The 57,671-nt window shown below is 66.7% G+C and carries 49 protein-coding genes, 1 pseudogene and 1 riboswitch (1 of these 51 only partly in view); of the genes and pseudogenes, 33 read left to right on the forward strand and 17 right to left on the reverse strand.

The window, feature by feature from the left end:
* Positions 1-88, reverse strand: the 5' end (the start) of a protein-coding gene (locus ACFQZZ_RS17615; RefSeq protein ID WP_378681346.1) for a winged helix-turn-helix transcriptional regulator. 653 nt of this gene lie to the left of the window's left edge; 88 of the gene's 741 nt are visible here — the first part of the coding sequence; its start codon is at positions 86-88; its stop codon lies beyond the left edge, outside the window.
* A gap of 89 nt (positions 89-177) precedes the next feature.
* Between ACFQZZ_RS17615 and ACFQZZ_RS17620 the strand changes: the two genes are divergently transcribed.
* The 6 genes from ACFQZZ_RS17620 to ACFQZZ_RS17645 all read left to right on the forward strand — a co-directional run bounded on the left by ACFQZZ_RS17620 (position 178) and on the right by ACFQZZ_RS17645 (position 6,187).
* Positions 178-1,317 carry an acyl-CoA dehydrogenase family protein gene (locus ACFQZZ_RS17620; protein ID WP_378681349.1) on the forward strand — a complete coding sequence of 380 codons (1,140 nt, stop codon included), beginning with the start codon at positions 178-180 and terminating at the stop codon, positions 1,315-1,317.
* A 224-nt stretch (positions 1,318-1,541) separates the two neighbouring features.
* Positions 1,542-2,078: a DM13 domain-containing protein gene (locus tag ACFQZZ_RS17625; protein ID WP_378681352.1), complete on the forward strand. Its 537-nt coding sequence runs from the start codon at positions 1,542-1,544 to the stop codon at positions 2,076-2,078.
* A 267-nt stretch (positions 2,079-2,345) separates the two neighbouring features.
* Positions 2,346-3,248: a cutinase family protein gene (locus ACFQZZ_RS17630; protein ID WP_378681355.1), complete on the forward strand. Its 903-nt coding sequence runs from the start codon at positions 2,346-2,348 to the stop codon at positions 3,246-3,248.
* Positions 3,249-3,508: 260 nt separating this feature from the next.
* Positions 3,509-4,054 carry an HNH endonuclease gene (locus tag ACFQZZ_RS17635; RefSeq protein ID WP_378681358.1) on the forward strand — a complete coding sequence of 182 codons (546 nt, stop codon included), beginning with the start codon at positions 3,509-3,511 and terminating at the stop codon, positions 4,052-4,054.
* A gap of 27 nt (positions 4,055-4,081) precedes the next feature.
* Positions 4,082-4,357 carry a WhiB family transcriptional regulator gene (locus ACFQZZ_RS17640; protein ID WP_378681361.1) on the forward strand — a complete coding sequence of 92 codons (276 nt, stop codon included), beginning with the start codon at positions 4,082-4,084 and terminating at the stop codon, positions 4,355-4,357.
* A gap of 153 nt (positions 4,358-4,510) precedes the next feature.
* Complete coding sequence (locus ACFQZZ_RS17645) at positions 4,511-6,187, forward strand: VWA domain-containing protein (RefSeq protein WP_378681364.1); 1,677 nt, start codon at positions 4,511-4,513, stop codon at positions 6,185-6,187.
* Between the two features lie 259 nt (positions 6,188-6,446).
* On the opposite strand, the gene gcvP is transcribed toward ACFQZZ_RS17645, so the two are convergent.
* The 7 genes and pseudogenes from gcvP to ACFQZZ_RS17680 all read right to left on the reverse strand — a co-directional run bounded on the left by gcvP (position 6,447) and on the right by ACFQZZ_RS17680 (position 13,700).
* Positions 6,447-9,257, reverse strand: a complete 2,811-nt coding sequence (gene gcvP / locus ACFQZZ_RS17650; RefSeq protein ID WP_378681367.1) for an aminomethyl-transferring glycine dehydrogenase — start codon at positions 9,255-9,257, stop codon at positions 6,447-6,449.
* A gap of 154 nt (positions 9,258-9,411) precedes the next feature.
* Positions 9,412-9,512, reverse strand: a riboswitch (glycine riboswitch).
* Between the two features lie 130 nt (positions 9,513-9,642).
* Positions 9,643-10,194, reverse strand: a pseudogene (locus tag ACFQZZ_RS17655) (MerR family transcriptional regulator); the annotation flags it as partial.
* Positions 10,195-10,407: 213 nt separating this feature from the next.
* Positions 10,408-10,881, reverse strand: a complete 474-nt coding sequence (locus ACFQZZ_RS17660) for a bifunctional nuclease family protein (RefSeq protein WP_378681370.1) — start codon at positions 10,879-10,881, stop codon at positions 10,408-10,410.
* Positions 10,882-11,133: 252 nt separating this feature from the next.
* On the reverse strand, positions 11,134-11,946 hold the full coding sequence (locus ACFQZZ_RS17665) for a MerR family transcriptional regulator (protein ID WP_378681373.1): 813 nt from the start codon (positions 11,944-11,946) through the stop codon (positions 11,134-11,136).
* Between the two features lie 72 nt (positions 11,947-12,018).
* Positions 12,019-12,504 (reverse strand): FHA domain-containing protein, encoded by a 486-nt coding sequence (locus ACFQZZ_RS17670; RefSeq protein WP_378681376.1) that lies wholly within the window; start codon positions 12,502-12,504, stop codon positions 12,019-12,021.
* Between the two features lie 169 nt (positions 12,505-12,673).
* Entirely contained in the window at positions 12,674-13,072 is a 399-nt protein-coding gene (gcvH, locus tag ACFQZZ_RS17675; protein ID WP_378681379.1) for a glycine cleavage system protein GcvH, read from the reverse strand.
* Positions 13,073-13,115: 43 nt separating this feature from the next.
* Positions 13,116-13,700, reverse strand: a complete 585-nt coding sequence (locus tag ACFQZZ_RS17680) for a CDP-alcohol phosphatidyltransferase family protein (protein ID WP_378681878.1) — start codon at positions 13,698-13,700, stop codon at positions 13,116-13,118.
* 231 nt (positions 13,701-13,931) lie between these two features.
* Between ACFQZZ_RS17680 and ACFQZZ_RS17685 the strand changes: the two genes are divergently transcribed.
* The 4 genes from ACFQZZ_RS17685 to ACFQZZ_RS17700 all read left to right on the forward strand — a co-directional run bounded on the left by ACFQZZ_RS17685 (position 13,932) and on the right by ACFQZZ_RS17700 (position 18,865).
* On the forward strand, positions 13,932-15,653 hold the full coding sequence (locus ACFQZZ_RS17685; protein WP_378681382.1) for a GMC oxidoreductase: 1,722 nt from the start codon (positions 13,932-13,934) through the stop codon (positions 15,651-15,653).
* A gap of 114 nt (positions 15,654-15,767) precedes the next feature.
* On the forward strand, positions 15,768-17,159 hold the full coding sequence (locus ACFQZZ_RS17690) for a DUF2252 domain-containing protein (protein WP_378681385.1): 1,392 nt from the start codon (positions 15,768-15,770) through the stop codon (positions 17,157-17,159).
* A gap of 103 nt (positions 17,160-17,262) precedes the next feature.
* Positions 17,263-18,159 (forward strand): nuclease-related domain-containing protein, encoded by an 897-nt coding sequence (locus ACFQZZ_RS17695; protein WP_378681388.1) that lies wholly within the window; start codon positions 17,263-17,265, stop codon positions 18,157-18,159.
* A 61-nt stretch (positions 18,160-18,220) separates the two neighbouring features.
* On the forward strand, positions 18,221-18,865 hold the full coding sequence (locus ACFQZZ_RS17700) for a phosphatase PAP2 family protein (RefSeq protein WP_378681391.1): 645 nt from the start codon (positions 18,221-18,223) through the stop codon (positions 18,863-18,865).
* On the opposite strand, the gene ACFQZZ_RS17705 is transcribed toward ACFQZZ_RS17700, so the two are convergent.
* A complete protein-coding gene (locus ACFQZZ_RS17705; RefSeq protein ID WP_378681394.1) occupies positions 18,807-20,765 on the reverse strand; it encodes an acyl-CoA dehydrogenase in 1,959 nt (652 codons plus the stop codon). The genes ACFQZZ_RS17700 and ACFQZZ_RS17705 overlap by 59 nt on opposite strands.
* Positions 20,766-20,874: 109 nt before the next feature.
* Here ACFQZZ_RS17705 and ACFQZZ_RS17710 point away from each other — a divergent pair, with 109 nt between their 5' ends.
* The 4 genes from ACFQZZ_RS17710 (at position 20,875) to ACFQZZ_RS17725 (ending at position 26,214) form a co-directional block, all read left to right on the forward strand.
* On the forward strand, positions 20,875-21,525 hold the full coding sequence (locus tag ACFQZZ_RS17710; protein ID WP_378681397.1) for a TetR family transcriptional regulator: 651 nt from the start codon (positions 20,875-20,877) through the stop codon (positions 21,523-21,525).
* On the forward strand, positions 21,525-22,460 hold the full coding sequence (locus ACFQZZ_RS17715; RefSeq protein ID WP_378681880.1) for an ATP-binding cassette domain-containing protein: 936 nt from the start codon (positions 21,525-21,527) through the stop codon (positions 22,458-22,460). The genes ACFQZZ_RS17710 and ACFQZZ_RS17715 overlap by 1 nt, the downstream gene beginning before the upstream one ends.
* Positions 22,457-24,091 carry an ABC transporter permease gene (locus ACFQZZ_RS17720; RefSeq protein WP_378681400.1) on the forward strand — a complete coding sequence of 545 codons (1,635 nt, stop codon included), beginning with the start codon at positions 22,457-22,459 and terminating at the stop codon, positions 24,089-24,091. Before ACFQZZ_RS17715 ends, ACFQZZ_RS17720 begins: the two co-directional genes overlap by 4 nt.
* Positions 24,092-24,288: 197 nt before the next feature.
* Positions 24,289-26,214 (forward strand): VWA domain-containing protein, encoded by a 1,926-nt coding sequence (locus tag ACFQZZ_RS17725; protein ID WP_378681403.1) that lies wholly within the window; start codon positions 24,289-24,291, stop codon positions 26,212-26,214.
* A 71-nt stretch (positions 26,215-26,285) separates the two neighbouring features.
* Here the strand turns inward: ACFQZZ_RS17725 and ACFQZZ_RS17730 are convergent, their stop codons facing one another.
* Positions 26,286-27,140, reverse strand: coding sequence for a TIGR03619 family F420-dependent LLM class oxidoreductase (locus tag ACFQZZ_RS17730; protein ID WP_378681883.1), 855 nt, complete (start codon positions 27,138-27,140; stop codon positions 26,286-26,288).
* A 243-nt stretch (positions 27,141-27,383) separates the two neighbouring features.
* On the opposite strand from ACFQZZ_RS17730, the gene ACFQZZ_RS17735 reads away from it, so the two are divergent.
* On the forward strand, positions 27,384-28,862 hold the full coding sequence (locus ACFQZZ_RS17735; RefSeq protein WP_378681886.1) for a threonine/serine exporter ThrE family protein: 1,479 nt from the start codon (positions 27,384-27,386) through the stop codon (positions 28,860-28,862).
* A gap of 40 nt (positions 28,863-28,902) precedes the next feature.
* Positions 28,903-29,565, forward strand: coding sequence for a heme oxygenase (biliverdin-producing) (locus ACFQZZ_RS17740; RefSeq protein WP_378681406.1), 663 nt, complete (start codon positions 28,903-28,905; stop codon positions 29,563-29,565).
* A gap of 10 nt (positions 29,566-29,575) precedes the next feature.
* On the opposite strand, the gene ACFQZZ_RS17745 is transcribed toward ACFQZZ_RS17740, so the two are convergent.
* Entirely contained in the window at positions 29,576-31,087 is a 1,512-nt protein-coding gene (locus ACFQZZ_RS17745) for a sugar transferase (RefSeq protein WP_378681409.1), read from the reverse strand.
* Positions 31,088-31,576: 489 nt separating this feature from the next.
* Here ACFQZZ_RS17745 and ACFQZZ_RS17750 point away from each other — a divergent pair, with 489 nt between their 5' ends.
* Genes ACFQZZ_RS17750 through ACFQZZ_RS17765 form a run of 4 tightly spaced genes read left to right on the forward strand, consistent with a single transcriptional unit; the run spans position 31,577 to position 35,323 of the window.
* Entirely contained in the window at positions 31,577-32,851 is a 1,275-nt protein-coding gene (locus ACFQZZ_RS17750) for a methyltransferase domain-containing protein (RefSeq protein ID WP_378681412.1), read from the forward strand.
* Positions 32,848-33,630: a glucose-1-phosphate cytidylyltransferase gene (locus ACFQZZ_RS17755; protein WP_378681415.1), complete on the forward strand. Its 783-nt coding sequence runs from the start codon at positions 32,848-32,850 to the stop codon at positions 33,628-33,630. The genes ACFQZZ_RS17750 and ACFQZZ_RS17755 overlap by 4 nt, the downstream gene beginning before the upstream one ends.
* The gene (locus ACFQZZ_RS17760) at positions 33,627-34,277 is read left to right on the forward strand and encodes a PIG-L deacetylase family protein (RefSeq protein ID WP_378681418.1); all 651 of its coding nucleotides are present in this window, start codon (positions 33,627-33,629) and stop codon (positions 34,275-34,277) included. Before ACFQZZ_RS17755 ends, ACFQZZ_RS17760 begins: the two co-directional genes overlap by 4 nt.
* Before the next feature lie 2 nt (positions 34,278-34,279).
* On the forward strand, positions 34,280-35,323 hold the full coding sequence (locus tag ACFQZZ_RS17765) for an NAD-dependent epimerase/dehydratase family protein (protein ID WP_378681889.1): 1,044 nt from the start codon (positions 34,280-34,282) through the stop codon (positions 35,321-35,323).
* On the opposite strand, the gene rfbC is transcribed toward ACFQZZ_RS17765, so the two are convergent.
* Positions 35,316-35,861, reverse strand: a complete 546-nt coding sequence (rfbC, locus tag ACFQZZ_RS17770) for a dTDP-4-dehydrorhamnose 3,5-epimerase (RefSeq protein ID WP_378681421.1) — start codon at positions 35,859-35,861, stop codon at positions 35,316-35,318. The genes ACFQZZ_RS17765 and rfbC overlap by 8 nt on opposite strands.
* Positions 35,862-35,890: 29 nt before the next feature.
* On the opposite strand from rfbC, the gene ACFQZZ_RS17775 reads away from it, so the two are divergent.
* Positions 35,891-36,994: a methyltransferase domain-containing protein gene (locus ACFQZZ_RS17775; protein ID WP_378681424.1), complete on the forward strand. Its 1,104-nt coding sequence runs from the start codon at positions 35,891-35,893 to the stop codon at positions 36,992-36,994.
* A 196-nt stretch (positions 36,995-37,190) separates the two neighbouring features.
* Entirely contained in the window at positions 37,191-37,829 is a 639-nt protein-coding gene (locus ACFQZZ_RS17780; RefSeq protein WP_378681427.1) for an MspA family porin, read from the forward strand.
* A 65-nt stretch (positions 37,830-37,894) separates the two neighbouring features.
* Here the strand turns inward: ACFQZZ_RS17780 and ACFQZZ_RS17785 are convergent, their stop codons facing one another.
* The 3 genes from ACFQZZ_RS17785 to ACFQZZ_RS17795 form a co-directional block, all read right to left on the reverse strand.
* Positions 37,895-38,728: a glycosyltransferase family 2 protein gene (locus tag ACFQZZ_RS17785; RefSeq protein WP_378681429.1), complete on the reverse strand. Its 834-nt coding sequence runs from the start codon at positions 38,726-38,728 to the stop codon at positions 37,895-37,897.
* Positions 38,729-38,740: 12 nt separating this feature from the next.
* Positions 38,741-40,105 (reverse strand): polysaccharide pyruvyl transferase family protein, encoded by a 1,365-nt coding sequence (locus tag ACFQZZ_RS17790; protein ID WP_378681432.1) that lies wholly within the window; start codon positions 40,103-40,105, stop codon positions 38,741-38,743.
* A 123-nt stretch (positions 40,106-40,228) separates the two neighbouring features.
* A complete protein-coding gene (locus ACFQZZ_RS17795; RefSeq protein WP_378681435.1) occupies positions 40,229-40,894 on the reverse strand; it encodes a TetR/AcrR family transcriptional regulator in 666 nt (221 codons plus the stop codon).
* Between the two features lie 103 nt (positions 40,895-40,997).
* Here ACFQZZ_RS17795 and ACFQZZ_RS17800 point away from each other — a divergent pair, with 103 nt between their 5' ends.
* From ACFQZZ_RS17800 to ACFQZZ_RS17850, 11 genes are all read left to right on the forward strand, one after another.
* The gene (locus tag ACFQZZ_RS17800) at positions 40,998-42,851 is read left to right on the forward strand and encodes an FAD-dependent oxidoreductase (RefSeq protein WP_378681438.1); all 1,854 of its coding nucleotides are present in this window, start codon (positions 40,998-41,000) and stop codon (positions 42,849-42,851) included.
* 248 nt (positions 42,852-43,099) lie between these two features.
* A complete protein-coding gene (locus tag ACFQZZ_RS17805; RefSeq protein ID WP_378681891.1) occupies positions 43,100-44,215 on the forward strand; it encodes a glycosyltransferase family 4 protein in 1,116 nt (371 codons plus the stop codon).
* Positions 44,212-45,420 (forward strand): glycosyltransferase family 4 protein, encoded by a 1,209-nt coding sequence (locus tag ACFQZZ_RS17810; protein WP_378681441.1) that lies wholly within the window; start codon positions 44,212-44,214, stop codon positions 45,418-45,420. Before ACFQZZ_RS17805 ends, ACFQZZ_RS17810 begins: the two co-directional genes overlap by 4 nt.
* Entirely contained in the window at positions 45,413-46,825 is a 1,413-nt protein-coding gene (locus tag ACFQZZ_RS17815; protein ID WP_378681444.1) for a lipopolysaccharide biosynthesis protein, read from the forward strand. The genes ACFQZZ_RS17810 and ACFQZZ_RS17815 overlap by 8 nt, the downstream gene beginning before the upstream one ends.
* Positions 46,822-47,922, forward strand: coding sequence for a glycosyltransferase (locus ACFQZZ_RS17820; RefSeq protein ID WP_378681447.1), 1,101 nt, complete (start codon positions 46,822-46,824; stop codon positions 47,920-47,922). The genes ACFQZZ_RS17815 and ACFQZZ_RS17820 overlap by 4 nt, the downstream gene beginning before the upstream one ends.
* Positions 47,919-49,316: a hypothetical protein gene (locus tag ACFQZZ_RS17825; protein ID WP_378681450.1), complete on the forward strand. Its 1,398-nt coding sequence runs from the start codon at positions 47,919-47,921 to the stop codon at positions 49,314-49,316. The genes ACFQZZ_RS17820 and ACFQZZ_RS17825 overlap by 4 nt, the downstream gene beginning before the upstream one ends.
* Positions 49,307-50,584, forward strand: a complete 1,278-nt coding sequence (locus ACFQZZ_RS17830; protein ID WP_378681453.1) for a cellulose synthase operon protein YhjQ/BcsQ — start codon at positions 49,307-49,309, stop codon at positions 50,582-50,584. Before ACFQZZ_RS17825 ends, ACFQZZ_RS17830 begins: the two co-directional genes overlap by 10 nt.
* A 2-nt stretch (positions 50,585-50,586) precedes the next feature.
* A complete protein-coding gene (locus tag ACFQZZ_RS17835) occupies positions 50,587-51,942 on the forward strand; it encodes a glycosyl hydrolase family 28-related protein (RefSeq protein WP_378681456.1) in 1,356 nt (451 codons plus the stop codon).
* Between the two features lie 3 nt (positions 51,943-51,945).
* Positions 51,946-53,304 carry a GNAT family N-acetyltransferase gene (locus ACFQZZ_RS17840; protein ID WP_378681459.1) on the forward strand — a complete coding sequence of 453 codons (1,359 nt, stop codon included), beginning with the start codon at positions 51,946-51,948 and terminating at the stop codon, positions 53,302-53,304.
* Positions 53,305-53,385: 81 nt separating this feature from the next.
* Positions 53,386-54,753, forward strand: a complete 1,368-nt coding sequence (locus tag ACFQZZ_RS17845; protein ID WP_378681462.1) for a glutamate-1-semialdehyde 2,1-aminomutase — start codon at positions 53,386-53,388, stop codon at positions 54,751-54,753.
* A gap of 112 nt (positions 54,754-54,865) precedes the next feature.
* Positions 54,866-55,981: a glycosyltransferase gene (locus ACFQZZ_RS17850; protein WP_378681465.1), complete on the forward strand. Its 1,116-nt coding sequence runs from the start codon at positions 54,866-54,868 to the stop codon at positions 55,979-55,981.
* A 28-nt stretch (positions 55,982-56,009) separates the two neighbouring features.
* On the opposite strand, the gene ACFQZZ_RS17855 is transcribed toward ACFQZZ_RS17850, so the two are convergent.
* Positions 56,010-56,591, reverse strand: a complete 582-nt coding sequence (locus ACFQZZ_RS17855) for a sigma-70 family RNA polymerase sigma factor (RefSeq protein ID WP_378681468.1) — start codon at positions 56,589-56,591, stop codon at positions 56,010-56,012.
* 255 nt (positions 56,592-56,846) lie between these two features.
* On the reverse strand, positions 56,847-57,548 hold the full coding sequence (locus tag ACFQZZ_RS17860) for an ANTAR domain-containing protein (protein ID WP_378681471.1): 702 nt from the start codon (positions 57,546-57,548) through the stop codon (positions 56,847-56,849).
* Positions 57,549-57,671 lie beyond the last annotated feature (123 nt).

The following is a 57,671-nucleotide window of genomic DNA, read 5'->3' on the forward strand; positions in this document are numbered from 1 at the left end:
TCGAGATCGGGCAGTACTGGCCGTACCCCGCGGTCCATGGGTGGCCGCCGGACAGGTGCTCGGCCGGGCGCTCTGTAGTACGGATCATGGTCACCTCACGAACGGGTCCATTTTCTGGACCGGGGGAGTCCACTTTCTGGACTATCTGTTTATCGCGGCCGTTTCTAACTTCGAAACATGACAACTACCGCTGCAGACACCACCGAGACCACCACCGAATGGATCGCGATCGCGCGTCAGGTCGGCCAGAATCTGAGCCCCGGCGTCGCCGCCCGCGACCGGACCGGGGATATCGCCGTAGACGCCTTCGATCTGCTGCGTGACACCGGACTCTCGGCCGCGCTCGTGCCAACCGAATTAGGCGGCGGCGGAGCCACCCACCGGGAGATGGGTGAGATCCTGCGCGAACTCGGCCGCCACGACCCGTCCACGGCGGTCGCTTTCGCCATGCATTCGCATCTGGTAGCCGCGCAGCTGTGGCGGCATCGCCACGGAATCGACGCAACGCCGGTCTTCACCAAGGTGGCGGCGGGCGCGATCCTGGTCAGCACCGGCGCTTCGGACTGGGTCGACTCCAATGGCCGGGCCTCGCGCGTCGAGGGCGGCTATCGAGTGAGTGCGCGCAAGGCCCCGGCCAGTGGCTGTGAGGTCGGCACGGTCTTCGTCACCAGCATCCGATGGCAGGACGCCCCCGGCGGACCGCAGGTGCTGCATTGCGCAATCCCGCGCACCGCGGACGGGGTGCGGATCGAAAAGACCTGGGACACACTCGGTTTGCGGGCGAGCGGATCACACACCGTGGTCTTCGACGAGGTCTACGTCCCCGACGCGGCGGTCTCGCTGGTCCGCCCGGCCAACGTCTGGCCGCCGGTACTGAACGTGGTGATCGGCGCCGCGATGCCGCTGGTGATGGCCGCTTATCTCGGCATCGCCGACGGCGCGGTCGAATTGGCCGCCTTGCTGGCGGCCGATCGCACCGACCCGCACACCTTCCAACTGGCAGGCGAAATGATGAACGCCCACACCACCGCCGCCGACCTCATCGCGGCCATGTTCACCGACTCCGACAACCTGCGTTTCGACAACACCGACGCCTATGCGAGCCGCACCCTCAGCCGCAAAACCGTGGCCGCCGATTCCCTCGTCTCCGCCGTCCGCCTGGCCATCGAAACCGTTGGCGGCCTGGGCTACTCACGGACCTGCGAAATCGAGATGCGCTACCGCGACGTGCACGGCAGCCTGTTCCATCCACTCCCGCGGGCCAAACAGACCCGATTCAGCGGGCGCGTGCTGTTGGGCCATACCCCGATCGGCTGAACATCCTGGCGACTGCTCGCGGGTCGGTCGCAACAACACCGCTGGCGACTGCTCGCAGGTCGCTTGAAACAGTACCGCTGGCGACTGCTCGCAGGTCGCTCGAAACAGTACCGCTGGCGAAGTTAACGCCGAGGCGGGCGCTCCGGATAACCAGTTGGGGGCGAAATCCCCGGCAACGAGGTTGAATGGGTCGTGACCGTGGTCATGACATCCGGAGGAGAGCCATGGTGTCCGTCCGTACGATAGCTCGTTCTCCGATCACCTGGGCGCTGACCGCGCTACTGGTGATCGGCATCGGCGTCGGCCTTGCGCTGCTCGAGCCGTGGCGGCTGTTCACCGATACGACCGTGAACGAGACGGCCCCGTCGATCGCCGCCCCAGCCTCTCCTGGCGTCGCCGCGCAGCAGCCACGCACGCTCGCCTCCGGAACATTGATCTCCCATGAACACACGACATCCGGGACCGTGGCGATCCTGCAACTGCCGGACGGCAGTCGAGTGCTGCGTCTGGAAGACCTCGACACCTCCGACGGACCGGACCTGCACGTGTGGCTCACCGACGCGCCGGTGCTCGAAGGGCGCGACGGATGGGGCGTATTCGACGACGGCGAGCACACCGACCTCGGCAGCCTGAAAGGGAACAAGGGCAGCCAGAACTACCCGGTCCCCACCGACGCCGACCTGTCGACGTTGACCAGCGTGAGCATCTGGTGCGACCGCTTCAACGTCTCCTTCGGCGCGGCCCGACTCCAGCAGGGCTGATCGGCAGCAAACTTCCTGCCGCACAGCGCGGCCCTCATATGGAGTTGATCGCGGCTGCCGGTATCGACACCCGACCGGATCACATCCGAGGCATTCCCGGAGGCGAGAAGCCCCGCGCTGGGCCGACGGCGGAAAATGTCTACTCTTTGTCGGCCGTGGTTCTCGTCGAACTCGCCGGACAGACCGTACGGTTGTCAGCGTGGGGACCAAAGGAGTCGCCAGCGGCTACCAGCCGGCTTCGGAACGAGCACACCCGGGGTATGAACAATGATGATTCGCAGGATAATCGGCGCCGTCGTGGGAACCGTCACGATCGGCGCGGCAGGCGCCGTCGGCGGAGCGGGCGCGGCACCGGCCGCATCCGAATGCCCGGATCTCTACGTCGTCGCGATACCAGGCACCTGGGAGACCTCCGATACCAAGCCCGGTGAGGGCATGCTCGCGAGCGTCACTCGCGATCTGCCCTCCGACGTGCGCACCGACTACGTGACCTACGCCGCCACCGCGTTCCCCTGGGAAGGCGACGTCTACGGCCGCTCCAAGAAGCAGGCCGTCGACAACGCGCGCGGCTTGGTCACCGCCATGGCCCAGCAGTGCGGTGCGACGAAGATCGCGCTCATCGGCTACAGCCAGGGCGCCGACGCGGCCGGTGACCTCGCCGCCGAAATCGGCACCGGCTTCGGTCCGGTCCGGCCGGAGCGCATCGCCGCGGTCGGCCTGGTTTCGGATCCGCGCCGCTCCCCGAACGACGCTTTGGTCGGACCGCCGGTGCAGGGCGCGGGTGCGGGTGGTCCGCGAATCGGCGGCTTCGGCTTCCTCAGCCACAAGACCCGGACCTTCTGCGCGGACGGCGATCTGTACTGCGCGACCCCGCCCACCGATTTCGCGGCCCGTTTCGCGGGCTTCCTCGCGCAGGCCTCCAATCCCGACCCCGCGCAACTGTGGCGATACCAGGAGGAAGCTGTCGCGATCTTCAATGATCTGATGGCCGCGGGCGTTGTCCCGTTGCTGCAGAACCAGCTCGCCGATCCCGGCATGGATGAGCGCAAGCAGAAGATCGAAGAGTTCTACAACTCGTTCGTCCATCAGAACTATCCCGCCTACGTCGTCGACCCGTCGGGCGCCACCGCCACCTCGTGGCTGCGCAAGTGGCTGGTCGACCAGATATGAGCCGGTAGACAGCAGACCCGCACAACGCACCCGCCGAAAAATGACCCGACAACGGCGGGTGTGTTGTGCCACCATGTGATTCGACGATGATCACCCGCTTCCGAGGGTGGTCCCGAGCACCCCGAAAGGAGGAGGTGGCTTTGACCTACATGTCCGATACCAGCAGTGGACCGGATCTCGGCCGCCTCCAGGCCGGCAACTGACCGCCCGCCACCCTCCTTCTAATTCGCTCGCACTCTTCTCGAAACATGGTGATTCCCATGACGTTCCACCGTGCCACCGATCCGGTGGTGTTGACTGTCGATAACTGGATACACACGCGAGTGCTGGTGCTCAACGCCAGCTACGAGGCGCTCGACGAGATCACCGCCGAACGGGCCATCGTGCTGGTCATGGGCGGGGCCGCCGAGTCGGTCGCCGACCGGGAGCCGCACTTCCCGATCCGGTCCAAGCACCTCGAGATCGCGCTGCCGCAGACCATCCGGTTGCGGCGCTACGTGTACCTCGAGCATGTGGTGCGCGTACAGGACGAGAGCCGCGCCACGCTGGCCGGCGTGCTGCGCCGCGACAGCCACCGATGCGGCTACTGCGCCGCATGGGCCCGCACCGTCGATCACATCCGCCCGCGCAGCCGCGGCGGACCGAACACGTGGAGCAACCTGATCGCCTGCTGCGCGCCGTGCAACACGATCAAGGCCGACCGCACCCCGGAGGAGGCGGGCATGCGGCTGCTGTGGGAGCCGAAGGCGCCCAATCACCTGGAGCAGCGGCAGCGGCGGATCTGGAAGCAACTGGCAGGCACTTGAGCCGCGAGAGAAAGGAGAAGGATCGCCATGATCGTCCGACTGGAGACAACCGCACCCGCCGAAGTGACACTGACCGACCTGCTCCCGCTCTCGGACAGCCAGGGCTGGCACCGGGCGGCCTGCCGCGGCGACCCGAACCACGAGGCGTGGTTTCCGTACCCGTCGCAGGATTTCGACTACGCCCGCGAGATCTGCGCGGGCTGCCCCATCCTGGCGGCCTGCGGTGAATTCGCTGCTCGCACCAGTCAATCCGGCGTCTGGGGTGGCCATGAATTCGATCGCGGGCGGATGATCCGCGAATAGGTAAGCGCCGATGGCGCAACTATCCCCGGAAAGCCGGGACCCGCACCCGTTGTGGATCCCGGCTTTCGCCGGTACGACGGGCACTGCATGTCGGACGTCTCGATCGGGACCACAGTCGCTCGGCAAATCTCACGTGAACATACACTTGAACTCGTGGGCACTCATCGCAGCGGAACCCGGTCCCGGGGCGTCAGCAAAGGTCCGGTTATCGCCGTAGTGGTCGTCGTGCTGCTAGTCGCGGGTGTTTTCGCGTGGAACAAGCTGAGCAATCGGGCCGCCGATCAGGACAGTGCCGCCGCGGCGGAGTGCGTGGAAGGGCCCGCGACGCTGTATGTCACGGCCGACCCGGACATCGCGCCCTCGGTGCGCACGATCGCCGACGGCTACAACGCCACCAATCCGCACATCCGTGATCACTGCGCCAAGGTGGAGGTGACCGCCCAGCCGTCCGCGGCGATGGTGGCGGCCTTCACCGCGAACGCGCCGTGGAACCAGCAGCTCGGGCCGCAACCCGCACTGTGGATCGCCGATTCGCTGCGGTCCATCGAATCCGTACGAGTGCCGGGCCTGATCGAGGGCAATCCGGCGCCGGTCGCGGCGAGCCCGATCGTGCTCGCCGTTCCCGAGGACTTGCGCCGCGCACTCGACGAGGCCAAGGTCACCTGGTCGGATCTGCCACGCCTGCAACAGGGTTCGCTTACCGAGATCGGCCTGTCCGGGTGGGCGGGACTGCGCATGGCACTGCCGCCCGGTGACGCGACGCTGGCCGCGGCCAGCGCGGTGGGCTCGACGGTATCCGGCACCGATCCGCTCTCCGATCAGGCCGCACAGTCCGGGCAGGTGGTATCAGCGATCTCCCTGCTCGCTGCCAAAGCACCCGAAGCGCAAGACATTACGACGGCGCTGGCCACTGTCGCCGGAGCGCCTCAACCGGCGAGCGCACCCATTCATGCGGTAGCCGCCACCGAACAACAGGCAAAGGCCCAGGGCGGGCTGGCCATGTTCAGCCCCGCCGGTTCCGCACCGGTGGCCGACCACCCGGCCGCGCTGATGTCGGGCCCATGGGTGGACAAGACGCAGAACCTGATCGCAGGCATATTCGCCGACTATCTGCGCACGCCGCAACAAGCGCAGACCTTCACCGCCGCCGGTTTCGCCGCCGCACCGGCCACTGCCACCGCCGTGCCCTCCAGGGCAGCGCTGGACAAAGTGCGCGCCACCCTCGCCAACCCGGTTCTCGGCGTGCAGTCGACCGTGTTGCTCGATGTCTCCGCCTCGATGGGCAACACCGAGGGCTCGGCCACCCGGCTGGCCAATGTCCTTGCCGCCCTTCGCTCGACCATGAACGTGATGCCGCCGGACTTCGGTCTCGGCGTGTGGACCTTCGGCAAGAACCTCGACGGCACCACCCCCTACCAGGTCCAAACAGTGACCGCGCCGCTGACCGACGACCAACGCACCGCACTCACCACCGCGCTGAACACCGTGCGCCCCGACGAATCCCGCACCGACCAGGCTTACCCGTCCCTGCTGGCCGCCTACCGCGCCGCGGCAACGGGATACACCGCGGGCCGCACCAATTCGGTTCTCCTCATCACCGACGGCCCCGACGACGACTCGACGGTCACCGGCGCCAAGCTGCTCGCCGACCTCACCGCCGCCACCGACAAGTCGCGCCCGGTCCGCATCGACGTCATCGTCCTAGCGGGCAACGGCACCGAAACCCTCCGAACCGCCGCGCAAAGCACCGGCGGCACCTACACCCGTCTCGCCAGCTCCGACGACATCAGCTTCGGCACCGCGATGGTCCACGCCCTCACCACCCCCTGAACCGGCGCGGCCGGAGACCCCCGCGTATCGCAGGGCATCGTCGGCCCGTCCAGGAGGATCGCCCACTTCCGTTTGCGGCGCAACTTCGCTCCGCAATGGCGACACCGAGCGAACGACCGCGACCGTCGTCCACTCCACACCGGCCAGCTCAGCGGCCTCCGGGACGTCGTCCGCGGTCGCGGCAGATACCGCAACGATTCGATCGACCACGACCGAGAGGCCCCATTCGGCTGCGGTACAGCGAGGGTGGTACCGCGAGTCAGTCGGCGTAGGCCTCGAGGGGCGGGCAGGAGCAGACCAGGTTGCGGTCGCCATAGGCGCCGTCGATGCGGCGGACCGAAGGCCAGACCTTGCCGCGGTCGGGGGTCAGGCCGTGCGGGAATACGGCGATTTCGCGGCTGTAGGGGTGGTTCCATTCACCGACGAGGCAGGCCGCGGTGTGGGGTGCGCCGCGCAATGGGTTGTCCTCCACCGGCCATACGCCTGCGGCGACCTTGTTGATTTCGTCGCGGATCGAGGTCATCGCGAGGATGAACTCGTCGAGTTCGGCCAGGTTTTCGCTTTCGGTGGGTTCCACCATCAACGTGCCCGCTACCGGAAAGCTCATGGTCGGGGCATGGAAACCGTAGTCCGCCAGGCGCTTTGCGACATCGTCCACGGTGACACCGGTCTGCTTGGTGATCTCCCGCAGATCCAGGATGCACTCGTGTGCCACCATGCCGTGCTCGCCGGTGTAGAGCACCGGGAAGTGCTCGTCGAGGCGCCGGGCGATGTAGTTGGCCGAGGCGATCGCCGTCAGCGTCGCCTTGCGCAGGCCGTCGGCCCCCATCATCCGGATGTAGGCCCAGGTGATCGGCAGGATCGAGGCCGAACCGTACTCGGCCGCTGACACCGCGTGCGAACCGGGTTCGAGCGGATCGCCCGGCAGGTACGGGGCCAGGTGCGAGCGCACCGCGACCGGGCCGACACCCGGACCGCCGCCACCGTGCGGGATGCAGAAGGTCTTGTGCAGGTTGAGGTGACTCACGTCGCCACCGAAGCGGCCCGGACGGGCAAGTCCGACAAGCGCATTCAGGTTCGCGCCGTCGACGTACACCTGACCGCCGGCATCGTGCACCAGTGCGCACAGCTCGGCGACCTCATGCTCGTACACGCCGTGCGTGGACGGGTAGGTGATCATGATGCAGGCCAGCCGGTCGGCGTGGTCGGCGATCTTGGCGCGCAGGTCGTCCAGGTCGACGTCACCGTTGTCGCGGCACTTCACCATCTCCACACGCAGCCCGGCCATGGCGGCGGACGCCGCGTTGGTGCCGTGGGCGCTGGACGGAATCAGGCACGTATCCCGGTGCGTGTCACCGCGATCCAGATGGTATCGCCGGATGGCGAGCAGCCCGGCGTACTCGCCCTGACTACCGGCGTTCGGCTGCAGGCTCACCGAGTCGTATCCGGTGATCGCCGACAGCCAGCTCTCCAGATCGTGGATCACCCGCAACAGGCCCGGCGCATCCTCGACCGGCGCATACGGATGCACCCTGGCGAAGCCCGGCCAGGTGATCGCCTCCATCTCGGCGGTCGCGTTCAGCTTCATGGTGCAGGAACCGAGCGGAATCATGCTGCGGTCCAAGGCAATATCCTTGTCCGACAGCCGCCGCAGGTATCGCAGCATCGCAGTCTCGGTGTGGTAGCTGGTGAACGCCGGGTGCATCAGGTATTCGGAGGCACGGGTCTCGATCGACCCGCTCGCGGACGCGGGCGCGGATGCCTCGGAAGACAGTGCGGTGCCGAAGGATTCGAGCACGGCGGCGACATGCGCCTGGGTGGTGGCTTCGTCGCAGGCGATACCGACGTGATCGGCGTCTACCAGCCGCAAGTTGATGCCACGCGACTTCGCCTTCGCCACAACGGCTTCCGCACCGCCGGGCACCTGCACCAGCACGGTGTCGAAGAAGCTGTCGTGCACAACCGCGCCGTCGAGTCCGGCGGCGATGGCCCGCGCGTGTCCGTGCACCCGTCGCGCGATCTCCCGCAGCCCATCGGGACCGTGGTAGCTGGCGTACATCGCAGCCAGGATGGCCAGCAGCACCTGGGCGGTACAGATATTGGAGGTCGCCTTCTCACGGCGAATGTGCTGCTCGCGGGTCTGCAGTGCGAGCCGGTAGGCGACCGAGCCGTCGGCATCCACCGATACGCCGACCAGTCGGCCCGGCAACTGCCGCGCATGCTTGGAGTGGACGGACAGATATCCGGCGTGCGGTCCGCCGAAGCCCATCGGCACACCGAACCGCTGCGTGGTGCCGAAACACGCGTCGGCGCCCAGTTCCCCCGGCGGCGTGATCAGTGTCAGCGCAAGCAGATCCGCACCGACGGCAACCAGCGCACCGCGCTCGTGGGCCGCCTCGATGAGCGGCGCCCAGTCCACCACGCGCCCCGAGGCGCCCGGAATCTGGACCAGCACACCGAAGAACTCGCCGTCTGGCAGTCCGAGAGACAGGTCGGTCTCGACGATTTCGATGCCGAGCGGCTCGGCCCGGGTGTAGAGCACGGTCTTGGTCTGCGGAAACAGGTCGGTGTCGATGAGCAGCCGCTCGGACTTCGAACGACCGGCTCTGCGCAACAGCGTCATCGCCTCGGCGGCCGCGGTGGCCTCGTCGAGCATGGAGGAGTTGGCGACCTCCATTCCGGTCAGGTCCGACACCATGGTCTGGAAGTTGAGCAGCGCTTCGAGGCGGCCCTGGCTGATCTCCGGCTGGTAGGGCGTGTAGGCGGTGTACCAGGCAGGGTTTTCCAGCAGGCTGCGCACCAGCACGGGCGGGGTCAACGTGTCGTAGTAGCCGAGGCCGATCATCGAGGTCGCGACGGTGTTCGAATGGGCCAGCTCGGCCAGCTCGGTGAGCACCTCATGCTCGGTGGCCGCAGGCGGGAGGATGTCGAGGCCGGAGCCGTCGAGGATGCTCGCGGGCAACGCGGCGGTCGCGAGCTCGTCCAGCGAACCGACGCCGACGACGTCCAGGATCCGGGCGAGTTCGTCCCGGTCGGGTCCGATATGGCGGTCGGCGAATGATCGAGTCACGGCAGCTCCAAGGTCGGGCGGGTCGACCACGCGGTCGACGGGTACCAGCCCTCCCCCTCTGTCGTGGAGCCTGAGAGATTCGGGGTGCGACCCCTTTCCCCATGGGCGGGCGACCGTGCGCTGTCTGCAGCGGTCACCACTTTCCAGAGGCGTCGAAGCCCGTACGGTCCCTGTTGCCTGAGAGATTGACGGGGAGGTGCTGCTCCTTCGGCGCCCGGGCTCTTATGAAGACCGGGACTCTCCCGCACGGCGGCGACGCACCGCTAGTTTATGCCGCGCGCGCAACGAACCGCGCCACTGGACCCCGAATGGACGTGTCGTCCTCGTCACGTCGGCCCTGCAGAAAGTGCCCGCCGTATGCGGCGGGCACTCCACCACGAAATTTCTAGCCGGTCTTCTGGTTCATTCGCGCCTTGCGACGGAACGACAGTTCATCCTCGGGACGCTCGCTCGCGCTGCCGCTGACGGCCCGCTCGGCTGGGAAGTTGGCGATCGCGCCGGTCAACTCGCGCATTGCACCGCTCACCGCGATGCCGAAAACGCCCTGCCCACCCTGCAGTAAATCAACTACCTCCTCAGCCGAGGTGCATTCGTACACCGAGGTGCCATCGGAGAACAGGGTGATGCCTGCCAGGTCCGCTACGCCGCGGCTGCGCAGATGATCGACCGCGATGCGGATGTTCTGCAGCGAGATCCCCGCGTCCAATAGTCGCTTCACGATCTTCAGGACCAGGATGTCTTTGAACGAATACAGCCGCTGACTGCCAGAGCCCGCGGCACTACGGATAGACGGCACGACTAAACCGGTGCGCGCCCAGTAGTCGAGCTGCCGGTAGGTGATCCCGGCCACCTGGCATGCGCTGGGGACGCGGTAGCCGACGAGATCGTCAGGTACCGAGTCGTCCGGGAACAGGCCTGGCTGTACCACTCCCTGCGATTGCTCTGCCACTGACCACTCCCTTGCTTCGCCGCCGCCTTGGCCTCATCAATGACCGGCTCCGTTGACCACATACACCCAGTCAGAACGGACGTGGCCCAACTATCGAGATTACTCCCCCTGATTGTCACGGGAGCGGCATCGTCCGACCAAACGCGACGCGCGGTAAGAGTCTAGACCTGTACTCGAGGTCTAGAAAAAAGTTCAAATCCCTCAGCTGTCAGTCGCTTTGAAGTCGTCCGGCGAAACCGATTCGAGGAACTCCTTGAACTTCTCGACCTCGTCTTCACGCTCGTCCGGCATGACCAATCCGGCTTCCTCGAGGACGGGTTCCTCGGCATAGATCGGGCAACCGACCCGCAAGGCGATCGCTACCGAATCCGAGGGCCGCGCGGAGATCCGTAGATCGTTCTCGAATACCAGATCCGCGTAGAAGGTGCCCTCCTGCAGATCGACGATCCGGACTTCCTTGAGGGTGTGCCCGAGGTCGGTGATCAGGATCTTGATCAGATCGTGGGTCAGTGGACGGATCGGGGTCACCCCTTCCTGCTCGAGCACGATCGCAGTCGCCTCGGCCTGTCCGATCCAGATCGGTAGATACCGATCACCCGACGCCTCGCGGAGCAACAGCACGGGCTGGTTCTGTGGCTGCTCGACACGGATGCCGATCACGCGCATTTCACTCATGCCTTGGCCTCGCTAACGCTCAGCTCCGGCATGCGCGAAGCACACTGTGACATGATTCGCTCGCTGCGCTCACTCATCGCACTGCCTCCCAATACTTCGCCGGCCACCCGGCATGAACTACCGCAGAGCTCGCCGTACCACCGAGTCTAAGCGAACGGGGAGGTGTCCAGCGATCCGTGTGCACAGCCGAAATCTGCGTGTTGTCGGAGTGGAACCCGCTCGCGCGGCGACGAGGAACCCCGCGCCGAAGACTCAGCCGCCGAGCGAGTTCCGAACCGATGCTTTTACCAGACAGGTGTGCAGGGTCAACGACAGCGCCGCGAGCTCGCGCACCGTCTCTTCCGCGCGAGCGCGGGCGCCCGCATCGCGACTCTTGGCGATCGGGGCCGCTATCTGGGCGACCAGTGCCGCCTCCCGGTCCGCGGCAAGCTTGAAGGCACGTAAATGCCGTGCCTCCAGTCCGAATTCCGCCATCGCTTTTGCGGTCCGCGCAAGCGTCACCGCCTCGGCGTCGAAGAATCCCGCGGCGCCGGGGGTGATCAGGTTCGCCCGGATCAGGTCGGTCAAGAACTTCTCGTCGATGTCGGCCTGCGTGAGCAGATCGGCACGGGTGAGCCGTATTTCATGATCGAATCGCAGCTCGTCCGGCGAGACCTCACCCGGCACGACGCCGAGCCTGCGCGGCGCGCTGACGCTCGCGCCGCGCGCGGACTGACCATTGTCGGATGGTGTGGCGAGCTCGTTGTCACGCACGGAGTGCGCCCGGGCGCGGGCTTCCCGCACACCGAGCGTCGCCGCACCGCTGTCGATCGCTTCGAGCTGTTCCTTGATCACCTTCAACGGCAGGTACTGGTCGCGTTGCGCGGTCAGCACAAACCTGAGCCGTTCACAGTCGGCGATCGAGAATCTGCGGTATCCGGACGGAGTGCGCTCCGGCCGGATCAGACCCTCGGCCTCGAGGAAACGGATCTTCGAGATGGTGATGTCCGGAAAGTCCGGCCGCAGCAAGTCCAGCACGGAGCCGATCGACATGCCTCCGCGCGCCCACTGCGCCGCGCCCGTCATAGCATCGAGTCTTTCATGAAGCCGCGTTCTCTCCTGCCAACACGGCCGTCACGAAGACCCGTGCCATTCGCGTCATAGACTGCCAGCACCCGCAGACGACTCGTTCACCTGAGCGCGCGGGCCGGTGAGGAACACCAGACGGAATTTTCCGATCTGCACCTCATCACCGTTCTGCAGCTCCGAGGAGTCCACCGGCTCCCTGTTGACGTAGGTACCGTTCAAGCTGCCCACGTCGACCACCTGGAAGGAATCGTCGTCCTGCCGGAATTCGGCGTGCCGACGGCTGACGGTGACGTCGTCGAGAAAGATGTCACTGTCGGGATGGCGACCGGCCGACGTGGTCGGCTGATCGAGCAGGAACCGCGAGCCCGCATTCGGTCCGCGCTTGACGACCAGGAGAGCCGCGCCCACCGGCAGACCCTCGACCCCTTGGACCGGCTGCTCGCCGGTCTGCTCTGCGGAGCGCGACGCGTCGACCTCGTTCAGGAAATCCGCACGGAAGACCGACGTCGTCTCGGCCGCGGTCTCCCCGTAACCCGGGTCTTTGTTCTCGCTCACCGTTTCTCTCCTCCTCGAACCTGATTTTCCGTGCAAGCAGGTGCTGCCTTCACCGTCACGACCTGGGATCGTTGACGCTAGAACACCGGATCAGCTCACCGGCACATCTGTTGGCATTGACCGTACCCTGCCAGGGCGTACCCGTGCAGGTAGAACCGGGAAGGCTGAGTCAGCCCCCGATAACTCCTTGATAACCTGCCGCATCCAGCAGCTCGCCGAGTGCAGCATCCAGGGTTGCTGGGTCGGCCAGTTCGAGCTCGAACAGCCAACCTTCGCCGTACGGATCAGTGTTCAGCGTTTCCGGCTTCTGCACCAAATCCTCGTTCACCGCAACAACTTTCGCCGCCAGCGGCGCATAGATATCGGACACGCTCTTGGTCGACTCGACCTCGGCGATGCTATCGCCCGCGGCCGCATCCCGATCCGCCTCCGGCAGCTGCACGAACACAACGTCACCGAGTTGAGACTGGGCGTAGTCGGTGATGCCCACCCGAACCCGTGTCGGGCTGATCCGTTGCACCCACTCGTGCTCTTCGGTGTAGCGCAGATCCTCGGGGGTCTGGGTCACAGGCCATCCTTTCCGTCGGGAACGTTCACGCAAACTCTAATGGCTATGTGGTCCGGTGCGGCACAGACGGTATCGCTCGCGCGACGGCGATGGCCTTCCCGGTGTAGAGGACACCAGTCCACACATACACCGCCGTACCCCAGACCAGGAATGCCCCACCGAAGGCCCGGCCGAAACCTGCCAGTGCCCAATCCATCTGACCGGCCAGCAACCACGGCAATGCGGACATCAGCGCGAAGGTGGCCGCTTTGCCCAGGTAGATCACGTCCGGCGGGTCCAGTTCGCGGCGTTTGTATACCGAAAGAGTCACGGTGAGCAGCAGATCACGGCCGACGAGGAGCGCGGCGACCCACCACGGGAGCAGACCGCGGATGACAAAGGCGGCCAGGGTCGTCACCAGGTAGAGCCGGTCCACGAACGGGTCGAGCAGCGCACCGAGGCGCGAGGACTGGTCGAGCAGTCTGGCCAGCTTGCCGTCCAGGAAGTCGGTGACACCGCTGGCGACCAGCAGCGCGAATGCCCAGCCGTCGGCCCGCTCGACCAGCAGCAACCACAGGAACAGCGGCACTCCCAACAACCGCAGCACGCTCAGCGCGTTGGGGACGGTCAGGATGCGGTCGGCGAAGATACCGCCGACCGCGCCGTCAGTGCTGGAGTCGGCGTGCTCGCCCGACCCCGTCGTCCCCGATTCCGTTGTCACAGCCCGTGCATACCGCACCGACCCCCGATAGCGCCATCCGGGCACGCCGGTTGCGGCCATATCCACCGACCGGCACGCTATGGATTCCGTCGCATCCGACCCGGTGACAGAATGACTATGAAAATATCTCATCCGTTGCTCGGTGAGTGAGAGGAAGTCATGCCCGCATTCGACTATGACGTGGTGGTGATCGGTTCCGGATTCGGCGGCAGCGTGGCCGCGCTGCGGCTGACCGAGAAGGGGTATCGGGTCGGTGTACTCGAGGCGGGCAGGCGCTGGAACGCCGAGGACATCCCGAAGACGAACTGGAATGTGCGCAAGTCGATCTGGGCGCCGCGGCTGGGTCTGACCGGACCGCAGCGGATCAGCATCCTCGGCAAGTGCGCGGTGTTCTCCGGCGCCGGGGTCGGCGGTGGCTCGCTGATCTACGGCAACACCCTCTACGAGCCACTGCCGAACTTCTACACCGATAAGCAGTGGTCGCACATCACCGATTGGAAATCCGAGCTCGCGCCGTATTACGACCAGGCCCAACGCATGCTCGGCGTAGCGCCGAACCCGCGGATGACCCCGGCCGACGAGGTGATCAAGGAGATCGCCGATGATCTCGGCGTCGGTCACACATTCCATGCCACGAACGTCGGCGTGTTCTTCAACGAGGACGATCCCGGCACCGAAGTGGACGACCCGTATTTCGGCGGCGTCGGCCCGCGGCGGCGCGGCTGCGTGCACTGCGCGCAATGTTTCACCGGCTGCCCCAACAATGCGAAGAACACCACCACGACCAACTACCTCTACCTGGCCGAACAGGCAGGTGCCGAGGTCCACCCGCTGACCACCGCGACCGACGTCCGGCCGCTGCCCGAGGGTGGCTACGCGATCGACACCGAACGCTCCGACCGGTGGGTCCGCAAGGAGCGCAAACCCTTCACTGCCCAGCAGGTGGTCTTCGCGGGCGCCGCGCTCGGCACCCAGAAGCTGCTGCACAAGATGCGCGACGAGCACGTGCTGCCGAATCTCTCGCCGCGCCTCGGCGAACTGACCCGCAGTAACTCCGAGGCCATCCTCAATGTGGTGAGTCGCTCGCGCCGCGATTTCGCCGAGGGCATCGCGATCACCTCCTCGATCCATCCGGAGGCCGATACGCATATCGAGGTCTGTCACTACGGCAAGGGCCAGAACGCACTGTTCCCGATGTCGGTCCCGATCGTCGACGGCGGCGCGTTCCGATTCCTGCGCTTCCTGCTGGCGATCGTGCTGCACCCATTGGTGTTCCTGCGCAGCCTCAATGCCAGGCACGCCTCGGAGAAGTCGGTGATCCTGCTGGTGATGCAGTCGCTGGACAATTCGCTGACCTCCTTCCGCAAGCGTGGGCTGCTGAAGACCAGGGAGGGCACCGGCGAGCCGAATCCGACCTGGATTCCGCTGGCGCACGATGTCGGCCGCCGCTTCAGCGCGAAGGTGAACGGCGACACCCACGGTCTGATCATGGACGTGCTGAACATCCCGGCGACCGCGCACTACATCGGCGGCTGCGTGATCGGCGAGAACCCCGACACCGGCGTGGTCGACCCGTATCAACGGGTGTACGGGCATCCCGGCCTGCATATCGCGGACGGTTCGGCGGTCACGGCCAATCTCGGCGTCAACCCGTCGCTGACCATCACCGCGCAGGCCGAGCGGGCTATGGCGTTCTGGCCCAACAAGGACGAGGCGGACCCGCGCCCGGAGCTCGGCTCGGCCTACCAGCGGATCAACCCGGTTGCCCCGAACCATCCGACCGTTCCCGGCGCGGCTCCCGGCGCGCTGCGCCTGCCGATCACCCCGGTCGACCCGGTCGACCCGGTCGTGCCGGTCGTGCCGGTCGTGCCAGCCAACTGAGCAGCCGAACCCGTCGCCCCGCCCCACCTGGCGCGGGTGGGGCGACGTGACGGTGGCCCGACGTGGCGAATTCGACACGACCAGGCGGTTCTTCACCGGCTAGCGTGGGTTGTTGTGTCCAACAGTGGTATCGACCTTCGCACCTACGTGCCAGCCGAGGAGGTGCGCGCCCGCGGCCGTGCGCAACGGCAGCGGGTTCCGGTCACCGCGCGCGATAGGGCGGCCACCTGGGCTACTCGCCCGAACGTGCTCGAATTCATCGAGGCGAGCAACGCGGGTCGCCTGACGCATCTGGTGCCGTTGCGGATCGGCCGCATGCTCGCCTCGCCGTTCACCTTCTACCGTGGCGCTGCCGGGCTGATGGCCGCCGATCTGGCGGGCAGCCCCGACAGCGGCCTCGCCGCGCAGATCTGTGGTGACGCGCATGCCGCCAACTTCGGCCTGTACGGCACGCCGCGCGGCGAAATCATCATGGACATCAACGATTTCGACGAGACCGTCGTCGGACCGTGGGAGTGGGATCTGGAGCGCCTCGCGGCCAGTCTGGTGCTTGCGGGCCGCGAGGGCGGTGCCGACGAGGACAACTGCTACCGGGCGGCCCGCGACGCGGCGACCTCCTACCGGCTCGCGATCACTCAGCTGGCACAGCTGCCGTTCATGGAATCGTGGACGGCGCTGCCCGACGAATCGGTGATCAACAAGGCCAGGGCCGACGATCTGCTCGACGACTTCAAGAAGGCCGCGAAGAAGGCGCGCAAGAACACCAGCGCCAAGGTGGTGGCGAAGTGGACCGAGCACCTCGACGATCACGAGACCGGCATCCGCAAGCACCGATTCGTCAGCGACCCACCGATTCTCACACAGGTCGAGGACGAGGTCACCACAGCGGTCATCGACGGCCTGGCGCGGTACACCGATACGCTGCGCGAGTCCCGACGAAATCTGATCACCCGATTTGCCGTGTCCGACATCGCTTTTCGGATCGTCGGCACGGGTAGTGTTGGATTGCACAGCTATGTCGCGCTGCTACACGGCAATGACGGAGAGGCACTGGTGCTGCAGGTGAAACAGGCGAACCCGTCCGCGCTCGCCCCATTCCTGGCCGCGCCCGCGCCGCGACACGAGGGGGAACGAATCGTGCAGGGCGCCAGGCTGGTTCAGTCCGAGAGCGACATCCTGCTGGGTTGGACAACCCTCGACCTGCCCACGGGCGAGCTACCGTTCATCGTGCGTCAATTCCGCAACCTCAAAGGCGATATCGACCCGGCGAGCCTGCCGGCCGGCGACCTCGACGACTACGGCAGGCTGGCGGGCGCCCTGCTGGCTCGGGCACATTCGCGGTCGCTCGATCCCCGTCTGGTCGCGGGCTATCTGGACGGTGACGATCGTTTCGACGACGCGGTCGCCCGTTTCGCCGTCCGCTACGCCGACCGGACCGAGGCAGACCACGCCGAACTGGTCGCTGCCGAGCGGGACGGGAAGATCGTCGCCGAACAGCCGCAGTAGATCTCGTGCCCAACACGCCGTGTCTGGCCGCAGGCGCGGCGAACAGGGCCCGGGTGCTCGTATCCTTTCCACCATCGAGTGTCGACGTGAAGGGCGGTCGTGAATGCTCGTGCGAGTGCAGAATCCGGCAGGCACCAACGCCGAACGGGCGTTGATCGACTGGCTGCGCACCTGGAAGGACCCGGCCAGCCCGCACGGTGTCGCCACAATCAATTGCAGCCTGTTCCACAAGGATCGGCTACACCAGTTCGACGCCGTGGTCTGGACGCCGACCAGTTGCGTGTTGATCGAAGCCGAGGCGCTGGTCGCCCGCCAGGACGGCGTGCTGGAAATCCCGCTCAACGGGGCCTGGACGATCTCGGGTGAACCGGTCGTCATGGAGGGCCGGGATCGGCGCACCCCGCTGGAGAAGTCGCGTGAGCATACTTTCGCCCTGCAGACCTGGCTGGCCGCGCGCGGGCTCGGCCAGCGCGCGGTGCACGGTGTCGCGCTGATCGTCCCGCTGCGTGGTGCGGAGCTGAAGGCCCAGCAGGCCTGGAGCGACCCTGGTTTCGATGTCATCCTCGGCAACGACCCCGGCAAGCTGCGCCACTACTTCGACACGCTCGCCGAGAGCGAGAAGCAGCTGTGGACGGCCAACGATGTCGCGGTGGCCTTCCGCGGCCTCGGTATCCTGCCCTACCTGCCCGCCCCGCAGGAGCTGCTGAACGAGGGGTTCATCGGGCCGATCGACATCACACTCTGGCACGGCGGCCCACAGCAGGCGCAGGCCGAGGCCTACGCCGAGGAACTCGCGATGGCTGAGCGGGAAGCCCACGCGCCCGCCCTGGTGATCGAGGCGCCCTGGTACAGCCCGTGGAGGCTGTATCCGCGGGAGTCCGGCGATATGGATCTCGGCAGGGCGTTCATGCGGATCACCTTGGCTGTCGGCATGCTCATCGGCTTCGCCTGGATCATCTGGTTCGCCATCACCGCGATCCTGACCTACGGGCCGGGCTGATCCACAACGACCCTGGCTCGTCCTCGCGGGCACGGCGACGGGTCAGGCAGTCTCGGCGGCGGTGACTATCGTCGTCGGCGTGATCACCGCACGGCAGGTCCTCGATTCGCAGGCCGCACTCCGGCTTGTCGTTGTCGCGCTCTGTGTTGCCGTCGCCGTGGGGCTACCGTTGGCATTTCCGCACGACGGCGGACCGACCGACGTCGATCGCGACATCGCGGCGCCGATCCACACGGCGCTCGACAGTCATCCCGGCGTGTATCGAGCACTGGTGATCCCGAGCAACGGGTACATACTGATACCTCTGCTGCTCGCGGCCGCCTGCTGGTTCGCCTATCGCGGCGAATGGTGGCGTGCGGCAACCATGCTCGTGGTTCCTGAGCTCGCCGTCGCGATCAACACCTGGCTACTCAAACCGCTGTGGGACCGGCCGCTGCACGATTACCTCGCCTATCCCAGCGGACACACCGTGCACTTGGTCGCGATCGCCACGACCTTCGCGCTGCTGGTTGATTCGGCGCGAGCGCGGGCAGTGGTGCTCACACTCGCCGCCGTTGCGCTGTTCGGCGCCGCCGTCGGCATGATCGGCCTCGGCTACCACCTGCCGACCGACATTGTCGGCGGCACCGCCGCCGCCATCGCGATGGTCACGGTGTTGTGCTGGGCGGCGCTGAGACCGAGCGTTCGTGCACGCTCGCGTCATTGAGCAATGCGGCGCGCAGCATGTTCTCCGGCACCCCCATGCCCTCGACGACAGTGAGCGCGTCCGGCCGCAAGCGATCGACGAGTTCGTTGACCCCGCGCCGAACCGCCTTGGCGCGTTCGACCGACATGAACCGGTGCATGATGAACCAGGACAGGTTCTCCTCCAACGAGGAGTAGACAAACAGGTCGCACACCGTTTCGGCGAGCGCACGCGCCTCCGGATCCGCGATTCCCGCAATGCCTTCGATGAATTCCTCCAGCACCAGCCGATCGATATGCGCGGAGCCCGCGGTGAGGATGTGGTCCTGCGCGTTGTTGAAGGCCTCGAACGGTCCGGTCTCCTTGGCGCGGGCGCGCAGCCGATGTCCCGCGGTGCGCACCAGGTAGTCCTCACGATCGGCGAACAGTTGCAGCTGCACCGCCCGCCGGGACAGGTCACCCTCGTCGACCGTATCGTCGCTGCGGTCGCGCAGGGTCTGAATCAGTTGGCGCACACCGGATCGCTTGCGCACCACGTCACCGGCCATGGTCGCGGCGAAGCGCACCCAGCCCAGCGCGTCCAGGTCGCGGATCTCGTCGGAGTACGAGGTGAGCAGTTCCTTGGCGACCAACTGGGTAAGCACCACATTGTCGCCCTCGAAGGTGGTGAACACGTCGGTGTCGGCCTTGAGCGTGACGATCCGGTTCTCGGTGAGATACCCTGCGCCGCCGCAGGCTTCGCGACATTCCTGGATCGCCCGGGTGGCATGTCGAGTCTGGGCCACCTTCAGGCCCGCCGCCCGCTTTTCCAGCGCCCGCTGAGCCCCCGGATCGAGATCCTGCCCCGTCTGCACCAGATGCATCCGGCGCACCAGATCGTTCTGTGCGAAGGCGAGCGCGTAGGAGCGGGCGATCAGCGGCAGCAGCCTGCGCTGATGGCTGCGGTAGTCCAGCAGCAGCGTTTCGCTGCCGTCGTCCGGATCGGAGAACTGGCGGCGCTTCAAGGCATAGCGGGTGGCGATGCTCAGTGCGACCCGCGCGCCCGCCGCCGCCGCGCCGCCCACGCTGACCCGTCCACGCACCAGCGTGCCCAGGGTGGTGAAGAAGCGGCGGCTCGGGTTCTCGATGTCGGAGCGGTAAGTGCCGTCCGGTGCGACATCGGCGTACCGGTTCAGCAGGTTCTCGCGCGGAATCCTGACGTGGTCGAAGACGATGCGGCCGTTGTCGACCCCGAGCAGTCCGCCCTTGAGCCCGTCGTCGAAGGTGGTCACGCCGGGCAGATCGACGCCGTGTTCGTCGCGGATCGGCACCAGCAGGCAGTGCACGCCCTGGCTCTTGCCCTCGGTGATCAGCTGCGCGAAAACGGCTGCCATCCTGGCGTGTTCGGCGGCGCCGCCGATGTAGTCCTTGCGCGCCGACGGCGTCGGACTGTGCACCACGAATTCCCGGGTTTCCGGGTCATAGGTTGCGGTGGTCTCGAGGTTGGCGACGTCGCTACCGTGCCCGGATTCGGTCATCGCGAAGCAGCCGAGCAGGTCGAGTGAGATCAAGCGCTTGATCACGTCCCGGTGGCGTTCGGTGCCGAGATTCTCGACCGCGCCGCCGAACAGTCCCCACTGGACACCCGACTTCACCCACAGCGACAGGTCCGCGTAGGCCAGCATCTCCAGCCCGACGACGGCCGCGCCCGGTTCCCCGGTGCCGCCGTTCTCCCGTCGAAAACCGCGCTCCGCGTATCCCATCGTCGCGATCTTGCGCATCTGGTCGAGGACCCGCGCCCGTGCGGCCTTGTAGTCGAGGGAGGGGTCCCCGCTGAACTCGTCCCCGGCCAGTTGGATTCTGGCCTCTTCCCGGACCGGACCCCAAGGTCCGTCGAGAGCCGTCCGAAGGTGATCTGCCGTCGTTGAGCTGCCGGTAGTCATGACTCGACGATAGCCCGGCGCGTGGTCGTCGTCGGACGACAAATCCGTGACACGACAATCTGGTCAAAGTCTTGCTGGACATTGAACGAGTGTTTAGTATATTGAACATGTGTTTAACCGACAGTCCATACCGCAAGGATCCGCCACGGATCTGAACACGGCAGCCCGCATCCGGGACGCCGCCATCGACGTGTTCGGTGAGCACGGATTCCAGGTCGGCGTCCGCGCTATCGCGGCAGCCGCCGGCGTCTCTCCAGGATTGGTCAACCACCACTTCGGCTCGAAGGACGGCCTGCGCGCCACCTGCGACGAACGAGTACTGGAAATCATCCGAACCGAAAAAGCCAAGGCAATCGCCGAACCCGGACCGGGCGGGATGCTCACCGCGCTCGCCGAGATCGAGGTGTACGCACCAGTGGTCGGCTACATGCTGCGCAGCTTTCAGGCGGGCGGACAACTGGCCGAGGATCTGCTCGAACACATGATCTCCGACGCGGTGATCTACACCCAGACCGCAGTCGACGCGGGCCGGGCGAAGCCGAGCCGTGATCCCGAGGCCCGAGCCCGATACATCGTGCTCTGCCACGTCGGCGCCATGAATCTGTACCTGCAGATGCGTATGCACCGCGAGAAGAAGATCGACTACCGCAAGGCGATCCGCGAACTTTCCGACCTGACAACCTTCCCCGCGCTCGAGCTCTACACCCAAGGCCTACTGACCGACTCCACTCTGCTGGACGCCATCCAAGAGGAGAAATGATGACGACCGTCATCGAAACCCATGACCTGCGTAAGACTTTCGGCCACGTGGCCGCACTCGACGGATTGAACCTGTCGGTGGCCGAGGGCGAAATCCACGGCTTCCTCGGACCCAACGGCGCCGGCAAGTCGACGACTATCCGCATCCTGCTCGGCATCCTGCGCGCCACCTCGGGGCAAGTCCAGCTGATGGGCCGAGACCCATGGACCGACGCGGTCGCCCTACATCACGAACTCGCCTACGTACCAGGCGATGTCACGCTGTGGCCGTCGCTGTCCGGCGGCGAGACGATCGACCTGCTCGCCAGAATGCGCGGAAGCATCAACGCCGAACGCCGGGCCGAGCTCATCGAACGGTTCGACCTGGATCCACGCAAGAAAGCGCGCACGTACTCGAAGGGCAACCGGCAGAAAGTCGCACTGATATCCGCGCTGGCCTCCGACGTGCGCCTGCTACTGCTCGACGAGCCGACCTCCGGCCTGGATCCGTTGATGGAGCAGGTATTCCGCGAATGCGTGGAGGAGGCCAAGCAGCGGGGCACCACCGTCTTGCTGTCGAGCCACATCCTCTCCGAGGTGGAAGTGCTGTGCGATCGGGTGACCATCATCCGGGCAGGACGCACCGTGGAGAGCGGCTCGCTGTCGGATATGCGGCATCTGTCGCGCACCTCCATCACCGCCGAATTGCGCGGCGACCCAGGCGATCTCAATCGCATCTCGGGCGTCGAGGACATCGAGTTCGACGGTTCGACGCTGCACTGCCAGGTAGAAGGCGAGCACCTCGGCGAGTTGATCCGGGTGCTCGGTGACACCGGGGTCCGCAGCCTCATCAGCGCGCCACCGACGCTGGAAGAGCTGTTCATGCGGCACTACCACGTCGATGGCAACAGCTCGAAGGCCGCCACCGCGCAGTCCGGGGAGAAGGTGCAGGCATGACTACCGTCACCGCGGGCAGGCACCACGCCGCCCCGGCCGTGCGCGGGTCGGCCGACTTCGCGGGCACGGCCCAGTTGCTGCGGCTCTACCTGCGCCGAGACCGTATCGTGCTGCCGCTCTGGGTAATCGCCTTCGGACTGCTGCCCGCCTTCTACGTCGCGAGCACCAAGGGCGTCTACGACACGCAGGCCGAACTCGACAACTACGCGAAGTCCATCATGGACAGCCCCGCGCTTGTCGCCATGTATGGGCCGGTGTTCAGCACCGACCTCGGCTCGATCGGGCTGTGGAAAGCCGGGCCCTTCTACGCGATGATCGCGATCGCGACGATCCTCACCGTTATCCGGCACACCAGGGTGGAGGAGGAGACCGGTCGCGCGGAATTGGTCGGCGCGACCAGCATCGGCCGCTACGCCGGACTCACCGCGACCTTGCTGATGACCGGTGCAGGGTGCCTGATCGTCGGAATCCTCAGTGCCGCCATGCTGTACAGCAGCGACCTGCCCGGCACCGGTTCCCTGGCGTATGGCGCGACGCTCGCGGCCTCGGGCCTGGTCTGGGCCGGCGTCGCCGCGATCGCCGCACAGGTGAGCACCGGTGCGCGCATAGCGCGAGGTGTCGCGTTCGGTGCGCTCGGAGCGGCCTTCGCGCTGCGCGCGGTCGGCGATGCCGGAAACGGTGTGCTGTCCTGGTTTTCGCCGGTCGGCTGGTGCATCAATATGCGGCCTTACGCGGACGAGCGCTGGTGGGTGCTGGTGCCGCTGCTCAGTGTCGCCGCGGTGACGACCGCGGTCGCCTATGCGCTACTGCGCCAACGCGATACCGGATCGGGTCTGCTCGCCGAACGGCCCGGCGCACCGGTCGCGGCGCGAACGCTGTCCGGTCCGGCCGGACTGGCGTGGCGTCTGCAACGAGGCTCACTGCTGGCCTGGTCCATCGGCTTCCTGCTCTATGGACTGTTGATGGGCGGCGCGATCAACAGCGTGGGTGACATGCTCGACGACAGCCAGCAGATCCGCGACATGATGACCCGGATGGGCGGCACCGAGGTGCTACAGAACTCCTTCATCACCTTCGCACTATCCATGCTGGCCATCGCCGCTGCGGCCTACTCGATCTCGGCCGTGCTGCGGCTGCACGACGAGGAGGCCGGCCAGCGCACCGAGAACATCCTGGCCGGATCGGTGAGCCGAGAACGCTACGCGCTCAGCCATATCGGTATCGCGCTGCTCGGCCCTGCGGTGATCTTGCTGATCGCGGGCACGGCGATCGGGTTCGTCTACGGCGCGACCGACGGGGATATGGTGGGCAAACTCGGCGACTCGCTCGCAGCCGCGACAGTGCAGCTGCCCGCGGTGTGGGTGCTGACCGGGATGACCGTGGCGCTCTACGGGATCGCGCCCCGCTTCACCCCGGTCGTCTGGGGCGTGCTCAGCGCGATGCTCGTGATCTTCTTCCTCGGTTCCTTGGACGGGCTGCCGCAGCCGGTCCTCGACCTGGTGCCGTTCGTCCATCCGCCGAAGCTGCCCGGTGCGGCCTTCCGAGCAGCCCCGGTGCTGTGGCTGCTCGGCATCGCCGCCGTGTTGCTGGCGGCAGGCATCGTCGCCTTCCGCCGTCGCGACCTGCGTTGAGCAACAGTCGGCTCGCCAGGAGTTCCCGCTCCTGGCGGGTCGCGGCAAACGCGGCGAACGCCGCACGCACGGGTGCGATAACCAGCAGAAATAGACGATCTGTTATGCCGGTGGGCTTTTGATCAATGGAACCACGTGGTTGCTGTCTGTAACGTCCGCTTTGCAATACAGCAGGGCGACACAAGCAGACGAGGACCATGCCGAGAGTTACCGAGCGACTGATCACACTGACCGCGGCGATAGCTGTCGGGCTGACAAGCCTGTCGATCGCCGCCCTACCCGCGCACGCCGAGGAGAACCCCGAGCAGGCCCCTCAATACGCGCCGACCATGCTCATCCTGGACGCCTCCGGTTCCATGCAGCGTCCCGATCCGGCGGGCACCATGATGGATGCCGCCAAGAACGCGGTGCGCACCTTCGTCGGCTCAGCGCCCGCCGAATCCAAAGTGGGGCTGACCGTTTATGGCACCGGCACCGGGAACGCCGAGGCGGACAAGCCGGCGGGTTGTCGTGACGTGCAGGTGCTGCACAAGCCGGACACGCTCGACAAGGCCGCGTTGACCAGCGCGGTCGACGGCATCAAAGCGAGCGGCTGGACGCCGATGGGCACCGCGTTGCGCCAGGCCGCGGCAACCCTGCCCAAGTCGGGACCACGCTCGATCGTGCTGGTGTCCGACGGCGACGACACCTGTTCCCCGCCCGATCCGTGTGAGGTCGCGAGGGAATTGAAGCAGCAGGGCTTGGACCTGGTAATGCACGCCATCGGTTTCGCGGTGGACGCCAAGGCCCGCGCCCAGCTCACCTGCATGGCGCAGGCCACCGGCGGCACCTACACCGACGCCGCCGACGGCCCCACGCTCGAGCGGACACTGCCACGAGTCAGCGCGGCCGCACTACGCAACTACAAGGCGGCCGGGACACCGATCACCGGCACCAGCAGCTACGACACCGCGCCGGTCGCGACACCGGGTCAATACCTGGACACCATCGGCCAGAAGGAAAAGCGCTACTGGGCCGTCGACGTTCCCGCGGGCGCTACCGCCTACTTCAGCGGGACCTTGTCGTTCCCGCGGCTACCGAACATCTCCTCCACCGACGACATCAACACCCTCCAAATGCGCGTGTACGGCGCCGATGGCAGGGACTGCAACGTCTTCGAATCCGAGATGACGACCAGTTCCAGCGACGGTGTGGCGCTCACCATCGCCAAAGCCTTCGACGGCGCCACCAAGGAACGCACGGGCAGCGGCAGCGCCGACAAATGCAAGGGCGGCGGCCGCTACTACTTCGCGCTGACCTGGGACCACGTCTCCAACGGGGTGCCGGAGCGACTGCCGATCGAATTGCTCGTCGGTATCGAACCCGCCGCAACCGATCCCGGTCCCACGGCCGTCCGACCCGAGACGGCCTTCACCGAACCGTCCGGTGCGCGCACCGCCGCGACCGGCGGCGGGTCCTTCAATGTCGCCTCCGAGCTACCGGGCAGCGGCACCTACACCGATACCCTGCGGCCCGGCGAGTTCGTCTTCTACCGCGTGCGACTGAACTGGGGACAGGGTCTGGCATATCGGGTGCACTACGCCGAGAACGGCAACAGCGGCCTGAGCAACATCTCGAATATCACGACCACGCTGTACTCGCCCATCCGTGAGGAACTCGACAGGGACACCGCGGCATACACCGGTACGGCCCAGGTGCTGCCGTCCAGCAAACCCGCGCTGGCGACTGTGCCGATCCGGTACAACAACCGCAAGGCCGACGACCAGGACATTCGCAGACAGGCCGTCGCAGGCCTGTACTACATCGCGGTCAAACTGGGCTCGACCTTCGAAGAAGGCAACACCCCGGTCCCGATTCGCCTCGATCTCACCGTGTCCGGCGCTCAGGAGGACGGGCCGAAGTATTCGACCGCGGCCACCGACGGCGTCTTCGGTGAGAACACCACCCCGGCGGGCGGCGGAAAGTCCACCGGCGGACGCACTCCCGACGAGGCCGCGAGCGCGTCGAGCACGACCGACTCGAAGTCATCGACGTTGATCGTGGTGGCCATTGTCGGCGCCGCGGGCGTCGGTGTGCTCGGCGCGATCGGCGGCTGGCTCTTCGCACGCAGGCGGCGCAGTTAGCGCACCAGAGAATCCGCCCGCCGGACAAGGGATCCTTGTCCGGCGGGCGGAGAATCTGCGCGCTGCCGGTATCAGCGGGGCGCTTCGATGCCGAGCTTTCCTGCCAGCCGGGTGAGGTAGCCGCGCACCTCGTCCGCACCACGGTCCGGCACTCCGAAAACCGCCTCGGTGACGCCGAGTTCGGCCCATTGCGCGAGCTGCGCGGCATCGTGCCGTCCGGCAAGCGCGATAATCTCCGGCGTCCCGGTTCGTTCATGTTCACGCCAGACCCGGTGCAGCAGTTCGATCTTGGCCTCCAGACCGTCCTCGGTCGGCGTGGTGAGCCAACCGTCGGCATGCTTCGCCAGCCAGGTGAAGGACTGCTCGGTGCCCGCCGCACCGAGGATGACCGGGATGCGCTTCTGCACCGGCTTCGGCCACGACCAGCTCGGCCCGAAATTCACGAACTGTCCGGCGAAGCTGGCTTCCTCCTCCGACCAGATGGCGCGCATCGCGTCCAGATGCTCGCGCAATACCGTACGGCGTTTGCCCGCCGGTACCCCGTGATGGGCGAGTTCGTCGGTGTTCCAGCCGAATCCGACACCGAGGCTGACCCGGCCGCCGGACAGGTGGTCCAGCGACGCGAGCGTCTTGGCGAGGGTGATCGGGTGATGCTCGGCGGGCAGCGCCACCGCGGTGGACAGTGTGATCCTGCTGGTAACGGCGGCGGCGGTGGCCAGCGCGACCCACGGATCGAGGGTGCGCAAGTATCGGTCGTCGGGCAGGCTCGCGTCTCCGGTGCGCGGATGCGCCGCGGCGCGGACCACCGGGATATGCGTGTGTTCCGGCACGTAGAAGGCGTCGAAACCGGCCTGCTCGGCGGCCGCTGCGGCATCGGCGGGCGTGATGCCCCGGTCACTGGTGAACAACACAATTCCGTACCGCACCGTACGCACTCCCATCGCCAAATTAGAACAAGTTCTACCACCTTTACCGAACAGGACCAAGGGCCTTGCACCATCGAACGAGTATCGACACGCCCGCCGCGAACCGCGCGGATGACGACAGCACGCTGGATGACTAGGTTCGCGTCCATGGGTCCTGACACGCTTTCGGGAGAAGACGACGTCGATTCGCGGATCGGCGAACTCGGTGGGCGGCGCATGCCGTGGTTTCGTCGGGCATCGCGAATTCCGGTGATGAGCCAAGCCGTCGGCCGCTTGGTCGCCGACCGGCAGGCCACCGCCGACACCATCGTCTCCGCCCCGACCCCACTGCAACCGATCGATCTCACCGACGACGCCCGCGTCGCGGAGGTCCTCGACCTTGCCGTGCGGGTCGGCGAGGTGGTGCTGGCATCGGGCACCGGCGTGATCGACACGACCACCCAGGTGCGGTTCATCGCCGCCACCTACGGCCTGTCGCGCTGCAGCATCGACGTCACCTACGACGCGATCAGGATCTGGGCCGACCGAGGTCCGGAACTGCCGCCGGCCAGCACCATGCGGATCGTGCACTATCGGGCACTGGATTTCACCAGGCTCGCCGCGGTGGATCGACTCACGCGCCGCATCCGCAACGAGGTGGTCGCGCCGGAAGACGCGCGTGCCGCGCTCGATGCCATCACCTCGGCCCCGCATCCCTATCACCGTTGGATGGCCACCTTCGGCTGGTCATTGCTGGCCGCGGCCATCGCGGCCCTGCTCGGCGGCGGCGCCCTCGTCGCCGCGATCAGCTTCGCGACCACCCTGGCGATCGACCGAGCCAACCGGGTGCTCAATCGATTCGGCCTGCCGTTCTTCTTCCAGCACATGGTCGGCGGCGCCATCGCGGCCGCACCGGCGGTCGCGCTGGCTACGCTGGCCGGGCCGCTGGACATCGATGTCGACCCGACACTGATCATCGCGGCCGGAATCACCGTGCTGCTCAGTGGTTTGCAGCTGGTCGGCGCGGTCCAGGACGCCATCACCGGCGCCCCGATCACCGCGTCCGCGCGCATGCTCGAGGTCGTGATGATGACCGGCGGCATCATCGCGGGCATCGCGGTCACCCTGCGGATCGGCGACCTCGTCGGCGCCACCGTGCCGCCGGTATATCTGGCCAGCCGCGACATCACCGACCTGCTGGTCAAGGTGGTCGCGGGCGCGGTCGCGGCGCTGGCCTTCGCGCTCGCCTGTTATGCCGAGCGCCGCGCGCTGGCGGCCGCCGCGGGCAGTGGCGCCGCGGGCACGATCTGCTATCTGCTGGTGCAGCAGACCGGCTTCGGACCGGTGGTCTCCTCGGGCGTCGCCGCCACCCTGGTCGGCCTGGCCGGTGGCTTGATGGCGCGGCGGGCATTGACGCCGCCGCTGGTGGTCGCGGTCGCGGGCATCACGCCGCTGCTGCCCGGCCTCAACGTGTATCGCGGCCTCTACGCGCTGCTCAACGACGAATTGCTGATCGGAGCCAACCAATTGCTCGCGGCCGGCGGCGTCGGTTGCGCGCTGGCCGCAGGCGTCACCCTGGGCGAATGGTTCGACCGAACAGTGCGTAGGCCACGCATCCTCAGCCGCTTCGGTTCGCTACGCCGACCGATCGTGCGCCGCCGACGTGCCGACCGGGGATTCCGGGCGGCGTTGCGGGACTCACGTGCGACCTCCGCGGTGAACCGGTATCGTCGTACCGGTTAGTTAGGGTAGCCATATAGCCCAAGCGAGGTGGTTTCCGGACATGTCGGACACAATTCCGTTCTCGACGGCGATCCGCACCGCCACCGAGGAGCAGCACACCGAAGCCGAGAACTCCCGATTCATGAGCGACCTGCTCGGCGGCGCACTCGGTGTGGACTCCTATCACCGCTACACCGGTCAGCTCTGGTTCATCTACCAGGCCCTCGAGGGCCGGTCGGACGGGCTGGCCGACGATCCGATCGCCGGACCGTTCATCCGCCACGAGCTGGCCAGGACCGCGGAACTGGAACGCGACCTCGCTCATCTCATCGGACCCGCCTGGCGGGAGAGCCTGGATCCGTTGCCCGCGACCGCCGCCTACGCCGCCCGCATCGACGAGTGCGCGCGCGACTGGCCTGCCGGATACATCGCCCACCACTACACCCGCTACCTCGGCGATCTGTCCGGCGGACAGGTCATCCGCGGCACCGCCGAAAAACTGTGGAACCTGCCGCATCGCGGCGACGGCGTGCGCTTCTATGTCTTCGACGCCGTCGGCAATCCGGCCGCCTTCAAACGCGAATACCGTGCGCTGCTCGACCAATTGCCCCTCGACGATCTCGAGCGACGCCGGGTGCTCGACGAAGGCAAGCGCGCCTTCGCCATGAACACCGCGGTCTTCGAGGAACTGGCCGCCGAGTTCCCGGCCCGGCGACCGTCCTGACCTGGACCGTTCAGTACGCGCCTTCGCCGCGGGCCACGGCGCCGATGGTCTTGGCGATGAGCAGCAGATCCAGCACCATCGACCAGTTCTCGACATAGGAAAGATCCAGTCGCACCGAATCTTCCAGCGATAGATCCGACCGCCCGCTGACCTGCCACAACCCGGTGACACCCGGCTTGACCAGCAGCCTGCGCCGCATGTTTCCGTCGTAGGAGTCCACTTCGCGCTGCACCTGCGGCCGCGGCCCGACCACGCTCATCTGACCGCCGAGCACGTTCAGGAACTGCGGTAACTCGTCGAGGCTGAACTTGCGGATGACCCGCCCGATCGGGGTGATGCGCGGATCGTCCTTCATTTTGAAGAACACCGGGTTGCCGCCGTTGCGCTCGATGAGTGCGGCGACGTTGCTGTCCGCGTCGAGGTACATGCTGCGGAACTTGATCATCCGGAACGGCTTGCCGCCACGCCCGATCCGCTCCGACAGGTAGAACACCGGCCCCGGGCTGGTCAGCTTGACCGCCAGCGCGATGGCGAGCATCACCGGCGCGATCGCCAACAGCACGGCGCCAGCGAAGCACACGTCGAAGACCGCCTTGCCGGTCGACTTGGCCCTGTCGTACTGCGGTTTCGCGATGTGCAGCATCGGCACGCCCGCGACCTGGCGGTTCGTCAGGCGGGTACCCGCGATATCCACGACACCGGGCGCCACGATCAGCTCCACCCCGATCGGGTCGAGTTCCCAGGCCATGCGCCGCAATTCGATCGGCCCCAGATGATCGGTCGCGGTGACCGCGACGGTGTCGGCGCCGCTGCGGCGCACCGCCTCCAGTACCGACCGATCGTCACCGACCACCGAAAACGTGCGACCCGATGCCTCGAAGCCATATTGGGCATTGCCGTTGACACCGTCCGGAATGCACACGCCGACGACCCGATACCCGGAGTCCGGATCGCGAGAGAACGCGGTCGCCATCGCCTGCGCCGCCTCGGCGCCCCCGACCACCAGCACCGATGTCCGGTACCCGCCCGCGCCGCGGCGCGCACGCGCGTGCAACCGCCAGAGCAGCCTGCTCGACATCAGCCCGAGCAGGCCGAGCGGCAGCGCGATCGCCAGATAGCCACGAGCGAACTCGATCTGGAAGATCAGCGACGCGATGGCCAGGAAGCCGAACAACCGCAGTGTCGCCGAGACCAGTCGCCGGTATTCCTCCGAGCCGCTGCCGACCACCTGCGGCGACCGGGTGTTGCACGCGGCAAGGAAAGCGACCCAGGCCAGCGCCAACGTCAACGACACCACGCTATAGCCGACCTCGTATGGCATCGGCCAGGCCAGCGGCGGCGCGACAGGTCCGCCGAAGCGCATGACCTGCGCCAACCCGACTGCGACGGCGATCACCACCGAATCCGTTGCGGCCAAACGTCGTACATACTCGGCTTGCCAGCGCTCGCGTTCCGAGCGCGGCGAAGTCAGCGGCGGTCTGGACACGTCCAGATCGTCGCCATCGGTGAGCTCGAAGCTCATAGAAGACGCACCTCCCCCTGGGAGAGAACTCGTTGCCCCCGATCGACATCGATCGGTCCCCTCGGCTCAGCTGACCGCCCGGGGTGTTCCATCAGTCGGTGGCCAGAAGCTGATTGTTACAGAACACAATCTGTTTCACATATCGAATCACAAGGGCCGCAAAGTATTCCACGCGATAGCCAACAGCGGGACAGTTGGCTTTTCAACCCGCCATCCGAAGGCCGTCTCGGCAGCAACACGGCAGGTAGCGCCCGCGCGCAATCGATGGTTGAACCTCAAAGTCGGATTCTAGCTACCCGTTTCGACGGTAGCCATCCGGATGCTACCGGCCGTTCGGCCGCTAAATCCGTCCAGAAACCGCTACCGCGCAGATAGTTTCAACACCGCCATGCAGGCGATTCGTTGTAACGTCTCACTGGATCGCACCGACGTCTGGGGCGTGCCGGTAATGCGCCGGGTGATCAAACTAGCCGCAGAAGTGGGGCCTGCATGCGTTGTCGACTCTGTGATTCCTATCTGCTATCAAGCGTTCTCGACCTCGGTGCGACCCCGCCGTGCGAGAAGTTCCTCGCCGCAGATGAACTCGACCTTCCGGAACCAACCTTCCCACTGCACCTACGCTTGTGTGACGAGTGTCTCCTTTTGCAGATTCCGGCATTGATCACACCGGAGGAAACATTCACCGAATACGCCTACTTCGCATCGTATTCTGATAGCTGGGTCCGGCATGCCGAAGCATTTGTGACGCACGCCATCGAAAAGCTCGGTCTCGGGCCGGATTCGTTCGTGGTCGAGGCCGCGAGTAACGACGGTTACCTGCTGCAGCACGCGGTGGCCGCGGGGATCAGGTGCCTCGGGATCGAACCATCGGTCAATGTCGGCGCCGCCGCCCGGCTGGCGGGCGTACCTACCGAAACCGCTTTCCTCGACGAGGAATCCGCCGCGAAGGTGCGCGCCCAGCACGGGCCCGCGAACCTGGTTGTCGCCAACAATGTCTACGCGCACGTCCCCGACCTGCGTGGATTCACCCGTGGGCTGCGCGAACTCATGGCAGACGACGGCTGGCTTTCCATCGAAGTGCACCACGCGCTCAACCTGGTGCGCCTCGGCCAGTTCGACACGATCTACCACGAACACTTCCAGTACTACACGGTGCTCTCGGCCCAGCGTGCCCTCGCCACCGCCGGATTGGCGGTGGTCGATGTCGAACTGCTTGCCACGCACGGCGGCTCGATTCGGCTGTGGGCGCGGCCAGAGGCGGTCGCCGACGCGCCGAGCGAGCGGATGATCGAGGTGCTGCGCACCGAGGAAGCCGCCGGTCTGCACGACGTGCGGGGCTACCGTGACCTGCAGCCGCGCGCGGATGCGGTGCGTCAGGATCTGCTTCGCTTCCTGCTCGACCAGCGCGCCGCAGGCAGGCGCGTCGTCGGCTACGGCGCACCGGGCAAGGGCAACACGCTGCTCAACTATTGCGGCATCCGGTCGGACCTGCTGGACTATACGGTCGACCGAAACCCGTACAAGCATGGGAAATTCACGCCCGGCACCCGGATTCCGATCCACGCGCCCGAGCAGATCGACACCGATCGGCCCGATGTCGTGCTGGTCCTGCCCTGGAATCTCGAAGCCGAGATCACCGCGCAGCTGCGCCACATCGCCGAATGGGGCGCCCAGCTGGTCTATCCACTGCCCACCCTGCACATCGCCGATCTGAACTCCGGCGCCGATCTGAGCAATCAAGACACCGAAAGGCCTGCACGATGAAGGTTGTGCTGTTCTGTGGCGGCTACGGCATGCGAATGCGTGACGGCACCGACGACATCATCCCCAAGCCTATGCAGATGGTCGGTCCCCGACCGCTGCTGTGGCACGTGATGCGCTACTACGCGCACTTCGGGCACAAGGACTTCATCCTGTGCCTCGGCTACGGCGCCCAGCACATCAAGAACTTCTTCCTGAATTACCAGGAATCGGTGTCCAACGACTTCGTGATCCGCGACGGCCGGGTCGAATTGCTGCACACCGATATCAGCGATTGGTCGATCACCTTCGTCGACACCGGAGTCCAGTCCGCCATCGGCGAACGACTGCGCCGGGTGCGGCCCCACCTCGAAGGCGAAGAGACCTTCCTCGCCAACTACGCCGATGTCCTCACCGACGCGCCGCTGGACGAGATGATCGACAAGTTCACCGCCTCCGGCGCGGCCGCGTCGATGATGGTGGTGCCGCCGCAGTCGTCCTTCCACTGTGTCGACATGAAGCCGAACGGCGAGGTCAAAGAGATCATGCCGGTCTCGCGGATGCCGATCTGGGAGAACGGCGGCTACTTCGTACTCACCCAGGAGGTCCTCGACCTGCTGCCGCCGGGTGGCGATCTGGTCGAAGACGCCTGCGGTGCGCTGGCCGGACAGGGACGGTTGTTCGGCTACCAGCACGAAGGCTTCTGGAAGCCCGCCGACACCTTCAAGGAACGCGCCGAGCTCGACGCCGGCTACCGTACCGGCATTCGTCCGTGGATGGTCTGGGAGAAGCAGCACGCATGATCGCGCTGACCACCGCGCCGCTCACCGAAATCGCCGTGCTCGGCGCACATTGCGACGACATCGCCATCGGCATGGGAGCTACCCTGCTAACGCTGGCCGATAGGCACCCCGGGCTGCGGGTTCGCGCCCTGGTGATCTCCGGCGGCGACAGCGAGCGGGAGTACGAGGAGCAGACAGCCCTCGCCGAATTCTGTCCGAATGCCGATCTCGACCTCACCGTGCTCGACGTTCCCGACGGCAGGGCGCCCGCGCACTGGGATCGAATCAAGAACGCACTGCAGCATTTCCGCGGCAAGTCGGATCCAGATCTGGTCTTCGCGCCGCAGCGCGGCGATGCCCACCAGGATCATCGACTGCTCGCGGAGCTGGTGCCCACCGAATTCCGCGACCAGCTGATACTCGGCTACGAGATCCTCAAGTGGGAGACCGACACCCCACAGCCCACCGTATTCCACCCGGTCACCACGGAGTTCACGGAGGCGAAGTCCCGGCTGCTGCTGAAGCACTATCCGTCGCAGGCCGGCCGCGACTGGTTCGACGAGCAAGCGTTCACCGGCCTGGCCCGGCTGCGCGGTGTGCAATGCCGGGCCGAATATGCCGAGGCATTCGTGATCGATAAGGTTGTCCTCGATTTGGGAGGGAAATGAGCATGCGAGTTCTGGTCACCGGGCACCAGGGTTACCTCGGGACCGTCATGGTTCCGGTGCTGCGCGCGGACGCGCATGATGTGGTCGGACTCGATTCCGGGTTCTTCGCCGATTGCGTACTCGGCAAGCTGCCCGGTGATCCGCCCGGCCTTGCCGTCGACCTCCGTGATGTGACCGTCGAGCAACTCAGCGGTTTCGACGCGGTGATCCACCTCGCCGCGCTGTCGAACGATCCGCTCGGCGCGCTGCAGCCGGAGATCACCTACGACATCAACCATCACGCGTCGGTCCGGCTGGCCCGCCTCGCGAAAGAGGCAGGCGTTCGGCGCTTCCTCTATGCCTCGACCTGCTCGGTCTACGGTGCGGCGGGCGAAGAACTGGTCACCGAGGACGCACCGCTGAAGCCGATCACGCCCTACGCGGAGAGCAAGGTGCGCGTGGAGGACGATGTCGCCGCGCTCGCCGATGCCGAATTCACGCCGGTGTTTCTCCGCAATGCCACCGCATTCGGCTTCTCGCCGCGGTTGCGCGCGGACATCGTGCTGAACAATCTGGTCGGATACGCGGTGCTCACCGGCGAGGTCAAAGTGCTCTCCGATGGAACACCGTGGCGCCCACTGGTGCACGCGGCCGATATCGCGACGGCCTTCGCGACCTGCCTCACCGCACCGACCGAGTCGATTCACTGCCGCGCGTTCAACATCGGCACAGAGGCCAACAACCTGACCGTCGCGGATATCGCGCAGGCCGTGGTAGACGCGGTGCCGGGTTCGCGACTGAATATCACCGGGGAAAGCGGAGCCGATCCGCGCTCCTACCGCGTCGACTTCTCCGCCGCGCGCGACGCCATCGGCTTCCGCGCCGCATGGAGTGTTCCGGCGGGCGCGCACGAGCTGTACCAGGAATACACAGCCAGGGGACTCACCAGTGAAGACTTTTTCCACCGGTTCACCAGACTCCCGCACCTGGAGAAGCTTCGCGACGCAGGATTTCTCGACGCCTCGATGCGACGGGTCGACGGTTCGGGTGTCACCGCACTCAGGTGATCAGCTGCTGCCAACTGCCCGCGGCACGGTCACGGGCGGAGACGACGGTGACCGGCAACGGCCAGACAATGGCCAGGTCCGGGTCGTCGTAGGCCACGCCGATGTCCTCGGTCGGATCGTGCGGGCGGTCGATGCGGTAGCAGACGTCGGCCGTCGCGGTGAGCGCTTGGAAACCGTGCAGGAAGCCGGGCGGCACGTACAGGTGCCGGAAAGCGTTGTCGTCGAGCAGGAACGCCTGCTGTCGCCCGAAGGTCGGCGACGACGGCCGGATATCGACGAGCACGTCGTGCACCGCGCCGTGCGCGCAACGCACCAGCTTCGCCTCACCGCGCCCGGCACGGCCGTGCATGCCCCGGATCACGCCACGCGTCGAACGCGACTGCGAGTCTTGCAGGAACGACGCCGCGGCACCGGGCACACCCAGCTCGGCTTCGAACTCCTCGGCATCGAAAGTCCTGGTGAACAGCCCGCGTTCGTCACGAAACGGCTCCGGCACCAGGACAAGGACATCGGCGAGTTCGGTCGGCTCGATACGCACGAGGCCATGGTGTCACGAATGCGAGCGTCGTGAACGCCGACGGCGGACGTTGCCGCGGCTGTGGCGGCGACCGGCTGACGACGGTTCTCGATCTCGGCACGGTGCCGGCCGCCGACTACTTCCCCAGCGCCGACGCGGCGATCGGCTCCGAGGAGAACGCGCATCCGCTCCGGATGGACCTGTGCGGCACGTGCGGGCTCGCGCAGCTGGCCGACGACGACACTCGTACCGAGGAGCCGCGCGGCGTCGAACCGCGGGCGCTGCGCGATCAGGCCGCCGATGCGGTAGCGCGGGTAGCGCGCGCAGGCCTGCTGCGCGGTACCACCGTGCGTGAGTTCGGCAGCCCGCACGGCGGTACCTGGCTGCCGCTGCTCGCCGAACGCGGCTTCCGCACCAGTGCTGGACCCGCCGATGTGGTGCTCGACTGCTTCGGCATCATGCACGAGCCGGATCAGGCCGCGGCCTTCAAAGAACGGGCCGCCGCCACCGCGCCGGACGGGCTGCTGTTGATCCAGTACCACTCGGTGGCCACGATCGTGTCGGCGGGTCAGTGGAACGCGCTGAGGCACGGACACTTTGCCTACTATTCGCTGGCCGCAGTCAGCCGGTTGCTCGAGGTTGCCGGCATGAGCGTGGCGACGGCGTGGGAATTCGATCTGTACGGCGGCACCGTACTGGTCGGTGCAGTACACGGCGAGGTCGAGCCGGATGCCGCGGCGCGTGCCGTGCTTGCCGCGGAGGCGGAGCACACCGATGTCGACGCCATGCGCCGTCTCCAGCACACCACCGACCAGCATGCCGCAACGTTGCGGGAGTGGCTCGAAGCGACCGCCGCACGCGGGCCACGGGTGTACGCCTACGGCGCAGCCTCCCGCGCGGTGGCACTGTTCAGCCTGGCCGGGCTGCACCGCGGACTCGTCGCGGCCGTGGCCGACGCCTCGCCGGCCAAACACGGCCGCCGGATGCCCGGCACCGATATCCCGATCATCTCACCGACCGAACTGGTCGCGGCCCGACCGGATTTGGTGCTGCTGACGCTGCGTGATCTGCTGCCCGAGGTTCGAGCCGAGTTCCCCGAGCTGGGTGGACGCTGGGTGCTCGACGACCCGGCGGGCCCCTCGGAGGGATGGTGAGATGTTGCATTGAATTTGCTGTGCCGCAACCAGATTGTTGCTGAATCAACGCAATGTAGTTGACATGACTTGCTTTATTTACCGTCACCAGCCGACCCGGGACGATTGAAGGGCTTGTCGCCCCCATAACCGGGGGGTCGGGCGTCGAGCGCGGCAGAGCGCTCGGCAGCGTGAGGGGAATCTAAGGGGAAAACTGATGAGGGAAACAACACCGTTTCGTGGCCGGAGTCTGCGCATGTTCGCGATGGCCTCGGTCGTCGCGTCCGGGCTGATCTTCGCGAATGGCACCGCCGCGGCCGCCATCGACAGCACCAATCAGGTCGTCGACCACAGTGACCGCATGGTCGAAGCAATCCAGTCGGATACTCGCATCGATTTCGTGTCACCGCTCGATGGAAACCCGTTGACCCGCGAGTGGTTCCACAACGGCGAGGCGGCATTCCGGATCTCGGGCCCGAACGCGGACGACTGGACCGGTCACATCACCGTCGGCTACCAGGTCGGCTTCCCGGCCACCCTCAACGGAAAACTGCGATTCGAGTGGTCGTCACCGAGTCTCGGCCTCGATCTAGGCGGCAGCGAGGGCGCGGTGCTGAAACTCAACGACCTGATCCCCCGCGGCGGCATTCAGCTCGAGGTCGGTTTCGGTCCCGGCATCCAGACTGTCGAATGCGCGGGCGGCGACGTCTCCGGCTCTTCGGGATTCATCCGGATGTCCGGTTTCCACGGCACCGTCACCGGAGTTCTCGGCCCGACCAACATCCGTCCCTTCGTTCAGGTGGTCAGCTCCAGCGGCGACGTCGTCGTGACCTACGGCAGGCTCTGGACCATCTGAGCTTCGACATAGCGAACGTGGTGTCCCTGCCGGGGGCACCACGTTCGTCGTCGAGAGCGCGAGCTTCAGAGCAGATCGGGGCGGTGCCGCACGGTCGCCACGGTCCGGATCCGCAACCGCTGTAGCGCCGCCTTCGCCAGCCGGGTATCACCCGCAAGCACGTCGGCCCGCTTCACCAGCTCCGGGTAGTCACCCGCGAGTCGGTGGTGGAAGCGGAGCATATCGGTGAGCTTGCTCACCGTCGAGGTGCTACTGCACAGATTGAACGATGAATTCCGCCACGCGGCGGTGATTTCGGACATCCCGTAGAACACTCCGAACGACGACACCCGCGCGAACAGGTCGACGTCCATCGGGAATACCAGGTCTCCACGCAACCCGCCGACGCGGTCGAAATGCTCGCGATGGAACATCGCCGCCGCGGTCGGCCCGAAATCGGCGGGGCCACGTCGCACGATCGTGCGCGCCAGCGCACGGGCAGTCTGCCTGCCCTCCAATCCGGCGAGCCCGAGCTCCGTTTCCAGTACCTCCCCGGCCTCGTCGATCACCTCGAACCGGCTGGCACAGATGGCGATCGACTCGTCGGCCATCACCTTCAACTGCGCGGTCAGCGCGCCGGGTCGCAGCACATCATCGGCGCAGACGACCTTCACGAGCGTCCCGGTCGAGGCCCTGATCACGGTGTTCCAGTTGTCACCGATCGGCAACACGGAATCATTGCGGATCACCCGGATGCGCGGGTCGTCGAACGAGTGCGCGATCTCGGAGGTCGCGTCGGTGCTCGCGTTGTCCAGCACGACGAGCTCGAAATCCACTTCCTGCTCGAGCACCGAGCGCAGCGTCGCCGCGAGCGTGCGCGCCGAGTTATAGGCCGGAACACATACCGACAGCGTTGTCATGACAGGTACCCCCTATACGGTTGCCCGGCGCACCGGGCCGCTCTCCACCAATCGGAACACTCGTTCCAAGCCGGCCCGGCTGGCATCGATCTGCTCGACGGCCTTCTGCCGCAACGGATCCCGGACCGCCGGCGCATCGTCCCACACCTCCCGGATCGCGCGGCCGAGATTGTTCTCGAGCTCCGCATCATTCAGATGTACCACCCGCAACCCGGCGCCGAACATTTGGGCCAGGCCGTGGAACTTGTCGTCGTAGTACTCCGAGGCGGTAATTCCGACCGCAGGAATGCCTTGCGACAGTGCGAATACCGCTAAATGGTAGGCGCTCGTTACAAGTACCCGGCAGCGCGCTACCTGGCGCGCCACATCGTGCGCGGTGCCGCCACGTCCGACCGGTGACTCCGACCTTGCCGCCCCGGCCAGCAGCGGCAAGGTCGCGAGTCGATCCTCCGAGGCGTATTCGGAGATGATCAGTGGCACCACGCCCGCGTCGAGCTCGACAGCCTGGTTCCGGACCACCCCGCCGAGCGTCGTCTGGGCGGCCGCGCTGACCTTCGAATAGTCGGCCACTCGCAGGCACAACCCGATATCGGTCCCGATTCGCGCGCCGCGCAGCCGGTAGCCGAACTCGACCGCGTCGTCGCCGGTGATCATGACCCGTTCGGGCTCGACGCCGAACCCGGTCAGCAGTTCCGGGCCGCGGCGGCGTTCCCGCAGCGCGATGAAGTCGGCCTCGGGCAGTACCTGCGTGGCACGGCGCAACAGCAGCGGATCCCGCAGCGGCCCCATGCCCTGCCCGACCATCGCCGTCGGAATGCCCAGTGCATGGGCACGTTCGAGCAGGTCGAGGGTGCGACTGGCTTGATAGCGGTCCACATCGGTCATGTAGCCGCCGCCGAGCGCGAGGACCAGCGACGCCTGTGTGACGGCGGCCGGGATCTCGACCGGGAACGCGTCGTCGGTCACCGCTGCAACGGCATAAGGCTCGTGGTCCCGGCGCGCGCGTGCACTGGAACGGAGGGCGCGCAGCCGATCCTTCGGCCCGTCGGTCGCGGCGCGCCACCGGAGAGCCGCCGGGCCGAGGAGTCTGGTTCCGGCCGTTCGGGACAGCTGTCCCAGCCAATTGTCCGATCCCCAGCACCACGCGGGTCCGCAGATCGGTTCCGCCTCCGGCAGCAGTGCCTGAAGTACCGCGGGTTGATGGGTCAGCACGCCGATGCGCGCCTGCGGCCAGCGTTCCCGTAGCCGCTCGATAGTGACGGTCATCATGGCGATATCGCCACGATTGCGTAGCCAGTACTCCCCGTTCTCGACAAGTACTCGAATCTCTTGCTGGTCGATATCGGAACGATCTGCAACCGAATGCTCGGTCCCCACTGCGCTTCCTCCCGCCAGTCCCCGCGGGTCGGTTCGTGCTGAACACGAACTCGTTGTGAAATCTACCGCAACCGAGAGTTGTCGGCCAGCGTTGCGGATATCCGTTCCGGTAGGTTTTGTCCCCTAATCCGTTGTGCGCTTCGCGATTTCGCCCGAATGGATCGCACGCAGCGATGCTCCCGCAAAGGCCGTGCAGTAGTCGATGAGGTCGTCCATCGGGACCTCCAACCGGCCACCCTGTTTCTCCACGATGACCCGCTCCAGCATGCCGACCACCGACAGCGCGAAGATGTCGACGATCTGCGCGGGCGGATTATCCGCAGGCCGCGCGTCGGTGGCAGTGGCCGCGACCAGTTGAGCGAACCGCCACAGCGCATCGCGCAGGCGATGCTCCGCCCCGGCCGCCGTCGGCTCGACGAACACGATGCGAAGTTTGCGCGGATCCTGCGCCAGCGCCGTGAGATACGTGCCGATGCCTGCCCGCAGTTTGCGCGTCCCCCGCGGCGGCGTCGCATCCACCGCACGCGCCACCGCGACGAACAACTCATCGATGACGTGGTCGAAAACCACGGCGAACAACTCACGCGTCCCGGCGAACGACTCGTAGAAGTACCGGTCGGTCAGCCCCGCCGCCCGGCAGAGGTCCTTGACGCCGGTCGCCGAATACCCGCGGGTGCCGAACAATTCGAGCCCGGCCTCCAGGAGTTTGCCGCGCCGGGCCGCGACCCGGGCTTCCGCGCCGACACCGCCATAGGAGCGAACGGGTCGCCGCTGCTGTGGCGTACTCACGACACCTGCACCAACGTCGTTGTCATGCCTGCATTGTCTCCCATCGGCCGCAACCATCTGATAAATATGACGATCAGGATAGTCAGAATTAGACGGGGTCTTCATGACAACTCAGCGTTCAGCGGCAACTCGGCGTTCATCGACAGCTCGGCAGCAGGACCCGGAAGTCAGCAGGCGCTCACTGCTGCGCGGCGCGGCGGCGGTGGCAGGAACCGCGGGGCTGGCGGCGACGACGGGAATGGTGGCGGGACCGGCTGCGGCACGGACGCCACGCAGGCGAAACGGCCCGGCGCGTAACACCGTTGCGGTGCTCGGCGCGGGCATCGGCGGCCTCACCGCCGCCCACGAACTGGCCGAGCGCGGATTCCAGGTAACCGTCTTCGACCGCAAGGAGCTGGGCGGCAAGTCCCGCACCATTCCGCTGCCCGGCACCGGGGGCGACGGCCGAGCACCGCTACCGGGCGAACACGGCGCCAGGGGCTTCACCTCGTTCTATCACCACGTACACGACACGATGCGCCGTATTCCGGTGCCCGGCACCGGGAAAACCGTCTACGACAACCTGATTCCGTTCTCGGTGAACGATCCGCGCTACCCGCGCGCGAACAATCTTCCCGATGGCTTCCCCCTCATGTTCGGGTTCTATTTCGATCCGAGGCAGGCGCTCACGCCGGAGGGCATGCAGCGCACCCTGGTCGAAGTGTTCATGAAGAACAACCTGATCCCGCTGCCGGAGGCGATGTACATGGCCGGGCGGGTGATCACCTATCTCACCTCCAGCGAGGAGCGGCGTTTCGGGCAGTGGGAGCACGTCAGCTGGTGGGATTTCGTCGGTGCGGGCACCCGTTCCGCCCAGTTCCAGGCGCTGGCCGCGACCGGACTCACCCGCGCGCTCGTCGCCGCCAAGGAATACGTGGCGAGCACCAGGACGATGGGCAATATGATGGAGGGCTTCTTCATCGCGTTGCTGCAGGAACTCACCGGCGGCCCGAAGGTGTATGAGGTCCTCAACGGTCCGACCAACGAGGCCTGGCTCGATCCGTGGATCTCCATGCTGCGCACCATGGGTGTGCGGTTCCACCCCGGCCACGCATTGGACGGCTTCGTGGTGACCGACGACCGGATCGGTGGCGCCCGCATCCAGCGCCCGGACGGGTCGACGCAGGTCTTCGAGGCGGATTGGTATGTCTGCGCGGTGCCGACCGACCGGGCCCGTGGCCTGTGGTCGCCCGAGATCCGCGCCCTCGACCCGGCTCTCGGACGGATGGACGCGCTCACCGTCGACTGGATGAACGGTATGCAGATGTTCGTCACCGAGAAGCTGGAGCTCGGCGCGGGATACAACATCTACCTCGATGCGCCGTGGCGGCTGACTTCTTACACCCAGCGCGCGTTCTGGGATGTCGACTACGCCGCGAAGTACGGCGACGGCAGCATTGTCGACGGCCTCACCATCGACATCGCCGATTGGGACACCCCCGGCATCCTCTTCGGAAAAACGGCCAAGCACTGCACGCGCGCGGAGATCTACCAGGAGACCTGGGCGCAGATGACCGCGGCGCTCAACGATGACGGCAGGATTCAGCTGAAGGAGGGCATCGTCCGCGAATGGCTGCTCGACCCCGGTATCACCTGGGCCGACGGGCAGAATCACAACGACGAGCCGCTACTGGTCAATACGATCGGATCCTGGGCCGATCGGCCCACCGCGAACACGAAGATTCCGAACCTCTTTCTGGCCGCGGACTACGTGCGGACGAACTTCGATCTGGCAACCATGGAGGGTGCCGACGAAGCGGGCCGCACCGCCGTCAATGCCCTGCTGGAGGCTGCCGGCTCGACCGCGCCGCGCGCCCAACTGTTCACCCGCGATTCGATACCGGCATTCGAGCCGCTGCGCCGATTGGACGCGGCGCGTTATCTGGCGGGGCAGCCGAATCTTTTCGACCTTAGTTAGATCTCGGCAAACATCGCAGCCGGCCGTGCCCTCGGCGCACCGGGCGCCGGGATCCACCGCACGCGCCCGGCGTCGCACGGGCGACAAGGGACTGCTCCAGCCGCTAGTTGATCTTCCTCGCGCGCCCGAAACGCCGGATGTCACCTAGACTGTTGCCCGGGAAGCGAGTTCGGTAGGAGGGCTCGCATCAAGATCGCCAGCAACAGGGGGCAACGGTGACGGCACCGACTGGGCCGCTCCGCGTACATATGACCGGGTCCGAGTGGTTCGCCGCTGCGCCGGGCGGACTCAATCGGTACTTCACCGACCTGTTCGACGCACTCACCCGACAGCCTAATGTCGCGGTGTCCGCCGCCGCCTTCGGCGCGGTGTCCGCGGACCCCGCCGCGGGCCTGCCCGGAGCCCGGTCCTGGGGCCCGCTCGGCGGATCGACCCTGCATCGCGCGCGCACGGCATTCCTCGACCGCACCGAATTGCGCCGAGCGACGGTGCTCGACCGGCACTTCTGTCTCTACGGACCCGCGGCGATCGATCGCCGCGGGCGGATACCGCTGGTTGTGCACTTTCACGGTCCGTGGGCGGCCGAAAGCAGGCTCACCGGTCAGAGCGAACTCGGCGCGCGGGCAAAATACCTGGTCGAACGCCTGCGGTATGCCGGAGCGGACCGATTCGTCGTGCTGTCCAACCATTTTCGCGACGTGCTCAGCACCGACTATCGGGTGCCCGCGGAGCGAATCGCGGTCATCCCGCCGGGTGTCGATCTCAGCCGTTTCCGCGCGACACCGATTCCGTCCGCCGCCGATCAATCCGCGGTCAGCGCAGCGCAGCGCACCGTCCTGTGCGTGCGCAGGCTGGAACGCCGCATGGGCATCGACAATCTGCTGCGCTGCTGGCCAGAGGTCCTCGACCAGCATCCCGATGCCCGTCTCGTGCTCGTCGGAACCGGGACGGCGGAGCGGGAATTGCGCGATCAGGCCGCTGCGATGGACAGCAAGGCGGCTGAATCTATAGTCTTCGCCGGGCACATCGACGACACCCGACTCACCGAGCTCTACGAGCAGGCCGAACTGACCGTCGTCCCCACTATCGCGCTGGAAGGATTCGGCCTGATCGCGTTGGAATCGCTCGCGGCAGGCCGCGCGCCCATCGTCACCGATTGTGGCGGACTCCCGGATTCGGTACGTGGGCTCGACCCTTCGCTGATCGTGCGGGCGGGTGATGCCGACGCACTCGGCGAGCGGATCGCCGCCGCATTGCGCGGCATCCTACCCTCCCCTGCCGAATGTCGCTCGCACGCAGAAACTTTCTCGTGGGATGTCACAGCGGAGCGACATTTGACGATGTACGAGGAATTAAGGCAATGACCAAAGCCCTCTTCCTCGCGCACACCGCCGCACCGTCCGGTGCCGAACTCGCCACCATGCGACTGCTGTCGGCACTGCGCGAGCTCGGGCGCACCGAGGTCACGGCGATATTCACGGAGGATGGCCCGATGGTCGAGCGCATGCGGGCGCGCGGGATCGAGACCCGGGTGCTGCGAAGCGGATTCGACAGCCGTGCCATGACCATCGGATCCGGCCCGCTCCGGCTGCTCGCCGGGTTCCTCGCGCTGCTGCGCCTTGGCTGGACGCTCGGCGCCACCGCGAAACAGGTGCGCGCCGAGGTGCTGGTCGCCGAGAGCAGCAAGGCACTGGTGATGGGCGCGGTCGCCGCGCGCCGCGCCGGCATTCCGCTCGTCTGGCAGGTGCACGACCGGATCGCCGTCGACTACTTCGGCCGGGTGCCGACTCTCGTCCTGCAAGCCCTCGGACGACTGGTCGCCCGCGGCTACATCGCTAATAGCAAAACAACATTGGCGACACTGCGCGCCGGCTGCAGCCCCGCGATCGTCGCCTACCCCGGCGTCGAATTCGACACCGACGCCGACCCTCGGCAGCGCGCCGACCAGCGCATGCCCGAGGAAACGGTGGTTGCCGTCGTCGGCAGGCTCAGCCCGTGGAAAGGCCAGGACGTACTGCTGCGCGCCGCAGCCGCCGCGAAAGTACGCCCGCACCGGATCTTTCTGGTCGGTGGCACCTTCTTCGACGAAGAGCCCTACCGTGCCGAATTGGAGCGCCTCGCGCGCGACCTCGCGCTGCCCGTGACCTTCACCGGACACGTGGAGGACCCGAATACCCATCTGCGCGACGCGGATATCCTGGTGCACTGCTCGGTCCTGCCCGAGCCGTTCGGCCAGGTCGTCGTGGAGGGTATGCACGCGGGCTGCGCGGTTATCGCCGCAGGTCCGGGTGGCCCCGCCGAAATCGTCGAGCCTGGCGTCAGCGGGCTGCTCGTGGATGGCGGCGACGCACACCAACTCACCGCCGCGCTGGACACTCTCATCGAGGATCCCGCATTGCGCACTCGCTTGGCCGCCGCGGGCCGGGTCCGCGCCCGACACTTCGATATCGAGGCATCGGCACACACCGTCGCCGATTTCCTCGACACTTTCGCCCGACGCACCGGCACTGCGAAACACCCGGATCCGGGAGGACAGACTCCGCGTGTCGAACGGAACCCGCATGTCTGAGCGCAAACACGCCGCGGGCCATCCCCCGCCGCCGGGCCAACGGCCGCCATCGACCACCGGCGGCGCCCACCGCAAGCACGACGGCGGCCGTGGCCGCGACGGTGGCGGCGCGCACCGCTCGCAGGGCATTGTCGCGGTGCTGCGCGATATCGGGCTCGTCACCTTCGGCAAGTACGGGCAGTACGTCATCACGCTGGTGACGGTGCCGCTGATCGCCCGGGTCCTCGGCGCCCACGGCCTCGGCCTGCTCGCGATCGGCATGTCGTCGTACTTCATCGGATCGCTGCTCGTCGACCTCGGCATCACCTCGTTCCTGGCCGCGCGCGTCCATGATTCGCACGACCGCGATCGCACCGCGAACATCAACCAACTGCGCGGCGATTACCTCGCCATCCGATCGGCGATCCTCGGGCTTATCGGTGCCGCCCTGCTGATCAGCCTGGCGGCAGGCGCGTCGGAGCAAGTGGAGATGCTGCTGCTCGGGCTTTTCGCGGGCGGATTCTGGTCGGTCTCCGAGGACTGGCTGCTGATCGGGCAGGGCAGGTTCGGCTCGTCCACCGCGTATCAAGCGGTCGGCCGGGTGGGTTATCTCGTGCTGCTCGTCGTGGTGCTGCCGCGGATTCCCAGCGCGGAGATCGCGATGCTGTGCCTGCTCGTTTCGTCCATTCCCACCGTGATACTGACCTGGTGGGACTCGCTGCGGACGTTCGGCCCGCCGTCGCGGCCACGGCACTTCCGCGAGGTACTGCGCACAGGTGCGCCGGTTTTCGCCTCACGGCTGTTGGTCACCACCTACGGGCAGGGCGCCGCCGCAGTGTATGCCGCGGTCCTGGACGCGGTCTCGCTCGGCCTGTATTCCGCGGGCGACCGGCTGGTGCGTGCCATCCAGTCCACGCTCGACCCCATCGGTTTCGCATTGCTGCCGCGGATGGCGAAGCGCAGCGCCGAGGCCGGATTCTGGCGGCGCGCGCTGCAGGCACTGTCGGCCTGCGTGTGCGCGGCCTGCCTCGCCGTCGTCGCGGTATGGCTGGCCGCTCCTATGCTGATCCATCTGGTCTTCGGTGACGAGTTCGCCTCGGCGGTCGGACTGTTGCGCGTCGAGGTCTTCATGCTGCCCGCCACCACCATCACCTCCTTCATCACCACCGCCGTGCTGCCGGTGCGCCAGGACACCACCGGCGTGCTGATCGGCGCGATCCTCGGAACCTGTGTGGCGGCCATCGCCTTGGTCATCGCCTTCCGCACGCACTCGGTGTGGACGCTGGTCTACGGCAGTGTGATCGTCGAATGGACGGTCGCGCTCTGGTATCTCGCGCGCATCCGCACCCTCATCGTCCGCGAGCGCGCACTGTCCGCCGCGGGAAGTCCCGCGGTCGTGCTGATGCGTGAGGAGAGACGCTCGTGAAAATCCTGTATGTCGGCGACGACTGGGTCGGCAGTAATGCCCGCTCGCTGGCCGATGGGTTCCGGCAGGCCGGACACGAGGTCGTCGTGATCGACTCCACCCCGGTCACACTGCCGACCCGGCTGTCGCCGCCGTGGCTCTACGCCAAGGCCACGCACCGGCGCGCGCCGTGGGCCGTCGAGCAGGTGCATGCCGAGATAGACCGCGCCGCCGCCGATTTCCGGCCGGACGTGCTGTTCGCCTTCAAATCGGTGCACCTCGACCAGCGGCGGCTGCTGGACACACCGGCCCGACTGCATGTGCACTACAGCCCCGACGACGTCGCCAACTCCGAGAACATCAGCCCCGAATATCTCGCGCACGAATCCGAATGGGACCTGATCGTCACCACCAAACAGCACAACGTCGCCGAGCTGCGCGAGCGTGGTGCCCGCGCGGTGACCTTCGTGCGCAGCGCCTACGACCCGGCCTGGCATCATCCGGCCGCTCGGCGCGGCGCGCGACAGTTCCTCGTCGGGTTCATCGGCGTCTGCCGTCCAGACCGTCGCGACGACATGGTCGCACTCGCCCGCACCTACGGTGACCGGATGCTGGTCCGCGGTCCGGGCTGGCGTCGGGTCCCGGAACTGCACGCCACCCGCGCGGTGGTGGCCGGACCGGTGTATGGGCAGCACTATTCGGCGGTGATCGCCGATGTCACCGCCAACTTGGTACTGCTCAACTCGGACAATCGCGATACCCACACCTGCCGCAGTTTCGAAGTACCCGCCGCAGGCGGGCTCTTCGTCGGCCAGCGCACCGACGAGCACGCCGAGTTGCTGCGCGACACCGTCGAGTGCTTTCTGTTCACCGAACCTGCGGAGCTGCACGAGATCTTGACCTGGTGCGCGACCCATCCGGAACGGGCGGCCGCCGTCGCCGAGGCCGGATACCGGCGGATCGTCGGCGACGGTCACCGGTATGTCGACCGCGCCCGCGAAATCATCGCCGCGCTCGAACAACCCACGGCCGCCACGCCTGCGGGTGACACTGTGCCTGCGGACGACACCGCGTTTCCAGGTAACACGGCGCGCCGTCCCGACGAGGCACAGTCGTGAGTGCCTATACCGAGATCGCGCTGATCGCCTGCGCGCTGGCGACCCTTGTGGTCGCGGCAGCCTGGATCCCCGGTATCGCACGGGTATTCGTGATCGCGCAGGCCGCCTTCTGGTCGCTGTCGTATGTCGCACGCCCTGTTGTTCTGCTGTGGGTGCAACCCGACCCGCACTACGGCGACAACGTGCCCGATCCGCGCCTGGCCGAATACGGTTACGACGACAGCATCGCGCTGGTCCTGCACCACGTCGTGTTCGGCCTGTGGGTATACGCGGCGCTCATTGTCGGGTATGCGATCTGGTCGCGTCGGCGGTCCTCGACACTCGGCGTCGCGCGTGAGCCCGCGATCGTCGCCGACCCGGATTTCATTCCGGCGCTCACCGCCATCTATGCCGTCGGCGTGCTCGGGCGGGCGGCCACCATGGCCGCGGGCGCCACCGGCAAGGCGGGTGACGTCGACAGCGCCAACCCGATTCTCAACTTCGTCGCCATCCTCGGCACGGTCGCCGCACTCGGGCTGATCATCTTCGCCAGGCCCGCGCGGCAGGCGACGACGGTGCTGCTGCTGGGCGGGCTGCTTGTCATGGAGCTGGGGTGGACCGTGGTCACCGAGTCCAAGACCCCGATTCTCGGCGCCGCGCTCGCGGTGGCGGTCCGCTTCGCGATCGTCGGGTGGACCAGGGCCAAGGCCGTCGGCGTCATGGTGATCGCGGTCCTCGGCATCGGCGGCTTCGGCTGGCTGCAATCGTTCAAGTCCACGGAATTCGCGAAAAGCGAGTCGGCGCTGGCCAATTCGGGCTACCCGCCGATTGTCCAGCCGTTTCTCAGCATCCTGCGCCGCTTCGACCTGCTCGAAGCCGCCACCGACGCCTACTTTCACGGACCCGGCTTCTGGGTTGCGCCGGAGGAGGTCGTCCGGCACGCCACACTGAGTCTGATTCCCGCCCAGTTGCTCGGCACGGAGAAGTTCCAGTCCGGCACCGCGTGGGCCAACGACGTGCGCGGCGCCTCGGTGGACATGACCAGGGTCTCGGTGTCGCTGGCCGAGGGAAATGTCAACGAGGGCTATGTCATCGGCGGTTACGTCGGTGTGGTGGTGTCGGTCGCCTTCACCTTCCTGTTGCTGCTGGGGTGGGCCAAGGCGCTGCACTCCCACTACTTCCCGATCGTGGTGCTCGGCCTGGCCCTGACCGGCGCCTCCGCGCTGTTCGAGCGCGGAATCCTGGGCAGCATGGAAGTGCTCGGCAAGTTCCTGCAGTCCGCCGTGCTCGCATGGCTCATCTATCTGGTGGTCAAAGAGTATCGGCGACGCGCCCTGGCCGGGCCGTCGCCGCTCGCGCCGCCCCAAGCAATACCAGTATTCATCGGGAAAAGAGGATCCGGGCAATGGGATTGATCGACTACTGGCATATCGCGCGCAGGCGCTGGCTGATCATTGCCGGTGCGCTGCTGCTGTGCGGCCTCGCAGCAACGGGATACGCACAGAGCCTGCCGACCACCTATGTGGCCTCCAGCAGCATGTATGTCACGATGGCCACCGGAACCTCCGTGAACGACTCGTATCAGGGCGGCCTGGCCGCGCAGCAGCGCGTGCGCTCCTATGTCGATCTCGCCAACAGCGCCACGCTGGCCAAGCGCACCATCGACGATCTCAGTCTGAAGATGTCCATCGGTGATCTCCAGGACAAGATCACCGCTACTTCGCCGCCCGCGACCACGATGATCATTATTTCGGTCAGCGACAGCACCCCGACGCGGGCGCGCGATATCGCCAACACGGTGGTCGCCCAATTCCGCCGCCTCATCGGCGAACTCGAAACCATCGAGGTCGGCGCCGCGCCCGCCGCGCGGGTCGAGGTGATCGACCGCGCCGAGCTGCCCACCGGGCCGACCGGTCCGCAGACCACGCGGCTGCTCGTGCTCGGCGTGCTCGCCGGCCTCGGCCTCGGCTGCCTGGCCGCCTATGTCCGTGATCGCACCGACCGCACGCTGCGCACGTCCAACGATCTCGAAGCCGTGCTGCCGGTGCCCATCCTCGCCATCATCGATGCCGGCCGCCCCGGCGCCGACGACGAAACCCGGAGGCTGCGTACCCGACTGCTGCGCAACGGCGACGCGGCCACGGTCATGCTGACCAGCCTGTCGGCCAGGTCGGAGTCGGATGTCACCATGGCACTGGCGAAGTCGTTCGCCGACACCGGCCGCCATGTGGTGCTCATCGATGCCGATACGTCCAATGCGGGTCGCATGCAGCCGTACTCGTCGGAGCAATCTCCTGGGTTGGCCCGCGTGCTGCGCGGCTCGGCCCAGGTCCCCGACGCGCTGACCTGGTGGCAGCAGACCGGCGTCACAGTGCTGCCGCTCGGCGACGCCGACCCGCAGACCTCCGATCTGCTCGCCTCCCAGCGATTCGCGGCGGTCTTGGCCAAGCTGCGTACCGACTTCGATCACGTCATCGTGCAGGCGGCCCCGATCACCCACGCGGCCGACGCCATTGCGCTCGCCCCGCTGTGCGAACAGACGCTCGCGGTCGTCCAGCTCGGAACCACTTCCTCCGCGCAGGTGCGTGGCGCACTCGCCACCTTCGGCGACAGTAAGCTCACCGGCGTGGTGGCCCACAGCGTTCCGAGCAGCCGGCTGCAGCGACTGATGGGGAGGCCGTAGGGATGCCCGAGGACGCCGTCCGTCGGCGACGACTGCTAGCCGCATCGCTCGGTGCCGCCGCCGCACTTCCGCTCGCGGCGTGCGCCTCGCCCGAGGCGCCCAGCACGCCCTACCGCTCACCGAATGTCACCGACGCACCCGCGGCGCGCAATGTCCGTGACTTCGGTGCGGTCGGTGACGGCGTCGCGGACGACACCGCCGCGTTCGCGGCGGCGGCCGCGGTCGGCGATACGGCGCTCGTGCTGTACCTGCCCGCCGGTCACTACATGGTGCGGTCGTGGCCCGAAATGCATGATTACGCAACGATTCTCGGTGACGGTGCGGACGTGTCGATCGTGGTCTGCGACACGGACACCACACTGATCAACCTGCGCAGGCGCAATCGGGTCCGATTCGCCCGCCTCGGAATTTTCATGACGGGGGCGCGCTCCACGGCCGTCGTGCTCTCGGAGTGCTTTCGTTGTTCGTTCGACGCGGTGGTGATCCGCGGCAACCATCTCAGCGACAACCACCCGCGCTTTCTGGAGCAGCGCGGCGTCGTCCTGGAACACAACACCGGCGGCACCGCCTTCATCAACTGCGACATCAATAATTTCGGCGTCGGCATCGTCACGTCATGCATCCAGAACTACGTCACCTCCTCCAAGCTCACCAGCAACTACATCGGGGTGCTCGGCACCGGCAGCGACCACAACGCCGGACTGGCCATGACGAACGTCGAATTCGTTTCGGACAACGACCCGCGCACCACCGACAAGCACATCGCCATCGACGGCGCGGCCAACGACTGGTGGCTGACCAATATCTGGTTCGAGGGTGCGGACATCGCGGTGTCGGTCGGTCAGCGTGATCGTGGCGGACCTGCCCAATTCGGCATGACCAATTGCAAGGTCGCCGCACGCTCGGTCGGCGTGGACTTGGTCTACTGCCGTCAGCCCTACCTCGCCAACGTGCAGTTCGACGCCGACCTGGACAAGCCGCCTACCGAGCTGCGCATCGACCCCGCGGGCTGCCCCGAAGGCACCGCCATCAACCTGATCTCCAGTTCCACCGATGAACTCAGCCCGGCGATGTTCCCGGACGCCTGGCACGTCATGGGTCGCAACAGCGTGCACTCACCCCGGTTCACCGGAACGATCATCGGCAGGGCTGGCCGCGGCGATACCGATATCTTCCAGGCCCAGACCGCCGACGGAGCCGTGCGCTCCGCCGTACTATCCAGTGGCGCGTGGCTTTCCGATCATCCAGAGAGCGGGATCGTGCTCAAGGATCCGGCAGGCGGCTACTGGCGGCTCTCGGTAGCTACCGACGGTGCGATGAAAACGACCTCGCTCGGCAGTCAGCGACCCCGGGAGTGAGCTGTGACCGATCACCCACGGTTTTCCGGAATCCGACTCGGCCCGGCCATCCTGCACGGCGTCCCGGTCGTGCTACGGCCGCCCCGGATCGGGGACTACGCGCAGTGGCGGCGGATCCGATTGCGCGACCGGCGCTGCATCGAGCCGTTCTGGTCGAGTTCACCGCTGGACTGGGCCGCGCGGCACAGCGGGAAGCAGTGGGTCCGTGAATGTCTCATGGTCCGCGCGCAGGCACGCGCGGGTCGGCGGCTGTCCACGGTGATCGACGTCGACGGCCGCTTCGCCGGGCAGATCGAGCTCGTCTCGATCGAAACCGACACCGGATCCGCCGAAATGGGACTCTGGGTGGATGCCGACCTGGCCAGGCACGGTTTCGGTGGACTCGCGGCGTCGCTGGTTCTGGATTTCGCCTTCGATGTGGCGGGCCTGCAACGCCTCACCGCCCCGATCTCGCCCGCGAATATCGCCACCTCTCGCGGTGCCGCGCTCATGGGCTTCCAGCGCGAGGCGATGATGACGCGATATTTCGACGTCGGCGGTGCCCGACGCGACCACGAATTGTGGGCGATCACTCGGGAGTCGGTCCCGCCGAACGGCTTCACGGCACGCTGGATCGAACGCTACGACACCGAGCGTCCGGCCGTAACGACACCGGCCGCGCCGAGCACCTCCGGCGACGCACCGATTCCGGCAACCACTGTGCTCGTCGCCACCGCCCGGTATTACGCGGGGCGGACGTTGCACATGCTGGATCCGCTTCGGACACCGAAACCGATCCGGCTCACCGAGGCCGAGCATCCGGCCCTGGTGCTGCGTAGCCGCAGGCGTGCGGACTGGGCGCAGTGGTGCGCGGCGCGATTGCACAGCCGCGACCGACTCGACCCGCGGCCGGGCGAATCGGATGCCGCCTGGGCGGGCGAGCACTCCCGCTTCCGGTGGTGGCGCGAATTGCTGCGCGCCCGAACAGGGTTGCATTCCACGACGGGACTGGTGCTGGCGATCGAGGTGGACGGCGAGTACGGCGGCGAATGCAGGCTGTTCGATCTCGATATGTTCGACCGCAACGCCAAGATGTTCGTCTGGACCGACACCTCCTGCGATGAAAAGAACCGGCTGGCGGCGACACAACTGCTGCTCGATTACGCCTTCGCCGAACTCGGCCTGTGCCGGATCGAAACGGCCATCGAACTCGACGATCCGAACGCCGCCGAAGTCGCCGCCCGCGTCGGGATGATCCGCGAGGGCCGGATGCACTCCTACGTCGGCGCCTCCGGCCGCCGCGCCGACCACGACCTGTGGGCGGTAACTACACCGACCGACCAGTCCTCGCGAGGACAAGTCTCCGAACCGGACGTACAGTGATTCGGAGATTCCATCGCGCGCAAACAGATTCGTGCCGACGGCTTTCTGTGCGCGTGCCTCACGACTCATCGGGAGCCGATCATGGTCCATGTCTCGGGTAGCGACCCGTCGGCCGATCGCCGACCCTTCGCCCGCAGCAACGAACTCCAATCCCGCCTGCACGACCTCGTCCCCGGCGGTGCGCACACCTATGCGCGCGGCGCCGATCAGTATCCCGAGTTCATGGCGCCGATCCTGGTCCGAGGCAGCGGCGCCAGGGTGTGGGATGCCGACGGCAACTGGTATGTCGAATACGGGATGGGACTGCGTTCGGTCACCCTCGGGCACGGATACCGCCCGGTGCTGGATGCCGTCACCGCGGCGATCGCCGACGGCGTCAGCTTCAGCCGCCCGACCGAGCTGGAACTGCTTGCCGCACAAGACTTCCTGACCCTGGTGCCGGGCGCGGACATGGTCAAATTCGCGAAGAACGGCTCGGACGCGACCACGGCCGCGGTACGGTTGGCCCGTGCGGCCACCGGGCGCACCGTCATCGCGATGTGCGATCAGCCCTTCTTCTCGGTGGACGACTGGTTCATCGGGACCACTCCGATGGACAGCGGCATCCCGGTCGACGCGGCCGCGGGCACCATGAAGTTCCGCTACAACGACCTGCCCTCCCTCGCCGCCGTGCTGGACACCGGCGCGGTTGCCGCCGTCGTCATGGAGGCGGCCACCGCGCTCGCCGAACCGGAGCCCGGCTTCCTGGCGGGCGTTCGCGACCTGTGCGATCGCTACGGCACGCTGCTCATCTTCGACGAGATGATCACCGGATTCCGCTGGTCGGCCGGTGGCGCGCAAGCGGTGTACGGAATCCGCCCCGACCTGTCGTGCTGGGGCAAGGCCATGGGCAACGGCTTCCCCATCTCGGCGCTGGCGGGCAAACGGGAGTTCATGGAACTGGGTGGGCTGCGCACCGACCGCGATCGCGTGTTCCTGCTGTCCACTACGCACGGTCCGGAATCGAGCTCGTTGGCCGCCTTCCGCGCGGTCGTTCACGAGTACGCCACCGGCGACCCTGTCGCTCGCATGGAACACGCCGGGCAACTGCTCGCAGACGGCGTCAATGCGGTCGCCGCCGAACTCGGCATCGCCGACTACCTCCAGGTTCTCGGCCGCCCCTCCTGCCTGATCTTCGCGACCCGCGATCCCGAAGGCCGCCCCTCTCAAGAGTTCCGCACGCTATTCCTGCAGGAACTCCTCGAACGTGGCGTCCTCGGGCAATCCTTCGTCACCTCTGCCGCCCACACCGATGCCGACATCGCCCACACCATCGACGCCTGCCGCGAGGCGGCAGCGGTGTATCGCAAGGCGATCGAACAGGGGTGCGTCGACGGGCTGCTCGAAGGCCGCCCGGTCGCGCCCGCACTGCGCCGACACGCGGAGCCCCGCCGGGTCGACCCGACATGAATCCGCTTCTCGGTCCGCCGCGGACCGGCCCCGTTGCTCCGACAGGAAGTCGAATGAACCATCGCCGCAGTGCCGACGGCCACCCCGCACGTGTCGCCGAGTCGGTGACCGCATGAACGAGCCTCGTATAGCGATCGTGCACGAACGTTTCACCGAGTTCGGCGGCTCCGAGGCCGTTATCGGCGAATTCGTCGAAACCTGGCCCCACGCAGAAGTATTCGCGCCGATCGTCGACCCCGACGGTGTTCGTCCGCCGCTGAAAACGGTGCACGACACCTGGCTGAGCCGCGCCTACGCCGCGACCGGTGGCCGCTCGCACGCACCGCTGCTGCCTCTCGTACCCCGAACCTTGCGCAGGCTGCCGCTGCGCGGCCAGTTCGACGCGGTCCTCATCAGTCACCACTCCTTCGCCACCCAAGCCGTATTCGCCACGGACGCACCGACAATCGGCTATATCCACAGCCCGGCCCGCTGGGCATGGGACGCCGACTTCCGTGCCAAGGAGGCGGGCGGTCGAGCCGGTCAGGTGGCCCTCACGGCGCTCGGTCAACTCGCCCGCCGCGCTGAACTGCGCGCGGCGCCGCACCTCACCCACATCATCGCCAACTCACACGCCGTCGCCGACCGCGTTCAGGACTGGTGGGGGCTGCCCGCCACGGTGATCAACCCACCGGTGCAGGTCGAGCAGTTCACCCCGGATCCCGCGCTCCCCCGTGGCGACTTCTTCCTGTTCGCGGGCCGTCTGGTCCCCTACAAGCGCCCCGATCTCGCCATCCGCGCCGCACAACGTGCGGGGGTCCGCCTCGTCATCCTCGGCGACGGCCGTTTCCGCACCCAACTCGATGCCATCGCGGGCCCCGAAACCACCTTCCTCGGCGCCACCTCCTTCGATGTCCTGCTCGACACCTACCGGCGCTGCAACGCCCTGCTTATGCCGGGCATCGAGGACTTCGGAATCGTCCCGGTCGAGGCAATGGCCTGCGGCACACCGGTTCTCGCCGTCGGACAGGGCGGCGCGTTGGACACCGTCCGTCCCGGCGTCACCGGTGCGTACATCGACCACGGCACCGACGAGCACGTCATCGAAGGCATGGCCGAGGCGATGCGCGCCTTCGACCCGACCGCTTACCACCCGGCCGCGATCCGTGACCACGCAATGTCCTTCTCCCCCAGCGCCTTCCGCGCCAGGATCGCCGAAACGGTCGCCGCCGTCACGAATCCGTCGTGACAGTGGTGACACTGCGCCCGACTGCGCGCTACTCCTCGGAGAGGTCGGTTCGAAGGTGTTGGAGGGCGGAACGGATCCTGGACTTCGCGGCGGGTAGTCCGATGCCGAGGCAGGCGGCTACCTGGGGATAGCTGAGGCCGCGATAGTAGGCGAGCGTGATGGATTCGCGCTGCAGCGAGCTCAGGCCGGTCAGGCTCTGCCGGACGGCGTCGCGGTCGTGGTTGCGCAGGGTTTCCTCGGCGACCACATCGATCGGCGGCTGATAGGCGCGAGTGCCCCATGCGTGATTGTGGTCGACGGTCGCACGCTCGTGCCGCACGCGGTCAACGGCTTGCCGATGAGCCAGCATTCGCAACCACGTCATTGCCGACCCGCGATTTTCGTCGAAGCTCACCGCACAGCGCCACACCTCCAGATAGACATCCTGGCAGGTTTCTTCGGCATATCCCGGGTCCCGGACTATTGCGAGCACTCGCTGAAATACCAGGTTTCGAGTACGGCGATACAACTGCGCAAATGCGTCACGATCGCCATTGCCGATACGGTGCACCAATTCTGCATCGGTACCGTCGGATTCGGTTTTCACCAGCCCGCGAACGGGTCGATCCACATGTGATCCGACGGCTGGAATTCGGCTGGACCGCTGCGAAACGAGCAAGGTCACGACTGCCCCCTGACAAACAGTGATACGACAAGAAATTGATACGTCGAAGCACTCCGTCGAGGGCATGGACGGTGCTGTGCGGTAAACGAATCCGGCCGAGGGCAGGGGCGTGGATCCACCGTTCGCCAGACTACCGGTCCTAATGGAGGTGCCGCCGCGAATTGGTGGATGCGGTGAATGCCGAGAATAGCTGGGGCGGAGTCAGATCCGCAGTCCGAGTTCTACGATGGCTTTGGCAACCGCGTGCACCGGCACGCGGTTGGTCCGCGCATGGGCACGGATCAGCTCGTAGGCGGCATCGGGTGTCATCCGCCCGGCATTGGCGAGCACACCCTTGGCCTGCTCGACGATGATCCGGGTATCAAGCGCGTGCGTCAACTGCCTGGTCAACTGTTCCTGGCGGCGGATGACAGTCGAATTGACGATGTGCCCGGTCGCCATGCTGGCGAGCAACCCACCTACCGAAAGGTCTCGTTCGGTCCAGTGCCGCGGTTCGCGCGCGTACATGCCGAGCACACCCACCTTGGTCTCGCCCAGCCGCATCGGTATCTCCGCCACCGCCGAAACCCCTTGCCTGACCGCCTCGGAGCAGAATTCCGGCCACAGCGCACGGCAACTGCCGATCTCAGTGACCGCGATGGGTTCACCCCGCCGCAAGACCTCCACGCTCGGGCCGCGTTCGCTGCTGTGCTGGCACAGCTCGACATCCATCAGGGCTTCGGGCATCGCCGCGGTGAACCTCTCCTGCCCGTCCGGCGCCAGTGTCACGGTGCAGCCCGCCAGATCCAGCACGTCGGTGGCACTGTCCATCAGCTGCTGGACCATCCGCGAGGTCTCACCGAACGGACCCAACACGTCCGCGAGCCGCGACACAGCCGCTACCAGCACCTCGCTATCAGACACCCGCACCACCCCGTATGCGAAAACAGGTCGTCCTGCCGAGTCCAGCGCCGCACTCGCCGACAATTCCATGGTATGGCCATGCCGACGAATTCCGTTGGTCTCGTGCACAATCGGTGGGTCGAC

The organism is Nocardia sp. GCM10030253, assembly GCF_042675075.1.
Taxonomy (GTDB): domain Bacteria; phylum Actinomycetota; class Actinomycetes; order Mycobacteriales; family Mycobacteriaceae; genus Nocardia.

Bases quoted from the DNA above. Each gene is read 5' to 3' on its own strand.
- ACFQZZ_RS17695 (WP_378681388.1), top strand. From the start codon at position 17,263: ATGCTCGTGCGAGTGCAGAATCCGGCAGGCACCAACGCCGAACGGGCG.
- ACFQZZ_RS17845 (WP_378681462.1), top strand. From the start codon at position 53,386: ATGGTCCATGTCTCGGGTAGCGACCCGTCGGCCGATCGCCGACCCTTC.
- ACFQZZ_RS17780 (WP_378681427.1), top strand. From the start codon at position 37,191: ATGAGGGAAACAACACCGTTTCGTGGCCGGAGTCTGCGCATGTTCGCG.
- ACFQZZ_RS17630 (WP_378681355.1), top strand. From the start codon at position 2,346: ATGATGATTCGCAGGATAATCGGCGCCGTCGTGGGAACCGTCACGATC.
- ACFQZZ_RS17660 (WP_378681370.1), bottom strand. From the start codon at position 10,881: ATGAGTGAAATGCGCGTGATCGGCATCCGTGTCGAGCAGCCACAGAAC.
- ACFQZZ_RS17640 (WP_378681361.1), top strand. From the start codon at position 4,082: ATGATCGTCCGACTGGAGACAACCGCACCCGCCGAAGTGACACTGACC.
- ACFQZZ_RS17745 (WP_378681409.1), bottom strand. From the start codon at position 31,087: ATGAGCTTCGAGCTCACCGATGGCGACGATCTGGACGTGTCCAGACCG.
- ACFQZZ_RS17625 (WP_378681352.1), top strand. From the start codon at position 1,542: ATGGTGTCCGTCCGTACGATAGCTCGTTCTCCGATCACCTGGGCGCTG.
- ACFQZZ_RS17705 (WP_378681394.1), bottom strand. From the start codon at position 20,765: ATGACTACCGGCAGCTCAACGACGGCAGATCACCTTCGGACGGCTCTC.
- ACFQZZ_RS17635 (WP_378681358.1), top strand. From the start codon at position 3,509: ATGACGTTCCACCGTGCCACCGATCCGGTGGTGTTGACTGTCGATAAC.
- ACFQZZ_RS17760 (WP_378681418.1), top strand. From the start codon at position 33,627: ATGATCGCGCTGACCACCGCGCCGCTCACCGAAATCGCCGTGCTCGGC.
- ACFQZZ_RS17740 (WP_378681406.1), top strand. From the start codon at position 28,903: ATGTCGGACACAATTCCGTTCTCGACGGCGATCCGCACCGCCACCGAG.
- ACFQZZ_RS17725 (WP_378681403.1), top strand. From the start codon at position 24,289: ATGCCGAGAGTTACCGAGCGACTGATCACACTGACCGCGGCGATAGCT.
- ACFQZZ_RS17785 (WP_378681429.1), bottom strand. From the start codon at position 38,728: ATGACAACGCTGTCGGTATGTGTTCCGGCCTATAACTCGGCGCGCACG.
- ACFQZZ_RS17720 (WP_378681400.1), top strand. From the start codon at position 22,457: ATGACTACCGTCACCGCGGGCAGGCACCACGCCGCCCCGGCCGTGCGC.
- ACFQZZ_RS17750 (WP_378681412.1), top strand. From the start codon at position 31,577: ATGCGTTGTCGACTCTGTGATTCCTATCTGCTATCAAGCGTTCTCGAC.
- ACFQZZ_RS17765 (WP_378681889.1), top strand. From the start codon at position 34,280: ATGCGAGTTCTGGTCACCGGGCACCAGGGTTACCTCGGGACCGTCATG.
- ACFQZZ_RS17805 (WP_378681891.1), top strand. From the start codon at position 43,100: ATGACCGGGTCCGAGTGGTTCGCCGCTGCGCCGGGCGGACTCAATCGG.
- ACFQZZ_RS17815 (WP_378681444.1), top strand. From the start codon at position 45,413: ATGTCTGAGCGCAAACACGCCGCGGGCCATCCCCCGCCGCCGGGCCAA.
- ACFQZZ_RS17685 (WP_378681382.1), top strand. From the start codon at position 13,932: ATGCCCGCATTCGACTATGACGTGGTGGTGATCGGTTCCGGATTCGGC.
- ACFQZZ_RS17665 (WP_378681373.1), bottom strand. From the start codon at position 11,946: ATGACGGGCGCGGCGCAGTGGGCGCGCGGAGGCATGTCGATCGGCTCC.
- ACFQZZ_RS17755 (WP_378681415.1), top strand. From the start codon at position 32,848: ATGAAGGTTGTGCTGTTCTGTGGCGGCTACGGCATGCGAATGCGTGAC.
- ACFQZZ_RS17850 (WP_378681465.1), top strand. From the start codon at position 54,866: ATGAACGAGCCTCGTATAGCGATCGTGCACGAACGTTTCACCGAGTTC.
- ACFQZZ_RS17715 (WP_378681880.1), top strand. From the start codon at position 21,525: ATGACGACCGTCATCGAAACCCATGACCTGCGTAAGACTTTCGGCCAC.
- ACFQZZ_RS17620 (WP_378681349.1), top strand. From the start codon at position 178: ATGACAACTACCGCTGCAGACACCACCGAGACCACCACCGAATGGATC.
- ACFQZZ_RS17830 (WP_378681453.1), top strand. From the start codon at position 49,307: ATGGGATTGATCGACTACTGGCATATCGCGCGCAGGCGCTGGCTGATC.
- ACFQZZ_RS17835 (WP_378681456.1), top strand. From the start codon at position 50,587: ATGCCCGAGGACGCCGTCCGTCGGCGACGACTGCTAGCCGCATCGCTC.
- ACFQZZ_RS17800 (WP_378681438.1), top strand. From the start codon at position 40,998: ATGACAACTCAGCGTTCAGCGGCAACTCGGCGTTCATCGACAGCTCGG.
- ACFQZZ_RS17810 (WP_378681441.1), top strand. From the start codon at position 44,212: ATGACCAAAGCCCTCTTCCTCGCGCACACCGCCGCACCGTCCGGTGCC.